Annotated in this window: 47 protein-coding genes and 2 tRNA genes (1 of these 49 running past the window's edge); 19 read left to right on the top strand and 30 right to left on the bottom strand. The window is 60.2% G+C overall.

The genetic code is table 11. The features are described from left to right. From HU806_RS07430 to HU806_RS07420, 3 genes are all read right to left on the bottom strand, one after another. Positions 1 to 2,732, bottom strand: the 5' portion of a protein-coding gene (locus tag HU806_RS07430; protein WP_186610779.1) for an NEL-type E3 ubiquitin ligase domain-containing protein. 2,326 nt of this gene lie to the left of the window's left edge; 2,732 of the gene's 5,058 nt are visible here — the first part of the coding sequence; the start codon lies at positions 2,730 to 2,732; its stop codon lies off the left edge, out of view. Between the two features lie 110 nt (positions 2,733 to 2,842). After that, positions 2,843 to 3,142 (bottom strand): chaperone modulator CbpM, encoded by a 300-nt coding sequence (locus tag HU806_RS07425; RefSeq protein WP_186610778.1) that lies wholly within the window; start codon positions 3,140 to 3,142, stop codon positions 2,843 to 2,845. Between the two features lie 229 nt (positions 3,143 to 3,371). Next, the gene (locus HU806_RS07420) at positions 3,372 to 4,313 is read right to left on the bottom strand and encodes a DnaJ C-terminal domain-containing protein (protein WP_186610777.1); all 942 of its coding nucleotides are present in this window, start codon (positions 4,311 to 4,313) and stop codon (positions 3,372 to 3,374) included. Positions 4,314 to 4,608: 295 nt separating this feature from the next. On the opposite strand from HU806_RS07420, the gene HU806_RS07415 reads away from it, so the two are divergent. After that, complete coding sequence (locus tag HU806_RS07415; protein WP_186610776.1) at positions 4,609 to 5,874, top strand: Hsp70 family protein; 1,266 nt, start codon at positions 4,609 to 4,611, stop codon at positions 5,872 to 5,874. A gap of 117 nt (positions 5,875 to 5,991) precedes the next feature. Here the strand turns inward: HU806_RS07415 and HU806_RS07410 are convergent, their stop codons facing one another. The 4 genes from HU806_RS07410 to HU806_RS07395 form a co-directional block, all read right to left on the bottom strand. Beyond that, positions 5,992 to 7,005: an AI-2E family transporter gene (locus tag HU806_RS07410; RefSeq protein ID WP_186610775.1), complete on the bottom strand. Its 1,014-nt coding sequence runs from the start codon at positions 7,003 to 7,005 to the stop codon at positions 5,992 to 5,994. A 138-nt stretch (positions 7,006 to 7,143) separates the two neighbouring features. Beyond that, entirely contained in the window at positions 7,144 to 7,440 is a 297-nt protein-coding gene (locus HU806_RS07405; RefSeq protein WP_186610774.1) for a PsiF family protein, read from the bottom strand. Between the two features lie 126 nt (positions 7,441 to 7,566). Then, entirely contained in the window at positions 7,567 to 8,457 is an 891-nt protein-coding gene (locus tag HU806_RS07400) for an esterase/lipase family protein (protein WP_186610773.1), read from the bottom strand. Between the two features lie 110 nt (positions 8,458 to 8,567). Further along, a complete protein-coding gene (locus HU806_RS07395; protein ID WP_186610772.1) occupies positions 8,568 to 9,206 on the bottom strand; it encodes an FMN-dependent NADH-azoreductase in 639 nt (212 codons plus the stop codon). A 129-nt stretch (positions 9,207 to 9,335) separates the two neighbouring features. On the opposite strand from HU806_RS07395, the gene HU806_RS07390 reads away from it, so the two are divergent. After that, positions 9,336 to 10,277, top strand: a complete 942-nt coding sequence (locus tag HU806_RS07390) for a LysR substrate-binding domain-containing protein (protein ID WP_186610771.1) — start codon at positions 9,336 to 9,338, stop codon at positions 10,275 to 10,277. A 56-nt stretch (positions 10,278 to 10,333) separates the two neighbouring features. Further along, the gene (locus HU806_RS07385; RefSeq protein WP_186610770.1) at positions 10,334 to 10,864 is read left to right on the top strand and encodes a ferritin-like domain-containing protein; all 531 of its coding nucleotides are present in this window, start codon (positions 10,334 to 10,336) and stop codon (positions 10,862 to 10,864) included. A 3-nt stretch (positions 10,865 to 10,867) separates the two neighbouring features. Here HU806_RS07385 and HU806_RS07380 read toward each other — a convergent pair whose 3' ends face one another. Continuing rightward, entirely contained in the window at positions 10,868 to 12,943 is a 2,076-nt protein-coding gene (locus HU806_RS07380) for an AsmA family protein (protein ID WP_186610769.1), read from the bottom strand. Between the two features lie 388 nt (positions 12,944 to 13,331). On the opposite strand from HU806_RS07380, the gene HU806_RS07375 reads away from it, so the two are divergent. From HU806_RS07375 to HU806_RS07340, 8 genes are all read left to right on the top strand, one after another. Further along, positions 13,332 to 13,841, top strand: a complete 510-nt coding sequence (locus HU806_RS07375; RefSeq protein WP_186610768.1) for a hypothetical protein — start codon at positions 13,332 to 13,334, stop codon at positions 13,839 to 13,841. 158 nt (positions 13,842 to 13,999) lie between these two features. Then, positions 14,000 to 14,632 (top strand): TetR family transcriptional regulator, encoded by a 633-nt coding sequence (locus HU806_RS07370; protein ID WP_186610767.1) that lies wholly within the window; start codon positions 14,000 to 14,002, stop codon positions 14,630 to 14,632. Positions 14,633 to 15,178: 546 nt separating this feature from the next. Then, positions 15,179 to 15,562, top strand: coding sequence for a DUF6124 family protein (locus HU806_RS07365; RefSeq protein ID WP_186610766.1), 384 nt, complete (start codon positions 15,179 to 15,181; stop codon positions 15,560 to 15,562). A gap of 304 nt (positions 15,563 to 15,866) precedes the next feature. Continuing rightward, on the top strand, positions 15,867 to 16,367 hold the full coding sequence (gene ureE / locus HU806_RS07360; protein WP_186610765.1) for an urease accessory protein UreE: 501 nt from the start codon (positions 15,867 to 15,869) through the stop codon (positions 16,365 to 16,367). Next, the gene (locus tag HU806_RS07355; protein ID WP_186610764.1) at positions 16,364 to 17,068 is read left to right on the top strand and encodes an urease accessory protein UreF; all 705 of its coding nucleotides are present in this window, start codon (positions 16,364 to 16,366) and stop codon (positions 17,066 to 17,068) included. The genes ureE and HU806_RS07355 overlap by 4 nt, the downstream gene beginning before the upstream one ends. A 9-nt stretch (positions 17,069 to 17,077) precedes the next feature. Beyond that, complete coding sequence (gene ureG / locus HU806_RS07350; RefSeq protein WP_186610763.1) at positions 17,078 to 17,692, top strand: urease accessory protein UreG; 615 nt, start codon at positions 17,078 to 17,080, stop codon at positions 17,690 to 17,692. Positions 17,693 to 17,724: 32 nt separating this feature from the next. Further along, positions 17,725 to 18,297 (top strand): HupE/UreJ family protein, encoded by a 573-nt coding sequence (locus HU806_RS07345; RefSeq protein WP_186610762.1) that lies wholly within the window; start codon positions 17,725 to 17,727, stop codon positions 18,295 to 18,297. Positions 18,298 to 18,431: 134 nt separating this feature from the next. Beyond that, complete coding sequence (locus tag HU806_RS07340; RefSeq protein WP_186610761.1) at positions 18,432 to 19,565, top strand: AGE family epimerase/isomerase; 1,134 nt, start codon at positions 18,432 to 18,434, stop codon at positions 19,563 to 19,565. A 187-nt stretch (positions 19,566 to 19,752) separates the two neighbouring features. Here the strand turns inward: HU806_RS07340 and HU806_RS07335 are convergent, their stop codons facing one another. From HU806_RS07335 to amaB, 8 genes are all read right to left on the bottom strand, one after another. Further along, positions 19,753 to 20,517, bottom strand: coding sequence for an SDR family oxidoreductase (locus tag HU806_RS07335; RefSeq protein ID WP_186610760.1), 765 nt, complete (start codon positions 20,515 to 20,517; stop codon positions 19,753 to 19,755). 744 nt (positions 20,518 to 21,261) lie between these two features. After that, positions 21,262 to 21,978 (bottom strand): ABC transporter ATP-binding protein, encoded by a 717-nt coding sequence (locus HU806_RS07330; protein ID WP_186610759.1) that lies wholly within the window; start codon positions 21,976 to 21,978, stop codon positions 21,262 to 21,264. After that, positions 21,975 to 22,847 (bottom strand): ABC transporter ATP-binding protein, encoded by an 873-nt coding sequence (locus tag HU806_RS07325; RefSeq protein ID WP_186610758.1) that lies wholly within the window; start codon positions 22,845 to 22,847, stop codon positions 21,975 to 21,977. The genes HU806_RS07330 and HU806_RS07325 overlap by 4 nt, the downstream gene beginning before the upstream one ends. Beyond that, a complete protein-coding gene (locus tag HU806_RS07320) occupies positions 22,844 to 24,124 on the bottom strand; it encodes a high-affinity branched-chain amino acid ABC transporter permease LivM (protein ID WP_186610757.1) in 1,281 nt (426 codons plus the stop codon). The genes HU806_RS07325 and HU806_RS07320 overlap by 4 nt, the downstream gene beginning before the upstream one ends. A 2-nt stretch (positions 24,125 to 24,126) precedes the next feature. Continuing rightward, complete coding sequence (locus tag HU806_RS07315; RefSeq protein WP_186610756.1) at positions 24,127 to 25,041, bottom strand: ABC transporter permease subunit; 915 nt, start codon at positions 25,039 to 25,041, stop codon at positions 24,127 to 24,129. Positions 25,042 to 25,293: 252 nt separating this feature from the next. Further along, positions 25,294 to 26,430: an ABC transporter substrate-binding protein gene (locus HU806_RS07310; protein ID WP_186610755.1), complete on the bottom strand. Its 1,137-nt coding sequence runs from the start codon at positions 26,428 to 26,430 to the stop codon at positions 25,294 to 25,296. 370 nt (positions 26,431 to 26,800) lie between these two features. Then, entirely contained in the window at positions 26,801 to 28,084 is a 1,284-nt protein-coding gene (gene amaA / locus HU806_RS07305) for an L-pipecolate oxidase (RefSeq protein WP_186610754.1), read from the bottom strand. A gap of 92 nt (positions 28,085 to 28,176) precedes the next feature. Then, a complete protein-coding gene (gene amaB / locus HU806_RS07300) occupies positions 28,177 to 29,667 on the bottom strand; it encodes an L-piperidine-6-carboxylate dehydrogenase (RefSeq protein ID WP_186610753.1) in 1,491 nt (496 codons plus the stop codon). 177 nt (positions 29,668 to 29,844) lie between these two features. Between amaB and HU806_RS07295 the strand changes: the two genes are divergently transcribed. The 3 genes from HU806_RS07295 to nadE all read left to right on the top strand — a co-directional run bounded on the left by HU806_RS07295 (position 29,845) and on the right by nadE (position 33,057). After that, positions 29,845 to 30,753, top strand: a complete 909-nt coding sequence (locus HU806_RS07295; protein WP_186610752.1) for a LysR family transcriptional regulator — start codon at positions 29,845 to 29,847, stop codon at positions 30,751 to 30,753. A 245-nt stretch (positions 30,754 to 30,998) separates the two neighbouring features. After that, a complete protein-coding gene (pncB, locus tag HU806_RS07290; RefSeq protein ID WP_186610751.1) occupies positions 30,999 to 32,225 on the top strand; it encodes a nicotinate phosphoribosyltransferase in 1,227 nt (408 codons plus the stop codon). 4 nt (positions 32,226 to 32,229) lie between these two features. Continuing rightward, positions 32,230 to 33,057 carry an NAD(+) synthase gene (gene nadE, locus HU806_RS07285; protein ID WP_186610750.1) on the top strand — a complete coding sequence of 276 codons (828 nt, stop codon included), beginning with the start codon at positions 32,230 to 32,232 and terminating at the stop codon, positions 33,055 to 33,057. A gap of 89 nt (positions 33,058 to 33,146) precedes the next feature. Here the strand turns inward: nadE and azu are convergent, their stop codons facing one another. Next, positions 33,147 to 33,593 carry an azurin gene (gene azu / locus HU806_RS07280; protein WP_186610749.1) on the bottom strand — a complete coding sequence of 149 codons (447 nt, stop codon included), beginning with the start codon at positions 33,591 to 33,593 and terminating at the stop codon, positions 33,147 to 33,149. Between the two features lie 292 nt (positions 33,594 to 33,885). Here azu and HU806_RS07275 point away from each other — a divergent pair, with 292 nt between their 5' ends. Together HU806_RS07275 and HU806_RS07270 are read left to right on the top strand one after the other, a co-directional pair. Next, complete coding sequence (locus HU806_RS07275) at positions 33,886 to 34,107, top strand: LOG family protein (RefSeq protein ID WP_346657164.1); 222 nt, start codon at positions 33,886 to 33,888, stop codon at positions 34,105 to 34,107. A gap of 68 nt (positions 34,108 to 34,175) precedes the next feature. Next, complete coding sequence (locus HU806_RS07270) at positions 34,176 to 34,367, top strand: hypothetical protein (RefSeq protein ID WP_186610748.1); 192 nt, start codon at positions 34,176 to 34,178, stop codon at positions 34,365 to 34,367. Positions 34,368 to 34,553: 186 nt separating this feature from the next. On the opposite strand, the gene HU806_RS07260 is transcribed toward HU806_RS07270, so the two are convergent. The 6 genes from HU806_RS07260 to HU806_RS07235 all read right to left on the bottom strand — a co-directional run bounded on the left by HU806_RS07260 (position 34,554) and on the right by HU806_RS07235 (position 45,646). After that, the gene (locus HU806_RS07260; RefSeq protein ID WP_186610747.1) at positions 34,554 to 35,447 is read right to left on the bottom strand and encodes a transglutaminase family protein; all 894 of its coding nucleotides are present in this window, start codon (positions 35,445 to 35,447) and stop codon (positions 34,554 to 34,556) included. Next, the gene (locus HU806_RS07255) at positions 35,447 to 37,933 is read right to left on the bottom strand and encodes a circularly permuted type 2 ATP-grasp protein (RefSeq protein ID WP_186610746.1); all 2,487 of its coding nucleotides are present in this window, start codon (positions 37,931 to 37,933) and stop codon (positions 35,447 to 35,449) included. The genes HU806_RS07260 and HU806_RS07255 overlap by 1 nt, the downstream gene beginning before the upstream one ends. Before the next feature lie 205 nt (positions 37,934 to 38,138). Further along, positions 38,139 to 41,432 (bottom strand): transglutaminase family protein, encoded by a 3,294-nt coding sequence (locus HU806_RS07250; protein ID WP_186610745.1) that lies wholly within the window; start codon positions 41,430 to 41,432, stop codon positions 38,139 to 38,141. Between the two features lie 174 nt (positions 41,433 to 41,606). Next, positions 41,607 to 42,080: a hypothetical protein gene (locus tag HU806_RS07245; protein WP_186610744.1), complete on the bottom strand. Its 474-nt coding sequence runs from the start codon at positions 42,078 to 42,080 to the stop codon at positions 41,607 to 41,609. Next, positions 42,081 to 43,001 carry an Ssp4 family T6SS effector gene (gene ssp4, locus HU806_RS07240; protein WP_186610743.1) on the bottom strand — a complete coding sequence of 307 codons (921 nt, stop codon included), beginning with the start codon at positions 42,999 to 43,001 and terminating at the stop codon, positions 42,081 to 42,083. It lies immediately after the preceding gene. A 344-nt stretch (positions 43,002 to 43,345) separates the two neighbouring features. Then, on the bottom strand, positions 43,346 to 45,646 hold the full coding sequence (locus HU806_RS07235; protein WP_186610742.1) for a YgiQ family radical SAM protein: 2,301 nt from the start codon (positions 45,644 to 45,646) through the stop codon (positions 43,346 to 43,348). A 214-nt stretch (positions 45,647 to 45,860) separates the two neighbouring features. Between HU806_RS07235 and HU806_RS07230 the strand changes: the two genes are divergently transcribed. After that, positions 45,861 to 49,889 carry a dermonecrotic toxin domain-containing protein gene (locus tag HU806_RS07230; protein ID WP_186610741.1) on the top strand — a complete coding sequence of 1,343 codons (4,029 nt, stop codon included), beginning with the start codon at positions 45,861 to 45,863 and terminating at the stop codon, positions 49,887 to 49,889. A 5-nt stretch (positions 49,890 to 49,894) separates the two neighbouring features. On the opposite strand, the gene dnaB is transcribed toward HU806_RS07230, so the two are convergent. The 7 genes from dnaB to rnr all read right to left on the bottom strand — a co-directional run bounded on the left by dnaB (position 49,895) and on the right by rnr (position 57,097). Next, positions 49,895 to 51,292 carry a replicative DNA helicase gene (gene dnaB, locus HU806_RS07225; RefSeq protein ID WP_014336312.1) on the bottom strand — a complete coding sequence of 466 codons (1,398 nt, stop codon included), beginning with the start codon at positions 51,290 to 51,292 and terminating at the stop codon, positions 49,895 to 49,897. A 117-nt stretch (positions 51,293 to 51,409) separates the two neighbouring features. Further along, complete coding sequence (gene rplI, locus HU806_RS07220) at positions 51,410 to 51,856, bottom strand: 50S ribosomal protein L9 (protein ID WP_003186385.1); 447 nt, start codon at positions 51,854 to 51,856, stop codon at positions 51,410 to 51,412. A gap of 18 nt (positions 51,857 to 51,874) precedes the next feature. After that, positions 51,875 to 52,768 (bottom strand): YybS family protein, encoded by an 894-nt coding sequence (locus HU806_RS07215; RefSeq protein WP_186610740.1) that lies wholly within the window; start codon positions 52,766 to 52,768, stop codon positions 51,875 to 51,877. A 36-nt stretch (positions 52,769 to 52,804) separates the two neighbouring features. Continuing rightward, the gene (rpsR, locus tag HU806_RS07210; RefSeq protein WP_002551829.1) at positions 52,805 to 53,035 is read right to left on the bottom strand and encodes a 30S ribosomal protein S18; all 231 of its coding nucleotides are present in this window, start codon (positions 53,033 to 53,035) and stop codon (positions 52,805 to 52,807) included. Between the two features lie 28 nt (positions 53,036 to 53,063). Next, a complete protein-coding gene (gene rpsF, locus HU806_RS07205; protein ID WP_003186395.1) occupies positions 53,064 to 53,492 on the bottom strand; it encodes a 30S ribosomal protein S6 in 429 nt (142 codons plus the stop codon). Positions 53,493 to 53,717: 225 nt separating this feature from the next. Next, positions 53,718 to 54,482 carry a 23S rRNA (guanosine(2251)-2'-O)-methyltransferase RlmB gene (gene rlmB, locus HU806_RS07200; protein WP_186610739.1) on the bottom strand — a complete coding sequence of 255 codons (765 nt, stop codon included), beginning with the start codon at positions 54,480 to 54,482 and terminating at the stop codon, positions 53,718 to 53,720. Next, complete coding sequence (gene rnr / locus HU806_RS07195) at positions 54,479 to 57,097, bottom strand: ribonuclease R (RefSeq protein WP_186610738.1); 2,619 nt, start codon at positions 57,095 to 57,097, stop codon at positions 54,479 to 54,481. The genes rlmB and rnr overlap by 4 nt, the downstream gene beginning before the upstream one ends. A 226-nt stretch (positions 57,098 to 57,323) precedes the next feature. Between rnr and HU806_RS07190 the strand changes: the two genes are divergently transcribed. Both HU806_RS07190 and HU806_RS07185 read left to right on the top strand, forming a co-directional pair. Next, positions 57,324 to 57,410 (top strand) — tRNA-Leu (locus tag HU806_RS07190). Between the two features lie 176 nt (positions 57,411 to 57,586). Continuing rightward, positions 57,587 to 57,670: transfer RNA gene (locus HU806_RS07185), tRNA-Leu, on the top strand. Position 57,671 lies beyond the last annotated feature (1 nt).

Below are 57,671 nucleotides of genomic sequence, written 5' to 3'. Positions count from 1 at the left end.
CGAGGCGTGTCCGGTGTGGCCAGCGTCTCCAGGAACACCCCCTCGTAGGCCCGGTTCAAACGCACCTTGCGCTGGAAGTGACGCAGCTCTTCGGCGATGCGCAGTGGGATGGGCTTGGTCTGGAACGCGTCGGCGAAATCCCAGCGGGCCATCTGCTGGGTTTCCACATCGCTGGCATGGTTCATCATCTGCCCGATGGCCGTCGCGGGGACCGAGGGAAACCGGGATTTGATCAGCGTGACGCGCGGGTCGCTCGACACATCGTCCTTGGCGTAGTGGTCGTTGAAAAGTTGCGTTTTCTCACGCACCGCCACCTCGGCGAGGTTCTTCCTGAATTGCCGGACCCGGGCTGGCATATTCGTTTTCGCAATCGCCGGAGTCGTGCCGGCCAATAGGTCATTGCCCGCGGCATCCACCGCTTCGATCAGATTCCTGGGGAAAGACGATGTGTAGATCTTCGCGTCGGTGACGAAGACATCACGCAGCGGAGCCGCTCCGTCCGGGTCTGCGGCATGTTCCCAGAGGAGCTTGCCCGAAGGATCCACCACCTTGAGCTTCAAGCCCTTTGGCCACGGGCCGTAACTTGTCAGCAGATGCAGCTGGATCATTGGATTGGCCTGCTCATGCAGCAGCGGGTCCTCGCTGCTTATCTGCGTGACGAAATTATCCACCTGGCGGGAGATGTCGAAGCGCTTGATCGTGTCCGCCAGCGCCACAGGCAACGGCTCACCCTCGACATGCAGCCGCCGCAACATTTCTTCGGTTGTATCGCTGGCGACGCGGATCTGCTCCAGCTGTGCATCGCTGAAGTCCTTGACGCCATGGCCGAGCCGGCGCATGAGGGGCGTCCCCTCCCAGCCTTGGGGCCGTTCCAGCTCGTGGCTCCAGGCACCGCTGCCGTTGTGCGTCAGTTCAGGCTGGTAAGCATCGGGGCGGGAGGGATGGCGAATGCGATAACGATCGGTCGCGCGATCGCGTTGCACTTCGTAGTTCGTTCCGCCCAATGGCAGGATTTGCCGGCCGTTGACCCGGTGTAGCCCCAGGCCATCCGGGGTCGAGGACACAGGCGGCTCCAGCTCGCTCTTATAGCTCGCCAGGTCGGGGCGCCAGAGGCGCGATTCACCATTGGCCCGCGTGACAGGCTCCAATTGATTCACTGTTTCCGACGGCACGATCCGGGGCAACACTTTGGCGCCTGCGGCGGCAAAGGCGACATTGAGCGCCAGGCTCGAAAAGTGTGCCCACATTTCCTTGGTTTCACCTTGCTCGAAGCTTTCAATGCCTTCGAACGCCTCGTCAAGCATCTGCACCGCCCACACGGTCATCATCACCGGCCCAAGGCCCGGCACCACGAATGCGGCCATGTTGAGCATGTCCAACAGCGTGTTTTCCCAGCTGTCCAGACGCGCCATGCGTGCTTTCTTATCTTCCTCACCGGTAGGCACCGCCGTCGCCCGCGCGTCCGCCAGGATCTTCGCTATCTGCCTGCGGCGCAACGCCTCCCACAACGGATCGCGCAGCAGCGACGCCTCCATGGGGAGGCTGCGCAAATCGGCCTTGGGCACAAAATCAGCGTGTAGATCGGCCTGTGGAGAAGGGCGATAAAGATGGTTGAACCGTTCGAAAAAGCCCCCTTGCTCACGCACGGGCACGAAACGGCTGAAAAAACGACGGTACTCAACGCCGTGCAGACGCCGTCGCAGCTCCACCATGAACTCGGCGCTGGACGTGTACTCCTTGACGGGATGCTCCGGATCGTCCGGTAGGTAGGCCACCAGCCGTTCGACCCGGTTGCTGCGCTCGCGCTCGGGGCCGATCAGCAAGGGGCCGACCAATTCGACGTCGAGGACTTTGAGCGACGCAACAGTCACTGCTCGGCCATCCAGCTTGATCCCGCTCTGATCGCCGATCACCTGCTGCAGCATCTGATAAGTATCCTGGCGAATGTCCGCCCTGGACCAAGCGATTTCCGTGCTGACAGCCAGTAATTGTCTGTGGTGCTCGCGCAGCTGCTGGTCCAACTGGCTACGGGCCGGACCATCGTTCGGTTGCAGGATCGCCTTGATATGCGCCTGGTACTGTCGCCCCAAGTCCAGCTTGCGGCAGAGTTTGATGAACGCTTCGGGGGCAATCGGCAGTGCTCCCGCACGGACGGATTGCAGGGTATGGCTCAACGTGCCGTCGGCGGACACCGGAGTCGTGGTGATGTAGTGACAGTCATCGCAGTCGAGCTTGTGCTCTTCTTCGGGTTCGAAATTGGCCAACGCCGCCTCCAGCAACGAACTGCCCCGGTACTGGTAGGTATCGAACGCCTGCTCCGTCAGGCGATGGAGCAGGTTGCTGCCCACATCGGTGCGCGTCTTGAGGGCGAACTTGCGGGCAAAGTAAACCTTACGCACGTCAAGCGTTCGTCTGAAGGTCTGCTGGATAGCCACGCGAAGCAAGGGTTCGGCAAAATCCCGGATGTCCTGGACATTGCCCAACGTTTTGTCGACCTGGTTCAAGACCTTGCAGTACTGCTCGTGGCTACGCTTGAGGCCGGCCCTGGTCTGGTGGGTTGCTTTCAAATACCAGCCTGGGATTTGCAACGAATGTTTGCTCAGCGCCACTTGCCGCTGAACGCTGGCGGCGATGTAACAGGGGGAAATGCGATTCTTGAGCAGGTCGTAGTGCACGCCGTGCGTTTCGGAAGACGAAGTCTTCTCGGTGCTGACAACAATGGTTTCAGGCATACCGGATCATCCTTGATGTGGAAAACCGAAGCCTAGCCATTGCCCTGGCAATGAATGCGGTAACTATTTATCGCAGTTGCGACAGGACATGACATGCAAGACAGATGTCGTCAGTCCACCCAACGTCCCAGTTGCTGTCGCAGCCGGCGGTTCTCGCTGCGCAGTTGTTGCACCTCTTCCAGCAGGTCCAGCGCCAGGGCGACACCGTCCCATTCCAGCTCCAGCTCGCGTCGCAGCTTGGCTGCACGCCGCGCCAGGACCAGTTCGTAATCGGTGAAACGCCAATCCGTCGGAGCCGTGCCGTGGGGTTCGAGAATGCCATGCTCGATAATTTCGATGACATGGACATCGGCCAACGCGGCGGCTTCACAGAATTCCACCAGGTTCAGTTCAATGATCGGGTTGTTCATGATCTGCTTCTCCCAATGCTTTAACTGTCGAGTCTAGCCAGAATTGCGGCAAATCTGCCCATGACCGTGGCGAGGGAGCTTGCTCCCGCTCGGCTGCGCAGCAGTCGTGAAAACCTGCCGACCGGTGTTTACTGGCGCTCCGTGTCGAATGGTTTTGGGGCTGCTTCGCAGCCCAGCGGGAGCAAGCTCCCTCGCCACGGGGTTGTGTTCACAGGCCGTTCATCACAAGTCAGAAACTCTCCCGCGGATCGAACGCGGCTTTCTTCGCCAGTTCCGCCCACAACGCCTTGACTGCTTCATCGCTGGCCTTGGGCATCACGGCCTTGAGCTGCACGAACAGGTAGCCGCGCTCGCCGGCCTTGTTGCGCAAGCCGTGGCCCTTGGCGCGCATGCGCTGGCCGTTCTGGCTGCCGGCCGGAACCTTGAGGTTGATCTTGCCGGTGAGGGTCGGCACCGCGACTTCGGTGCCCAGCGCCAATTCCCACGGTGCCAGCGGCAAGGTGATGATCAGGTCCTGGCCTTCGACATCGAACTTGGGGTGCGGGGCGAAACGAATGGTCAGGTACAAATCGCCATTGGCGCCTCCACCAATACCCGGCGCGCCCTGGCCCTTGAGGCGAATGCGCTCGCCATCGGTCACCCCGAGCGGGATCTTCACGTTCAGGCTCTTGCTGGTGTTGCTCACGTGCTGGCCCGCGCCGTTGTACTGAGGCACCTGGAACGTGACCTTCTTCGATTCGTTCGACAGGGTTTCTTCCAGGAAAATCGGTAATTCCATTTCCACGTCTTGCCCTCGACGGCCGGCGCTGCGACCTGACTGTCCACCACCGAAACCCGGCCCGCGATTACCGAAAATCGAACTGAAGAAGTCCGAAAAATCCCCGGTGTCCTGGCCGCCGCCAAAACCGCCACGGCTCTGCCAACCCGGCGGCCCCTGGAACGGCTGGCCGTGCTGGCCGTAGCGGCGCAAGTCGTCGTACTCGGCGCGCTTGTCGGCGCTTTTCAGCGCTTCATAGGCTTCGGAGACGTCCTTGAACTTGGTCTCGGCGTCCTTTTCCTTGCTCACATCCGGGTGATACTTGCGCGCCAGCTTGCGGTAGGCAGCCTTGATCGTGCTGTCGTCCGCCGTCGGCTCAACACCCAGGATCTTGTAATAGTCTTTGAAGTCCATCTAAGCATCACCATCCGTTATCGATGTCGCACCGCCACGCACAGCATGCCCGGATGACCGGACAGCGGGTTGACCGACCTCAAGATTGGGACCGGGCGGCACGTCAGAAGTTTATCGGCAGCGGGTGGCGGTTCTTGTGTCCGCCCTGTTGCTGCCAGGCTCATGCCAGCAAGTTTGGGGGTGCAACGCCGTCTTTCAAGGCCAGTGCTTGCGAATTAGCGGACAATCGGCCTTCGAATCCGCGCCGCACTGACATACACTGCGCGGCCGTTTTTTCAACTGGAACCCGAAAGACATGAAAAACGCATCCCCGGCCCGTGCCTGCGGCATCGACTTCGGCACGTCCAACTCCACCGTCGGCTGGCTGCGCCCCGGCATGGAAACGTTGATCGCGCTGGAGGACGACAAGATCACCCTGCCCTCGGTGGTCTTCTTCAATTTCGAGGAGCGTCGCCCGGTGTACGGCCGCCTGGCGCTGCACGAATACCTGGAAGGCTATGAAGGCCGACTGATGCGTTCGCTCAAGAGCCTGTTGGGCTCCAAGCTGATCAAGCAGGACACCAGCGTGCTCGGCACGGCGATGCCCTTCAAGGATCTGCTGGGGTTGTTCATCGGCCAGTTGAAGCAACGTGCCGAAGCCACCGCCGGTCGGGAATTCGACGAAGTGGTGCTGGGGCGTCCGGTGTTTTTCGTCGACGACGATGAAATGGCTGACCAGGAAGCGGAAAACACCTTGGTGGACGTCGCCCGCGCCATCGGCTTCAAGGAGGTCTCCTTCCAGTACGAGCCCATTGCGGCGGCCTTCGATTATGAATCGACCATCGAGAAAGAAGAGTTGGTGCTGATCGTCGACATCGGCGGTGGTACCTCGGACTTTTCCCTGGTGCGCCTGTCCCCCGAGCGTCGCACCCACGACAACCGTCACGCCGACATCCTCGCCACCGGTGGCGTGCACATCGGCGGGACCGACTTCGACAAACAACTCAGCCTGCAAGGCTTGATGCCGCTGTTTGGCTACGGCAGCCGGATGAAAAGCGGCGCCTACATGCCCACCAGCCACCACATGAACCTGGCGACCTGGCACACCATCAACGCGGTGTACTCGCAAAAATCGACCCTGGCCCTGGGCAGCATGCGCTACGACATCGAAGACACCGGCGGCATCGACCGGCTGTTCAAGCTGATCGACCAGCGTGCCGGGCACTGGTTGGCGATGGAAGTGGAGGAAACCAAGATTCATTTGACCCACGCCGACCAACGCCATGTCGCGCTGGACCGCATCGAGCCGGGCCTGAGCGTGGAGCTGACCCGAGCCCTGTTCGAATCGGCCATCGACGGCTTGCTGGAGCGGGTGCGCGGCAGCGTCACGCAGTTGCTCAACGATGCCAACGTGCGCGTCGACCAGGTCGATACGGTGTTTTTCACCGGCGGCTCCAGTGGCATCCCGGCGCTGCGCAACAGCGTCTCGGCCATGCTGCCCCAGGCGCGGCACGTAGAAGGCAATATCTTCGGCAGTATTGGCAGTGGTTTGGCGATCGAGGCGATGAAGCGCTATGGGTGAAAAGCAGCTTTGAGCTTCGAGCTGCAAGCTGCAAGTAAGAGCAGTCAGGCGGCGCGGCTGGCTTTTGCTTGAAGCTTGAAGCTCGAAGCTCGAAGCTCGAAGCTTACAGCTGCCCCTCTACACCATCCCCACCTGCTTCAACTCACTCTTGAGATACGCATAATAAATCGGCCCCGCCACCACCCCCGGCAGGCCGAATGCGGCTTCGAACACCAGCATCGCCATGAGCAATTCCCAAGACTTGGCGCTGATCTGTCCGCCGACGATACGGGCATTGAGGAAATATTCGAGCTTGTGGATCACGATCAGGTAGCCCAGCGCCGCCATCGCCACCCAGATCGACAGCGACAAGGCGACGATGGTGATCAGCGTATTGGACATCAGGTTGCCGATGACCGGCAGCAGCCCCAGCAGGAACGTCATCACGATCAGGGTCTTGGTCAACGGCAGCTGGATGCCGAACAGCGGCAGCACCACCGCCAGGAAAATCCCAGTGAAGAAGGTGTTGAGCAGGGAGATCTTGATCTGCGCAAATACGATGTTGCGAAACGCCTTGACCAGCAGGTTCAGCCGATCGAACAGCGCGGCGGCCAGGGGCTTGCGTTTGGTCAGGTCGGGGATGCGCTGCAAGGCGACGATGGCGCCCAGCACCATGCCGATCAGCAGCGTGACAAACATATGGGCCGCGTCCTTGCCCACCAGCTGCAAGTCGCTCAGGTGCTTGCTCATCCAGTCACCGATCGCCACCCGGAACTCGGCCGCGCTGGCCGGCAGATACGCGTCGATGAAGGGCGGCAATTGCCCTCGGGCGCGGTCCACCACGCCCATGAACTTATCCAGGGAAGCGCCAGGGTTTTCCGCTTCATGCAACAGGAAGCTGAAGGCACCGGCGAAAATCAGGCTGAGTACACTGACCACCAGCGTCCCCAGCAGCGCCACCGCTACCCAACGGGCGCGCCGGCCTTCGATCAGCCGTTGCAACTGCGGCGTGAGCATGTTGACCAGTTCGAACACCAGCAACCCGGCCAACAGGCTCGGCAACAGGCGCAGCGGCAGCACCAGCAACAACCCACCAAAAATGATCACCCAACTGATCACCAACAACACATGACGCTGAGAAAACGTTGGCATACAGCCCCAGAACAAAACGAGCGTGAAAGGATCGGCAGTCTGCCAGCGTTCCGCTGGCAGCACTAGGCATTGTATCGGCCGACCTTGGTCAGGGTTCAGGTGTTTTTTTGCCTCATGAGCGCAGAAAAATCCAAGGCGTTATTTTTTCTTCAGGCATTCGCTCATGAAGGTCTTGCGAGCATCGCCCTTCAAGGCCTGGGTGGTGGCCGTGGCGTTGCAGGTCTTCATGCGTTCCTGCGGCGTGCTCGGTTCGGCGGCGACCGGAGTGGCCTTCAGGCAGTTGCTCATGAAAGCTTTGCGTTCGTCCCCCTTGAGCGCCTTGGCAGTCGCGTCGGCATTGCAGGTAGTCATCTTGGTCTGCTGGGCCGTGGCGGCGAAGCCCTGGGAGCACAGCAGCAAACCGATCATCAACAACGGCACGCGCAGCATTTTCATGGTGTTTCTCCTGGTTGCCGCCCGAGGAGGACGGCGATGAGCTGCAGTGTAGACAAAGCCCGTTACACCTTTCCAGATCGACTCTCGCGTCGCTGCTCGCGATGAAGTCGCCATTGCAGTCGACGGCTAAACGCCAGCTGACTTCAATCGCTCGGCATGCTCGACAAACAAGCGAATGGGTTCCGCCCCCTTGCCCACCAACCCCAGCGACTGATTGACGATGTCGAAATGGTCCAGCGGATAGTCATCACGGATGACCGTGCCCAAGTGCGAGCTATAGCGCCCGACCATCCCGTCGCACTGCCCCGCCTCGCGCACGAAGGTGCGGGCAAACAACCGGCAACTGCGGTTCGTCCCGTCGAGCAGGTTGCGCCCTTTATCGGTCTTGCCCGGCTGCAAGGTCCCGGACCAGGAGTAATAGCGCACGCCACCGACTTCTTCCGGCCCCTGCCCGCCCCAGGTCTGAGGCAACCCCTGTGGATAACGCTCGTTGAACAGCGCTACCCCGGCGGTTGTCAGCGAGGCATGGGAGGCTTGAATATCGACCGGCAGTCTTGGCCCGTGATACCCGCTGTCCAGCAAGCTCATCATGGCGTTGATCAACCGCAACAAAGCGCTGAGCAATCGTCCTTTGGCGCTGTCGGCCGGGTAATGGGTGTGCAGGTAGTCCGCCAGTTCGGAACCGTGGTTGGTGCCGGCCACCGAGGTGACTGACGCGACCAGGTCCGGGCGCCTGGCGGCGGCGTAGCGAGCAGTGAGAGCGCCCTGGCTGTGGCCGATCAGGTTGACCTTTTGCGCGCCGGTGTCCCGCAGGATTTCCTCGATCCGCGCCAGAAGTTGCTCGCCACGTACTTCCGAGGAATGCAGCGGCGAGACCTTCACCGCAACCACCACGGCTCCGCCTCGGCGCAGCGCTGCGACGATGCCATACCAGTACGGATACAACACCAGGCGAATGAAACCGAGCATGCCTGGGACCAGCACCAGCGGGTAGCGAGTGGCGCAGCGCTGCGACATGGCGACATCCTTGAGATCAAAAGTGGTCAGCATCGGTATCGATGATGACCAGTCTATGACACCCGAGTCACTTCAGCCCGCGCCGAATCCAGGACCAAGCCTGCTGCCTCTCAAAATGTCCGCGCCAACGCCAACAACCGTTGCTCGGCCTCGGCATAGGAACGGGCAAAGCTGTGCTCCGCCGACTCCTCTCCTTCGGCGGCCACCACCGTCACATCGCTGACGCCGATAAATCCCAGGACGGTACGCAGCCACGTGTCGGCGTGGTTCATGGCCTCCAGTTGGCCACCGGGGCCAAAGCCAAAATCGCCACGACTGGTCACGATCAAAGCCTTCTTGCCCAACACCAACGGTTCGTATTGCGAGACGCCGTTATCCAGGCTGTGATTGAACGTCAGGCCGATGCGGACGATCTGGTCGATCCACGCTTTTATCCCGCTGGGCACGCCGAAGTTATGCATGGGCGCGGAGATCACCAGCCGCTCGTGGGCCATCAGCTCCGCCACCAAGGTATCGCTCAAGGCCAAGTCGGCCCGCATGGTCAACGGTCGTGCCTGCGGCTCGGGGTGGAACGCTGCCGCGATGAAGGCTTCGTTGACTGGCGCAATGACCGTTCGGCCGACTTCGCGGCGGGTCGCTTGGGACTGTGGATTGACGCCCTGCCAGGCGCTTATGAAAGCTTCCGCCAGACGCCGGGAATGGGACCGCTCACCGCGAGGGCTGCCCTGCACTACAAGAATTCTGCTCATCTATACCGCCTCATTTTGCGACTACAATCGGAACTGCTTGTAGCTTTAAGCTTGAAGCTCACAACTGCTTTCATTCAAATGAGCGTTAGTGCACCTGGATGAGTTTTTCTCATTCATTGGAGATTATTGATGTTTGCCACTCTGCCCCTCAATGCCCTGCGCGCCTTTGAATCCGCCGCACGGCTGCTCAGTTTCAAGGCGGCGGCCCAGGAGCTTTCGGTCACACCGACGGCGGTTTCCCATCAGATCCGCGCGCTGGAAACCTGGCTGGGCTTGTCGTTGTTCGAACGACTGCCCCGCCAGGTGCGACTCACCGAAGGCGGGCAACGCTTGTTCCGTAGCCTCCACGGCGCCTTGCTGGAAGTCGCGCAAAGTGTGGATACCTTGCGCCCACAACGCAGCACCAGCCACCTGACGATTTCCACCACGGCCGCATTTGCCGCCCTATGGCTGGTGCCACGCCTGGGCCGGTTTTATGCGCGCCATCCGAACATCAACGTAAGGCTGGACACCCACTGCGAAGTCATCGACCTGCATCAGGACGCCAGCGTGGACATGGTGGTGCGCTACAGCCTGGACAATTATTCAAACTTGTATGGCCTGTGCCTGTTCGACGAGCGCTTCGGCGTGTATGGCTCGCCCGAGCAAGTAGCGCTGGCTGCCGCGCAGCCACCGACGCTGATCGGCGTGCGTTGGCACAACTCCAAGCTGTACGCCCACGGCTGGGATGCGTGGTGTGCCCAGGCAGGCGAAACCTGGCTGAGCCGCCAACCGTGCATGCGTGAATACGATGAAGAGCACTACGCCTTGCAAGCGGCCATTGCCGGACAAGGGCTGGTACTGGCGAGCAACATCCTGGCGTCCGAAAGCGTCGCCAGCGGCCTGTTGGTGGGCTATCGCCCGCAGGTCCAGGTCAACGGCGCAGGCTACAGCGCGCTCTGCGTCCCTGGCCGTGAACGCCATCCGCCGGTGCGGGCTTTTTTCCAGTGGGTGGAAGAAGAAGCGCGCATGACCGGGCATGCCCTGAAAAATTCGGTAAAACTTTTCCAGGATCGGGTCACTCAGAATTAGAGCGATCGCGCCTACAGAGCGTGACGCCTAACCGGATCAGCCTCCAGGAGAACGAGATGAGCGACATGCACTTATCCGACGTCACGACCCTGCGCGAACGCGCGCGGCAGAATGTCCAGAATGGCGCGGTTACCGAAGGCTACAACGCCGATCGCCAGGAAATCATCCGCCTGCTCAACGAAGCATTAGCTACCGAACTGGTGTGTGTGCTGCGCTACAAGCGCCACTACTTCATGGCCACCGGCCTCAAGGCCAGCGTGGCGGCCAGTGAGTTTCTCGAACACGCCAACCAGGAAAACGAACACGCCGACAAACTCGCCGAGCGCATCGTGCAATTGGGCGGCGAGCCTGAGTTCAACCCCGACCTGTTGACCCGACACTCCCATGCCCAATACGTGGCGGGCAACACCCTCAAGGAAATGGTGTTCGAGGACTTGGTCGCTGAACGGATCGCCGTCGACAGCTACCGGGAAATCATCCAGTACATCGGTGACAAGGACCCGACCACGCGGCGTATTTTCGAAGACATCCTGGCTCAGGAAGAAGAGCACGCCGATGATATGGCCGATATTCTGGCCGACCTGTAATCGCTAGCGGGTAGGCTTGACCGTCACCGGCGCCTTGCCCGCTTTCATCTGCTCCAGCAGCGGCGCGCACTGGTTCGGCTCGCCGCCGCTAGGCGCCACCAACGCCAGCAGCCCGGCCGCTGGCGCGGCGATTACACCCAAGGCCACCATTCCCGCCCCGCGCAGCATCAGCGGCACAGCCTTGACCCCGGCGGCGGGCTTGGCAAAGGTCCCCCGCACGTATAACGGCGAGCGCAGGGAAATCAACCGCCAGCCTTTGGACTCGGGGGTGATGGTCAGGTCCAACTGCTCGGTCGCCATGTTCGCCGTGCCGTCGATATAGATAATTGCGTTCTCAGTGTCGAATACGAACAGGCGCGTGGTCGCCAGGCCAGTCTTGATGTCGAAGTCAGCCGCTGCGCAGTTGATCTTCACTTCCTTGTCGCCAAAGACTTTCCCTACTACGTAATTGCCGACGTTGAGTCCGGCCAGCTCCATCAACTCCCGGCTAATAGCGCCATCATTGATGAGCATCTTCAGCGTGCCATTGGACGTCCCCAGCAGGGCCGCCACCGAGTTGCCGCGCCCGGAGAGATCAGCGTCGCCATTGAGCTCGCCGAAACTGGTTTTCATTGGCTCGAAGCCGGGGAATAGCTGCTTGAGCTTGAAGCCCCGCGCCGTCAATTTTGCCCGCCCTTCGAGCGGCTGGGTGTGGCCGTTGAGGCGGATCTGCGCATCGAGGCGGCCACCGGCTACGCCAAAGCGCAGGGGTTCGAGGCTCAGTTGACCATCGTTGAGCACCAAGTGGGTGTAGAGGTCGTTAAAGGGCAACTGCTCGCTGTGGACAATGCGCTTGCCCGTGAACTCCACGTCGGCGTCCATCACGCCCCAGCGTTCGGTGCGGAACTCCTCTACCGGCAACACCTTGTCGGACGGTTGCTTGCTGGCGCCGCCCCGGGCCTTTTGTTCAGTGTTGGAGTCAGCACCGATGAGCGGTGCCAGGTCGCTGAACAACAACTGGTTCGAAACCAGCGCGCCACTGAGTTTCGGCCGCGGCTGACCGGCGACATAGGCCAGGTCGCCATGGATATCGCTGTCGCCGATCTTGCCGTTGAACGCCTCATAGCGAAATTGCGCGCCGTCCGGCTCGTGGAGCTTGGCGATCAATCGACCGTCGGTGGCGTAGGGCGGCGAATCCGGCAGAGTGACGCCCGTCAGTGGATAAAGGTTGGCCAGGCTGTTGCCGGCCAGCTTCAGGCGCAGGTCAAGGGCGCCGAGGTTCTTCGGGTCAGTGAGGGTGCCGGCCAGTTCGATGCGGGTATCGGCGATCTTTGCCTGGGCCTGCAACGGGAATGGTTGCGACGCATCCTGCAAGGCCAGCAGTCCGCCGACCTTGCCGGAACCGCTAAGCGCCTGGCCGTGGTACTGCCCGTCAACCTTGAAGGCGAAGGCATAGTCCTGCGGCGCCGCGCCCTGCTCCCGGACTTTTTTCGCAGTTTTCTCACCCACGATGTCGCTGAACGGAATCGGCTTGCCCAGCGGGTCTATCAGCAGGTCGAGCCGGGTCTTGAGCGTCTGGTCATCAAGGACGACATGGCCCTTGTCGAAACCGATGGCACCAATGTCCACCACCCAATTGGACGGCTCGGCCTGTGGGTCCTTCGGATCGAATTGAAACGTCCAGTTGGCGCGCCCGTCGGCCAGGCGTTGCAGATTGGCGCTGGGTTCAGTCAGGTCGATGCGCGGAATCGCCACCCGTTGGGCCAGCAGGGCCAAAGGCGAAACGCGCAATTCAACGCGCTTGAGCGTGGCCATTTGCGCTGTCTTCGACCAGTCCGGATTGCCCAAGGTCAAGTCTTCGGCCACGACATGGGGCCAGGGCATCCACGCTCGCCACCCGCCTTCGGTTAGCTCGCGTCGCCACACCACCGCCAGGTTGCCATTGATCGCAAAGGGACGATGCAACTCCTCGGACACCTTGGCGTTGAGCGCCGGCTTGATGCGGTTCCAGTCGAACAATGCAAGGAACAACACCAGCACCGTCAGCAGAACGACGAGGCAGGCAAGGCCCCAAGCAAGGATTTTCGAGGTGCGCGTCATGCACAAGGCTCCTGATGACAAACCAGCGTCGGGACCGCGACGCTTGGGCAACACGAACCTGAACTGGCTCGCTGCATAAATGATTGGACTGGCGAAACGGCCGACAGGTTTACCACCATGAGCAGAGAACGGCACGAAAAAACACTCTGGATCCTGACCAGATCGTCAGCTACCTGTTACCGGCACCGCACTATTGCGGAGCGCAAGTGAGTACAAACTACCCACTCCAGAGCAAAACGCCTCCTCCGAAAGGCCCGTTCTAGAGCCTTTGCGCCGAACAATCAATTCTGTTGATTATTACCATTGCGTTTATGAACTTTTATATCGACTTATCGAGAGTAGCATTGCCCTCGTACCCACTTTTCAGCCCTCCCAAGGAGCAACGATCATGAAACGCCAATTACTGATGAGCCTGTCTCTTTCACTGCTGGCCTCTACGGCTTTCGCCCTGCCAGCCTCCGAACAAGCCACCCCCCAGGTCAAGGATAGCCAGTCTGTCTATAGCCAAACCGTAGCCGAAGGTGGTCGTGACCGCCTGGAAGAAAAAGGCCTGGTCGAAGGTGGATCCGACCGCACACCACAGGGCCAGACCCTGGCAGCCGACGGTTCCGACCGCACTCCACAAGGCCAGACCCTGGCAGCTGACGGTTCCGACCGCACGCCACAGGGCCAGACCCTGGCAGCTGACGGTTCCGACCGCACGCCACAAGGCCAGACCCTGGCAGCTGACGGTTCCGACCGCACGCCACAAGGCCAGACCCTGGCAGCTGACGGTTCCGACCGTACCCCACTGGGCGAAACCTTGGCCGCTGACGGTTCAGACCGCACACCACAAGGCCAGACCCTCGCCGAAGGCGGTGGTGATCGTGTGATCGAACGCAACAGCGCAGTGAGCTGAGCCCATGGTGGCCCGCAAAAAAGCCCGATTCCTTGAATCGGGCTTTTTAGTTTTCAAACCCCTCGCTTTCCCCCTTGGTCCCCTTCTCTAACGTTCGACGCCAGCAAAGCCTATTTGCTAGAGTGCGTCGCTCCCATGACTCGGAAGTCAGTCTTGCGATGCTGCCCCGCGCCGAACAGAAACAACAGACCCGAAATGCCCTGATGGACGCAGCCCGCCATTTGATGGAGTGCGGCAGGGGATTTGGCAGCCTGAGCCTGCGCGAAGTCGCCAAGGCGGCGGGCATCGTGCCCACCGGGTTCTATCGACACTTCGATGACATGGACCAATTGGGCCTGGCGCTCGTCAGCGAAGTCGGCCAGACCTTTCGCGCGACCATCCGGCTGGTGCGCCACAATGAATTCGTGATGGGCGGCATCATCGATGCGTCGGTGCGGATCTTTCTCGACGTGGTCCACGCCAACCGCTCACAGTTCCTGTTCCTGGCACGTGAGCAGTACGGTGGTTCACAGCCGGTACGCCAAGCCATCGCAAGACTGCGCGAGGACATCAGCTCGGACCTGACCGCCGACCTGGCGCTCATGCCGAAACTGCAGCACCTGGACCTGGCGGGGCTGAACGTGATGGCCGACCTCATCGTCAAAAGCGTCTTCGCCACGTTGCCGGACATCATCGACCCGCCCGCTGAAGCCCTGCCCGAACACCTCACCCCCCAAGCGAAGATTACCCAGCAATTGCGGTTCATCTTCATTGGTCTCAAGCACTGGCGTGGGTTAGGCAGTACTGAATAACTGTCAGCATGCTTCCTCTGGGGGAGCGAGCCTGCTCGCGATGGCGAAGTCTCAGCCCCCTGATTGCTCACCTCAATCTCAACCCACATTCATTGTGAAGACGAGTTCCCATAGTTGATGGTATTGACCACCCCCCTCGCTCCATCAAACATTCAAATAAAAAAATTGCAGCTTTCGGCAGCCGCTAGGCAATTTCTGTAGGAGCTGCCGGCCGCTGTGATCTTTCGGTGCTTTTCCCCGCCAAACCCTCGGACATTTCCTTCAATACGCCGGGCTGTTCATGAACTAGGCAGCGCTTTCGAGCGCCGCTAACCTCTATTCGTCATCGCAAAAAACGGTGACACGGACGTGCAAGTCCGGATTGGTACGCAATTGGTTATGGCTATTGACCGAGCATTTTTTTATGCTCGCGTCCGTTATGGCAATTGTGCGTGGGAGACCTTCGGGTTTGCCGGCGGTACCAGACCGGTCTTGCACACCTACGCACAGTTGCCACCTCTTCGAATGCAAGCGAAAGGATGTCGACCCAAACTCTGGTACATGGATATGGTCAAGCATTCACCGAATCCCCCGCAAAACGAGCACAAATCCCGCGTCGAAAAGCTCGAAGAAAAACGCCTCGAAGACGCCACCAACCGCGCCCTCGACTACTACCTGAAACCCCAGCCCGCCCCTTTGCCGGAACCCGACAAAGACCAGCTCTTCATCGTCTCCCCGCACATCGACACCGAAACCCTGCTCGCCAACGCCTCCGAAGACCTGCTGTCGATCAGCACCATCGCCGCCGACCTGGCCGACGACATCGACGAATCGCGCCGCTGCATCGCCCTGGCAATCAGCCGCATGGCCGATGGAGTTCAGTTGTTGGTCGAGCGGGCATTGGATCATCTGGAGACCAAGGAGATGGCGGCGCCTGGCGCCAAGGGATAACGCTTTGTTTTGATGCAAGCTGAGCCGACGCCCCAAGCGAAGATGACCCAGCAGCATGCCTGCTCGTGATGGCGTCGGGTCAGTCAGCATTGATGTTAATGATGCGCCGCTATCGCGAGCAGGCTCGCTGCCACAATATCTTTTTATACCAGCCGCAAAATGGTGCACACCATCCCGATACGCACCAACATGGCACGCAATCCAGCCCATCCTGAAACGCCATCCCCAGATTTTTCCTACGCCCTCTTCGATTGGCAAGCCCCTTGCTCTAAACACAGCATTGTTCATTGCTGGAAGCACTCCGATGCTGGTGATCCACCGCAGAATCGCCGCCCAATCGCGCTGGGACGCCGAGTTGCACCTGACCTTCGATGCCCGCAGTAAAAGCCGTCTGCGCTGTTTCAGTGCCGAGGGTGAAGATGTAGGTCTGTTTTTGGAGCGAGGTCAGCCGCCGCTTTACGACGGTGAATGCTTGCAAGCCGAAGATGAGCGCATCGTGCGCGTCTGCGCCCGCCCCGAACAGTTGCTGCACGTCACCTGTGCCAGTGCCTTCGAACTGACCCGCGCGGCTTACCACCTGGGTAATCGCCATGTGGCGCTGCAAGTGGGCGACGGCTGGCTGCGCCTGCTGGACGACTATGTGCTCAAGGCAATGCTTGAACAACTCGGCGCCAGCGTCGAGGCCATCGAAGCGCCGTTCCAGCCCGAACACGGCGCCTATGGTGGCGGTCATCATCATTCCCGGCACGGCGATGAAGACTTCAACTATGCGCCGCGCCTGCATCAGTTTGGCGTGCGCACATGAATCCGGCCTGGGCGCTGCTGCGTCTGGCCAGCCCACAACTGCCGATCGGCGGCTACAGCTATTCACAAGGGCTGGAAATGGCCGTCGACAATGGCCAGGTCAAGACGCCTGACGATGCTCGCCGCTGGATCAGCGATCAAATGCTGCTGAACCTGGCGCGCTTCGAAGCGCCCTTGCTGCTGGCCCATTGCACCGCAGCCGCGGCCAACGATTGGGAGGCGCTGCTACGACTGTGTGGAGAACACCGCGCCAGCCGGGAAACCCGCGAGCTCTATCAAGAGAGTCGGCAAATGGGCTACTCGTTGCAGCAATTACTCGTTGGCCTGCCGGAGTTCGATCGCGCAGCACGAGGCTTTCTTGAACAGCTCAGTCTTGAACAGCTCAGCCTCGAACAGCGCAGCGAACCGCACCTGGCACTGGGCTGGGCCCTGGCCGCCCGCGCGTGGCGCATCGAGCCGCAGGACGCCCTCGCCGCCTGGCTCTGGAGCTGGCTGGAAAACCAACTGGCGGTGCTGATGAAGACCTTGCCGCTGGGCCAGCAAGCCGCCCAGCGCCTGACCAGCGAACTGTTGCCGTTGCTGCAGCAGGCCCAGCAGATCGCCTCGACCATCGACCCCGAACATTACGGCAGCACCGCGTTTGGCCTGTCCCTGGCGTGCATGGCCCATGAACGCCAGTACAGCCGCCTGTTCCGTTCCTAGGAGACTCACATGAACACACAACCCCTTCGCGTTGGCATTGGCGGCCCAGTGGGCTCCGGTAAAACCGCCCTGACCCTGGCCCTCTGCCTGGCCTTGCGCGATCGCTACAACCTGGCGGTCGTCACCAACGACATCTATACCCGCGAGGACGCCGACTTCCTCGTGCGCAACGAAGCCCTGGCGCCGGAGCGGATCATCGGCGTGGAAACCGGCGGCTGCCCGCACACGGCGATCCGCGAAGACGCGTCGATCAATCTCGAAGCGGTGGACCAGTTGAACCGGCGCTTTTCCGGGCTGGACCTGATCCTGGTTGAATCCGGCGGCGACAACCTGTCGGCGACCTTCAGCCCGGAACTGTCGGACCTGACGATCTATGTAATCGACGTGTCGGCCGGCGACAAGCTGCCGCGCAAGGGCGGACCGGGCATCTGCAAATCCGACTTGCTGGTGATCAACAAGATCGACCTGGCGCCGCTGGTGGGCGCCTCGCTGGAATTGATGAACAGCGACACCCAGCGGATGCGCAACGGCAGGCCTTTCGTATTCAGCAACCAGAAAACCGGCCAGGGCCTGGAGGACATCATTGCCTTTATCGAGCGCCAGGGCCTGCTGACCGCCGCGTGAACATTTTCACTTTAAACAAGGAAGCTTTCTCCATGACATTCAAACGCACCCTCGCCGCCCTCGCTTTGCTGCTCAGCCCCGCGCTGGCATTCGCCCACCCAGGCCACGGCGATAACGGCCTGATCGCCGGGCTGGGCCATCCCATCGGCGGGCTCGATCATTTGCTGGCGATGCTGGCGGTGGGCTTGTGGGCCGCGCAACAACGAGGCGCGGCGCGCTGGGCGCTGCCGTGCACGTTCGTCGGCACAATGTTTCTCGGCGGCCTGCTGGGCTTCGAGGGCCTGGATCTGCCGGCGCTGGAAAGCGCGATCGCGGCGTCTGTATTGGCCCTGGGCCTGGCGGTGGCGCTGGCGGTGCGTCCCCCATTGAGCCTGGCAGTGGCAGCGACGGCATTGTTCGCGCTGTTCCACGGCGTGGCCCATGGACTGGAGCTACCTTACATGTCGAGTCCGTGGACTTATGCGATCGGTTTCGTCGCGGCAACGGCGGCACTGCATGGCGCGGGCTTCGCCCTGGTGCGGGTATTGCCACGGGCGGCCGCGCCCTTGGTGCGCTTGGCCGGAGCGGCGTCGGCGGCGGCTGGGGTTTGGTTGTTGGCAGGCTGATCAGCTAACACCTGCACGACCATTATCGTGGGCAGGCTTGCTCGCGATATGGGTCGTGCAGGCGCATCTCTACGAAGTCGACCACTCTGCTACCATGTCGCGCAATCGCTCCCCAGCCGTGACGACGTTCGCCAATGCCTGATGTTTCCCGCCCTGCTCACCCGCCCGAATTGACTGCCCTGTTCATCACGGTGCATAGGCATTTTCACGACGTGATCGTGCCCATGTGGCTAGGCCCGGGCTGGAATGCCGAGTTGGCATTGCCCTACGAATCCCTCGATTCCCAGCACACGCCGCTGCCGCCGCAACGTTACCGGGCCATGGCCTGTGCACGACAGTTGTATGTGTTCGCCAGCCTGATCGGAGAAGTACCGGATGCCCAAGAGCGGGCCGCTGCGTTGTTCCGCTCGCTGCAACGGCATTTCCACGATGCCGAACATGGCGGCTGGTTCTACAGCATCGATCCGCAGGGCGCGCCGCTGGATACCGGCAAGGATCTCTACACCCACGCCTTCATCCTCTTCGCCTGCGCTCACTACTGGAGCAAGGTTCGCGAGCCGCTGGTGGAGTCCACGCTGAATGCGGCGCTGGAGGTGCTCACGCGACGCTTCGCCACCGGCGACGGGCTTTACGAAGCCAAACTAGGTCGGGATTGGTCGACTTGCCAATCCGGCCCGTTGCAGAACCCGTTGATGCATTTGGCAGAAGCGTTTCTCGCGATCCTTTCGGTTCGCGACGATGCCAACGTGCGCCAAGCGTTGCGGAGCCTATGCGACGGCATGTTCAAATACTTCGTTGATCCGCAACGGCAGGTCATGATGGAGAAGCCACTCAAGGCTGTGGATAACTGGTTCGAACCAGGCCACCAGTTTGAGTGGTATTTCCTGTTGGCCTCATCGCCCTTGCTGCGCGGGGGAAAACTGCACACAGCCGTGGAACGCAGTTTCAGCCATACCGAGCAACAGGGCGTGGATCAGCAGTCTGGCGCAGTGTGCGCCATGCTGGCGTTGGAACCACAGGCGCTCGCGCGTGACGCCACCCAACGCATCTGGGCCCAGGCGGAATACCTGCGGGCGCTGACCTTGCGTCCAGGAAGCGAAGGGACTTTGCTGCGTCAATTACAGGCGTTTCAGCAACACTTCTTGAGCCCTGAAGGCTGGAACGAGTGCCTCGACGCCGGTGGCAACATCAGCCGCCGGGACATGCCGTCCACCACGCCGTATCACCTGCTGACCTGCTATCGCGGGCTGGCCGATTACCTGGCTTGACCCCCCTTTGTGGCGAGGGGATTTATCCCCGCTGGGCTGCGCAGCAGCCCTAAAGCTAACGCCACGGTGTGTCAGGCTAACCGAGTGTTATTCGAGGGCTGCTCTGCAGCCCAGCGGGGATAAATCCCCTCGCCACAATGTACCTTTCGGCCGATAAATCAGCAGATCGGTTTATAGAGCCTTCCCGCTAGGCCTTGTTGCGCTCGATGGCGAAACCGGCCCAGGTCTGGCTCACCGGCATCAGCTCAAGGCTGTTGATATTGATGTGCGCCGGGGTGTTGAGCACCCAGAAAATCGTATCCGCGATGTCCTGTGGCTGGATCGGCTCGGCACCGGCATAGGTCGCGTTGTAGCGTTCCTGATCGCCGCCAAAGCGCACCAGGGAAAACTCGCTTTCACACAAGCCCGGCTCGATGTTGCTCACCCGCACGCCCGTACCTTGCAGGTCGCAGCGCAGGTTCAGGGAGAACTGTTTGACGAACGCCTTGGTCGCACCGTACACGTGGCTGCCTGGGTACGGGTAGTTACCGGCAATCGAACCCAGGTTGACGATCCCGGCTCCGCGGCCATGGGCGATCAGGCGCGGCAGCAATAGGCGCGTGCTGTAGATCAGGCCTTTCACGTTGGTGTCGACCATGGTGTCCCAATCATCGAGGTCGCACTTGGGCGCTGGATCGACCCCAAGGGCCAGGCCGGCGTTGTTGATCAACCCGCGCAATTTGGCGAAGGACGGCGGCAGGTTGGCAATGGCGTCTTCCATGCCATTGCGATCGCGTACGTCCACCACCAGGCCGTGGACTTCGGTCTGCTTCGATAACTCGGCGCAGAGTGCATCGAGGCGTTCTTCACGACGGCCGGTCAGCACCAGTTTCCAACCCGCCTCGGCAAAACGACGGGCACAGGCTTCACCAAAACCGGACGTCGCGCCAGTGATAAACAGGGTGTCAGACATGGTGTTCTCCTTGCTTGGGCTCAAAGCCATTGAATGGAAATCGGCCCACAGCATGCCCGGCCTGGCATGCCAGGGGCAAGGCTTGAGCAGGGGCTTTTAGCCGCAAAGGTGCTCAAAAAACAACCAACCTCTGTCAGGCCTTGCCCGACAAGGGCTGCAGCGGGTTGCACGCACCTTATCCACAGGCAGGTCCACAATAACCGGGGGCAAGTACGAACACTGAAAGCCGCTGTGCATAAGGCTTTGCGGAAGATTTAGAAAATTTTTCCGCTTGACCGAGCAAGTCAGGTTGTGCAGCGCAGTTTCTCTGCTATAAGCAACGCTAAATACGGCGATGGCTCCAAGCCAGCAACGACGGCACTCAGCGCGGTCTTTCCAGAGTTTAGTCACAGACTTATCCACAGGCTTGCACACCGGCTATCGAAGCTCTTTCGCCGCGTAGAAAACTGTTGACAATAGCCACTCCTGCTTGAGCAAAAACACCTGATCAAAAAATGATCGCAGCGCTGTAAGCCACGGAATAAAAGGCTTGCAGCCAGATACTCCCACGTTACCCACAGCCGGCTCCACAGCAAACGGGGACAAGTCAAAACCGTGACAAAACAACTGTTTGCGGCAACTTTATGTCGCGGTTTCACAAGGGTTCAGGATTGTTTTCCACAATTGCTGGAGTCAACCAAAAGGTTGAATTCGGGGGATAAAAAAACCGGCGATCACTCGCCGGTTTTTCATTGCAACATCAACTCAATGCCCGCCCAGATACGCGTTGCGCACTTCCTCGTTGGCGAGCAGTTCCTTGCCGGTGCCGGTCAGGCGGATTTCACCGTTGACCATCACATAGGCTCGGTCCGACAGCTTGAGGGCGTGGTTAGCGTTTTGCTCCACAAGGAAGATGGTCATGCCCGTGGAGGCCAGTTCACGCAGGGTCGCGAAGATCTGTTTTACCACGATCGGCGCCAGCCCCAGGCTCGGCTCATCGAGCAGCAACAACTTGGGCCGACTCATCAATGCCCGGGCGATGGCGAGCATTTGCTGCTCGCCGCCGGACATGGTCATGGCCCGCTGGTTGCGCCGTTCCTTGAGACGCGGGAACAGCTCAAACATGCGCTGCATGTCTTCGTTGGCGTATTTGTCACCGATAGGGATGGTGCCCATCAGCAGGTTTTCTTCGACGGTCATGTCGGGAAATACCCGGCGGCCTTCAGGTGACTGCGCGATGCCGTTGGACGCAATGTAGTGCGACGACTTCTGGGTGATGTCCACGCCCTGGTAGATGATCTGCCCGCCTGCCGCACGCGGCTGGCCGAAGATTGACATCAGCAGCGTGGACTTGCCGGCGCCGTTGGAGCCGATCAGGCTCACCGTCTCGCCTTCGCCAATGTGCATGGACACTTTCTTCAGGGCCTGGATCGGCCCGTAGAACACGTCCAGCTCCTTGAGTTCGAGGATAGGTCCACTCATACCAATTCCTCTTCATCGGCACCCAGGTAAGCCGCGATCACCTTCGGATCGTTGCGAATTGCCTCGGGACCGCCCTCGGCGATCACGTTGCCGTGGTCCAGCACCACGATGTGGTCGGAAATGCTCATTACCATGCCCATGTCGTGTTCGATCAGCACCACGGTCAGATCGTGCTCGTCGCGCAGCAGCCGGATCATCGCGCTCAGCGCTTCGGTTTCCTGAGGGTTGAGGCCAGCGGCTGGTTCGTCGAGGCAGATGATCTGCGGACGGGTGCACATCGCCCGGGCGATTTCCAGGCGGCGTTGCTGACCGTAGGAAAGCTCCCCGGCCAGGCGATTGGCGCAGTCCACCAGGTCCACCACTTCCAGCCAATAGAACGCATGGTCCAAGGCATCGCTTTCGGCCTTGCGGTAGCCCTTGGTGTTGAGGATACCCGCCACCAGGCTGCGATTGACCCACATGTGCTGGGCCACCAGCAGGTTTTCCAGCACCGACATTTCCTTGAACAGGCGAATGTTCTGGAAGGTGCGCGCCAAACCGGCGCGGTTCACCAGGTGGGTGCCGCCAAACATCTTGTAGTACAGCCGGCTGGCGAAGGATTTCGGCGAGACGAAATCGGTCGGGCGAAACGCTTCGCCCAGCAGTTTGATAACGTCGGTCTGCTCGCCGCGCACGCTGAGTTCGATCTTGCCGCCCGACGCCTTGTAGAAACCGGTCAGGCAGTTGAACACCGTGGTCTTGCCCGCACCGTTGGGGCCGATCAGGGCAAAGATCGAGTTGCGTTTAACTTGCAGGCTGACGTCGCTGAGGGCCTTGATGCCACCGAACTGCATCATCAGGTTTTCAACTTTTAGTACGACTTCGCTCATGGCGCTACCCCCTTGCGCGGCGTCACACCGGTACGGCTGATACGAATCAGGCCACGCGGGCGCCAGATCATCATCAACACCATCAGCACACCAAACAGCAGGACTCGATATTCAGAGAAGCTGCGCAACAGCTCCGGTGCCACGGTAAGCACGAAGGCGGCAATCACCACGCCCACGGTCGAGCCCATGCCGCCCAGCACGACGATCGCCAGGATCAACGCCGACTCGAAGAAGGTGAACGATGACGGGTTGACGAAGCCTTGGTAGCTGGCGAAGAACACACCTGCGAGGCCAGCGGTCGACGCACCGATGGTGAACGCCGAAAGCTTGACCAGGACGTGGTTCAGGCCCATGGAACGGCAGGCGATTTCGTCTTCGCGCAGGGCTTCCCAGGCGCGACCGACCGGCATGCGGGTCAGGCGATGCTTGATGTAGAGCACCAGCAGCACCGTGATGAACAGCACGATGTAGATGAACAGGAATTTGATATTGGGGTTGTAGTCGATACCGAAGAACTCATGGAAAGGCACCCCGCCTTCCTTCGCCCTTCGACCAAACTCCAGGCCGAAAAAAGTTGGCGACGGCACCGGCATGCCATTCGGCCCACCCGTGAACGACAGCCAGTTGTTCAGCACCAGCCGGATGATCTCGCCAAAACCCAGGGTCACGATGGCCAGGTAGTCACCGTGCATTCGTAACACCGGGAATCCCAATATGCACCCCGCCATTGCCGCCGCAATGGCTGCCAGCGGCAATACGGTCCAGAACCCCAGCCCCAGGTATTGATAGCCCAGCGCCAGGCCATAGGCACCGATGGCATAGAACGCCACGTAACCCAGGTCGAGCAACCCGGCCAGGCCGACGACGATGTTCAGGCCCAGGCCCAGCAGCACGTAGATCAGGCCGAGGATGACCACCGTGAGCACGTACTTGTTGGCGAAAAACGGGAACACGATGGCAATCACGATCAGCGCGGGGATGATCCAGCGCAGGCGCGACTTGTAGTCTGGCGGCAACACGTGCACGCCGGAGCCGGTGCTTTCGAAACCCTGGAGAATCTTCAGTCCCTTGGGGGTTTGCAGGAACAGGCTCAAGGCAAAGCGCCCGACCATCACGATCGCCACCAGCCAGCCAACGCGGGCCGGTTGCAGGTTGAAACTGTAGCCGTCGAGCACCACGCCGACGATCGGCCCGAACACGATCAGCGAGATCAGGCCGGCCAGGATCGCGTCGATGACGCTCTTTTTGATATCAAGCGGTTTATTGGCAGCAGACATACTTATACCTTCGCCACGAGTGGGCGACCCAGCAGGCCTTGGGGACGGAAGATCAGAATCAGCACCAGCAGCGAGAAACTGAACACGTCTTTGTAGTCGGAGTTGATCAGACCGGCGAACAGCGACTCGGAGATTCCGAGGATGATCCCGCCGAGCATTGCTCCAGGCAGGGAGCCGATGCCGCCGAGTACCGCCGCGGTGAACGCCTTGATGCCGATGATGAAGCCGGCATAGAAGTCGAAGGTCCCGTAGTTCATGGTGATCAACACACCGGCCAGGGCCGCCATGGCTGCACCGATGATGAACACGTAGGAAATCACCCGGTCGGTGTTGATCCCGAGGATCGAGGCCATCTTGCGGTCTTGCTGGGTGGCGCGGCACATGCGGCCGAGCTTGGTGTACTTGATGATGTAGGTCAGCAGGGCCATCCCGGCGAATGCGGCGACCAGGATGAAGATCTTGGTGTAGGTAAGCTGCACGAAGCCAGTGCCGATGTCGACGCGCATGGCGCCTTCAAGCAGTGTTGGCACCCCCTGTTGGCGGGCACCCTGGCTAATCTGCGCGTAGTTCTGCAGGATCAGTGAGATACCGATGGCGCTGATCAGCGGTGCCAGGCGGGTGGAGTTGCGCAGGGGTTTGTAGGCGACGCGTTCGATGACCCAGCCGTATACCCCGGTGACCACGACCGTGAACACGAGGGTGCCGAGGATCATTAGCGGAAAGGATTCAATACCGAAGTAAGCCAGCAGAGCCAGACTGATTGCCGCGAGGTAAGCGGAAATCATGTAGACCTCGCCGTGGGCGAAGTTGATCATGCCGATGATGCCATAGACCATTGTGTAGCCGATGGCGATCAGACCATAGACCGACCCGAGGGTCAGGCCATTGATCAGTTGCTGCAGGAAAATACCATCCATAACGCAATCTCACGCAGTGAGACAGCACATCCCTGGGAACGCGACGACGGGTTGAAGCCCAGCGTCAAAAGGATGTGCGGCTCGTAGAAAAAACAGACGGGCCTTTGGCCAATGCCAATCAGGTCAGGGTGAACACAGTCTCCGTGGCGAGGGAGCTTGCTCCCGCTGGACTGCGCAGCAGTCCCCTCTTGGGGGCGCTACGCACCCCAGCGGGAGCAAGCTCCCTCGCCACAGGCCAGTCATCCCTTCAAATTACTTCTGTTTTTCCAGCTGGTGATACTTGCCATCCTTGTCCCACTGGTAGACCACGTAGTCGGAGACTTTCAAGTCGCCTTTGGTGTCCCATTCCTTCTTGCCCATCACCGTCTGGACCGAGTTGGCCTTGAGCCACTTGGCCGCGTCTTCGCCCTTGTTGGACTTGGCGCCATTGAAGCCGGCAGCCAAGGTCTGCACTGAAGCGTAGGCGTAGAGGGTGTAGCCTTCAGGCTCGGTGCCCTTGGCGCGGAATGCGTCTACCACGGCCTTGCTGTCTGGCAGCAGGCGCGGGTCGGCGCCGAAGGTCATGTACACGCCATCGACGTACTGCGGGCCGCCAGCGGTGGTGACCAGTTCGTCAGTCACGATGCCGTCGTCGGACATGAATTTCACGTCCTTCAGGCCCTGCTCACGCAGCTGGCGTACCAGCGGACCGGCTTCCGGATGCAGACCGCCGAAGTAGACCACGTCGGCACCGGCCGAACGGATCTTGGTGACCACGGCACTGAAGTCTTTTTCACCACGGGTCAGGCCTTCGTACAGCACAGGGGTCACGCCACGCTTGGCCAACTGCGCCTTGGTTGCATCCGCCAGGCCTTGGCCGTAGGTGTCCTTGTCATGCAGGACTACGACTTTCTTGCCCTTGAGCACATCGACGATGTAGTCGCCGGCAACGATACCTTGCTGGTCGTCACGACCACACATGCGGAACATCGCGCTCAGGCCGCGCTCGGTCACCTGGGGATTTGTGGAGCCAGGCGTGATCGCGATGATGCCGGCTTCGTCGTAGACCTCGGAGGCCGGGATGGTGGAAGAAGAGCAGAAGTGACCGACCACGCCGGCCACCTTGTCCTGGTCAGCAAGGCGGTTGGCGACGGCCACGGCCTGCTTCGGTTCGCATGCATCATCGCCAGCCACCAGTACGATTTTCTCGCCGTTCACGCCGCCCTTGGCATTGATCTCGTCTGCCGCCGCTTGCGCACCCTTCATGTACTGCTCGCCAAATGCCGCGTTGGCGCCTGTCATGGGACCCGCTACGCCGATCTTGATGTCGGCCTGGGCAAACGCAGAAACACCCAGCGCAGTTGCCACTGCGAGGGCCAGAAAGCCTTTCTTGTAAAACGTCTGGGACATGAGGTGGTGCTCCAAGGTTTTTTTTAGTTGGCACTGCGACTTCACTTCACTGAAAAGCTGAGAGCAAGGGGCGTGCCATCGGTTTTTTATTCTGAAAAAAGTCGCTGCTTTATTGTTATTTCGACTGTTTCGGGCCCTTTTTCACAGGGCGTGCAACCGTCTAAACCGCACGAGGTGCAACCTTTTCTAAAAGTAGGTGAAACCCTCCGTGAGCCATCATTGCAACCGCCACACTAAACGGCGTGCAACCACTGTGTAACAACCTGCGTCACCTAACTGCACACTGTCGGTGCGCGGCTGCTACAACCCGCACCATAACAGGCTAGCCGCTGGGCTGGAAAACGCCGCTGTTCGTAACACTTTCCGACGATCAGATGACGATCCGCAAGCACTGGCCCGCGTGATACAGGGAAAAGCCCGCTTCATACAGGCAGCTGCGCAGGCCAACGCCAGCCAAAGGTTGCATCGGCGCGAAGGGAATCGGCAACGCCTTGGCATCGCCGTGGCACAGATAATCGGCAAAGGCCTTGCCGACCACGGTGCCGGTGGTCACGCCGCGACCGTTATAGCCGGTGACCGCCACCAGGCCGGGCGCCGGCTCGAACAGGCGCATCAGATGGTCGGGCGTAAAGGCGATACAACCGGTCCAGGTGCATTCCCACTCCACCGACTTGAGGTACGGGAAATAGTGCTGCTGCACCCGGTCGGCCCAGGCCTTGAGAAACCAGGTCGGTTTGCGGTTGCCGTTGCCCAGGCTGCCCAGCAGCAAGCGGCCTTCCTTGTCCCGACGAATGCTGCTCAACACTTGGCGGGTATCCCACGAACCCTGCCCTCCCGGCAAAATGCGCCGGGCGGCCTCGTCGGCCAGCGGGACAGAAGCGACCTGATAGTAATAACCGGGGAAAAAATTGCGCCGCAACTCGGTCCAGTCGCCTTCGGTATAGGCATTGGAAGCAATCACGACTTGCTCGGCGAGCACCGAACCCTGGGCCGTCTGCACCAACCACCGCTGGCCCTGGCGTTCCAGGCGCGTGACGGGTGAATGATCGAAAAGCTGGCCACCCAGTTTTTTCGCGGCATCGGCCAGCCCGCTGGTATAAGCCATGGGGTTGAGCGTACCGGCGCGGCGGTCGAGCAATGCCGCAGCGATCTTGTCAGTGCCGGTGGCTTCGGCGCAGGCTTGGCCAGTCAGCAACTCTACCGGGGCGCCACGGCGCTTCCATTGTGCTTCGCGACTGCGCAAATCCGCCTCGCCCCGGGCGTTATGGGCCATGTGCAGTGTGCCTTCGCGACGCAGCTGGCAATCGATGTTGTATTTGTCGACGAGACTGAAAACCAAGGCCGGCGCGGCCCCAAGCATGCGATTAAGCTGGCTGCCCACGGCTTCGCCGAACCCGGCCTCGATGTCATCCGGCGGGATCCACATCCCGGCATTCACCAATCCCACGTTGCGCCCCGATCCACCGTGCCCGGCCCGATGAGCTTCCAGCACCGCCACGCGCCTGCCCTGCTCCAACAGGTGCACCGCCGCCGATAACCCGGTAAAGCCCGCGCCGATGACGCACACGTCCACCGTGACTTCACCCTTGAGCGAGGTGTTGTCGGGCCGTTGTGGCGTCAGTATTTCCCACAGACATTCTTCGCGTAACGGCATTGCCGGCTCCTGGTCAGGAGCAGCTACGAGCATCAAGCCGCGAGCCGCAAGCTAGGGACGCTCGCGGCTTGAAGCTTGTAGCTTGAAGCTGCTTAATCGAAAGTAATTCCCTGCGCCAGCGGCAACTCCAGCGAATAGTTCACGGTGTTGGTCTGGCGGCGCATGTAGGCACGCCACGCGTCGGAGCCGGATTCACGGCCGCCACCGGTTTCTTTCTCGCCGCCGAACGCTCCGCCGATCTCCGCGCCGCTCGGGCCGATATTGACGTTGGCGATCCCGCAATCGCTGCCCACGGCCGACATGAACTGCTCGGCTTCACGCACATCGGTGGTGAAAATGCACGACGACAGGCCTTGTGGCACCGAATTGTTCAGGTGCAGCGCTTCGGCGAAGTCCTTGTAGCCAACCACATAGAGGATCGGCGCGAAGGTTTCGTGACGCACCACGTCGCTTTGCTCCGGCATCTCGACGATGGCGGGCGAGACGTAATAGGCATTCGCAAACTGGTCTTCGAGCTGGCGCTTGCCGCCAAACACTCGCCCGCCTTCGCTCAACGCCTGCTCCAGCGCATCCTGCATGTTTTCGAAGCTCTGCTTGTCGATCAGCGGCCCGACCAGATTGCCCTCCAGCGGATGGCCGATGCGTACTTTCGAATAAGCAGCCTTGAGACGGGTGACGATCTCTTCCTTCACCGATTCATGGGCGATCAACCGGCGCAGCGTGGTGCAACGCTGGCCCGCAGTGCCGACAGCGCTGAAGAGGATGGCACGCACGGCCATATCCAGGTCGGCGCTCGGAGCCAGGATCATCGCGTTGTTGCCGCCCAGTTCCAGGATACTGCGGGCAAACCGCGCTGCGACTTTCGGCGCGACCTCGCGGCCCATGCGCGTGCTGCCGGTGGCACTGATCAGCGCCACGCGCGGATCGTCGACCAGCGCTTCGCCGGCATCACGCCCACCGATGATCACTTGGCTCAGGTACGGTGGCGCATCGGTGAAATTCTTCAACACACGCTCGAACAAGGCCTGGCACGCCAGGGCGGTCAGCGGGGTTTTCTCGGAAGGCTTCCAGATCACCGGGTTACCGCACACCAGCGCGAGGGTGGTGTTCCAGGCCCAGACCGCCACGGGAAAGTTGAACGCGCTGATCACTCCAACCACGCCCAGCGGGTGCCAGGTTTCGCGCATATGATGGCCAGGACGCTCGGACGCAATAGTCAAGCCGTACAACTGGCGGGACAGGCCGACAGCGAAGTCGCAGATGTCGATCATTTCCTGCACTTCGCCCAGGCCTTCCTGGGTAATCTTGCCGGCTTCCCACGACACCAACTCGCCGAGGTCGGCCTTGTACTCACGCAACAGGTCGCCAAACTGACGCACCAGCTCGCCGCGCCGTGGCGCCGGCACCTTGCGCCACAGGTCAAAGGCATGCTCCGCGCGGCTGACCTGTTGCTCGACTTCAGCGGCGCCTTCCCAGTTCACGGCGCCAATGCGACTGCCATCGATAGGCGAGTGCACGGGCTGTGTGCCGTTCTGGTACAAGGCCGGGTTGACGCCCAGACGATCAAGCAATGCAGCAACCATGGGTAAATTCCTCAAGCGAGAGACAAAAGTGGGCAGCCGGACGATCACGGCTGATCAGGCCTGTAGTTGTAGCTGGCCCGAGACTTGCCAACAAACGACCTTTAAGCGAGATATCATTCCGTTTATTCATGCTGGCCGTTACCGGATAAGCAGAGCAACAAGAAATAAGGGCTGATCATGCTCAATAAACGCTATTTGCCATCGATTACAGCACTACAGTGCTTCGAAGCGGTGACCCGTCACCTGAGCTTTACCCGCGCAGCCGAAGAGCTGAACCTGACCCAGAGCGCCGTCAGCAAACAGGTCGCACAGCTTGAAGAACTGTTACAGCACCTGCTGTTCCGGCGCGTGCGCCGACGCTTGCAACTGACACCGGCAGGAAACTTGTATTTGGGGGAGGTGCGAAAAATCCTCACCCAGGTTGAGATGTCGACCCATTACCTGCGCTCCTACGGCGGCGACACCGAAGTCCTGCGGGTCTCCACGCCTCCGACCTTCGGCGCCCGCTGGCTGGTTCCGCGGCTCAAGGGCTGGCGCCTGCGGCATCCGTCGATTCATCTGGACTTGTGCAGCGAGCACGAGGCCGACGACTTGCAGCAAGGGCGCAGCGACCTGGCGTTCTACTTCGGCCAGGGTTCCCGACCGGGAACCGAATCGTTGAAACTGTTCGGCGAAGAGTTGGTGCCGGTCTGCGCGCCAGGCAGCCTGCCGGACCAGCCCTTCACCGACCCGACGCAACTGGCCGACCTGGTGCTGCTGCAAAACGCCTCGCGCCCGCAAGCCTGGCACGACTGGTTCGACAGCCAGGGCTACCACACCGAACACAGCTACCACGGGCCGCGCTTCGAAACCTTCTACATGTGCATTCGTGCCGCCCAGGTCGGCTGCGGCGTGGCCCTGTTGCCAAAATTCCTGGTGGAAGAAGAGCTCGCCGACGGCAAACTGGTCATCCCCTGGCAACATGCGATGCCCAGCGCCAGCGCCTATTACCTGTCCTACCCGGAACATGCGGCGGAAGTGCCCAAAGTACGACTGTTCGTGGAGTGGATGCTGGAGCAGATCAATAGCCCTGATGCGCCGCCATAGCGAAAATTGCCCCCCGTGGCGAGGGAGCTTGCTCCCGCTGGGCTGCGCAGCGGCCCTAAAAATTCTGTCAGATGAAAAATTCTGCGTCTGCTTCGCAGCCGAGCGGGAGCAAGCTCCCTCACCACAAAGACCTGCAAACGCTAAAAAATACTGGCAATAACCATCACCGTTATGCGCCACTAGACCTTTCAACACGAACAGCCGTACGCCGCTGCCACCGCAGCATCTGTCTGGAGATTCCCGTTATGAGCGAGAGTGTATTTGCCGATCGCATCGTGCAGAACCTGCTCGACACCGACTTCTACAAACTGACGATGATGCAGGCCGTCCTGCACAACTACCCCAACGTCGAAGTTGAATGGGAGTTTCGTTGCCGCAACAGCGAGGACCTGCGTCCGTACCTGGCGGAGATCCGCTTCCAGATCGAGCGCCTGTCCGAGCTGAACCTGAGCGCCGACCAGCTGAGTTTCCTCGAGCGCATCAGCTTCCTGAAGCCGGATTTCCTCAGGTTCCTGGGGCTGTTTCGTTTCAACCTGCGGTACGTGCACACCGGCATCGAAAACGGTGAATTGTTCATCCGCCTGCGTGGGCCATGGTTGCACGTCATCCTGTTCGAAGTGCCGTTGCTCGCCATCGTCAGCGAAGTGCGCAATCGCTATCGCTATCGTGAGATCGTTCTGGAACAGGCGCGGGAGCAGCTTTATCGCAAGTTCGACTGGCTGGCCGCCAACGCCAGCGCCGACGAATTGTCCGAGCTGCAAGTCGCCGATTTCGGCACTCGGCGCAGGTTTTCCTACCGGGTCCAAGAAGAAGTGGTAAACGTGCTCAAGCACGATTTCCCGGGGCGCTTCGTCGGCACCAGCAACGTGCACCTGTCCCGGGAGCTGGACATGAAACCCTTGGGCACCATGGCCCACGAGTGGATCATGGCCCACCAGCAACTAGGCCCACGGCTGATCGATAGCCAGATCGCCGCGCTCGATTGCTGGGTTCGCGAGTACCGAGGCCTGCTGGGCATTGCGTTGACCGACTGCATCACCATGGACGCTTTCTTGAAGGACTTCGATCTGTTCTTCGCCAAGCTGTTCGACGGTTTGCGCCATGACTCAGGGGATCCTGTCATCTGGGCGGAAAAAGCCATCGCTCACTACCATAACCTCGGCATCGACCCGATGAGCAAGACGCTGGTGTTCTCCGACAGCCTGACATTACCCAAATGCCTGGATATTTTCCGTGCCTTGCGTGGTCGCATTAATGTGAGCTTCGGTATCGGCACCAACCTGACCTGTGACATTCCAGGCGTGGAGCCGATGAGCATCGTGCTTAAAATGATCAGCTGTGACGGGCAACCCGTGGCCAAGATTTCAGACGAGCCCGGCAAGACCCACTGCAAGGACCCGAATTTCGTCGCCTACATGCGACATGTTTTCCAAGTACCTGCCGCCCTTTCTGGCACATCAAGCAAGGAGTGAATTCATGCAAGCCGTACAGCGTGAGATTGCTGAACAGCTCAAGGTCCAGCCACCGTTCGCCGATGACGCCGCCCTCAAGGCCGAAATCGCTCGCCGGGTGGGCTTCATTCAGGACTGCCTCGTCAACTCAGGGCTCAAGAGCCTGGTGCTGGGTATCAGCGGCGGGGTCGACTCGTTGACCGCCGGCCTGCTGGCCCAACGTGCCGTGCGCGAGCTGCGGGAAAAAACCGGCAATGCGGCATACACGTTCATTGCCGTGCGCCTGCCGTATGAAACCCAGTTCGACGAGCACGAAGCCCAGGCCTGCGTCGACTTCATCGAGCCGGACGAGCGTCATACCGTCAACATCGGCCCCGCGGTCAAGGCCCTGGCAAAAGAAGTCCTGGCGTTCGAAGGCAAGGCGCCGGGTTCACGGGACTTCGTGCTGGGCAACACCAAGGCGCGGATGCGCATGGTGGCGCAATACACCATCGCCGGTGCGGAACAAGGCTTGGTGATCGGCACCGATCATGCGGCCGAGGCAGTCATGGGTTTCTTCACCAAGTTTGGTGATGGCGCCTGTGACCTGGCCCCGCTGAGCGGCCTGGTGAAAAACCAGGTCCGGGCCATCGCCCGTGATTTTGGCGCGCCGGAATCACTGGTGGAAAAGGTTCCGACCGCTGATCTGGAAGACTTGTCCCCGGGCAAGCCGGACGAAGCGGCCCATGGCGTGACCTATGGCGAGATTGACGCCTTCCTGCATGGGCAACCCATTCGCGAAGAGGCGGCCAAGATCATTTGCGACACCTATCGCAAGACCGAGCACAAGCGGGTGATGCCTTACGCCCCATGACCGGACGCGCGCTCCCATGGGGCCGTTTCGCCAGGTAAAAAAAGCGCCCTGCATGCATGGGGCGCTTTTTTTTGTGTCCGGAAAGTCGGTTACTTCAGGGTAACCGTGCCTTTCATCATCGAGATGTGGCCTGGGAACGAGCAGAAGAAACCATACTTCTCGCCGGCAGCCAGTTTCGACACATCGAAGGTCACCGAGTCGGTTTCCTTGGCGCCGATCAGCTTGGTGTGGGCGATGATGCGAGCGTCGCCGTCCTTGAGGTAGTTCTTGTCGATACCGGCGGCCAAGCCATCGGTGGCGATCGGCTGCATGTCGGCTTCTTTGCTCAGAACCCAGTTATGGCCCATGACGTTCTTCGGCAAGTTGCCCGAGTGAGTCAGCTCGACGGTGAAAGTCTTGCAGCTCTTGTCGATTTCGATGGCCTTGGTGCTGAAGGACATCTGGTCGGTCGAATCGATGGTGGTCTTGCACTCCGCTGCCATCAGTTGGCTGCTGGCCAGCGTCAACAGGGATACCGCAACAAGTTTGGCAAACATCGTGAATCTCCAAGGCATGGTTAACAAAATTCCGTCAAAGGGGAAGACTGCCTGAATTTCAGACAAGTTCCTATGACCTGAGTCAAAGATTGTATACAACTTAAGCCTATCAGCCTGATGGACATAATCAACCAGCCAGAAGTATGCCTGCCCCCTATGATCTGCCCCACCACCTTGCGGAGCGATCGTCATGAACCTCAATAGCCTGTTATGCAGCTTGCTCGCCGCCTATGCCTGCGGCGCCAGTGGCACCTATGAAAAACCTCGCCGCGAGGTTTAATTTCTTTGCGCAATAAAGGACCGTTATCATGGAAAACCGCTGGGGCTGCTGGATGTGAACGGTTTCTACAGCAAGATCACGGGTTTTCTCGATCATATCGTCGGCGAAGGCTTCGTCCGCGCGCCCCATCGTGACATGCTGCAAGTGAGCGAATCAGCGCACAATCTGCTCGACGCACTGGACGAATGGCAACCGTCGGTGCAACCCAAATGGGCCGAGCAAAAACCCAGCTAACGGCTCAGCCCCGATACAGGGCAGAATACGCGCCGCTCAACCTCACCTTCGACCCCAGAGGATCGCCCATGGCTAAACCCAATTATTCCTTCGCCAAACGTCAGAGAGACTTGGCCAAGGAGCAGAAGAAAGAGGAAAAGCTTCAGCGCAAGAAAGCTACAGCTGAAGAGGAAGCCGCAGCACTGAACCCGGATACCGAAGGCGAAGTGACGGCAGAAGACGATGTTGATGCACCGAAAGACCAGGCGCCTGACGCCTGAGACCCTCAGTTCTGTGTCCAGGGCCGGCCGCCTCGCTGCCGGCCCTCACAGCTCTAGCGCCTTGCTAATCGACAGGCGATAACCCACAGGCAGGTTCTCCGGCAATTGGCCCGGCTCGAACAGCCCGATCTCCTTGTGTTCATGACTGATCGTCGGCACGAAACCGCCTGGTTTTCAGGAATTGGATCACGGTTCCAACGGCATCACCGTCACTCGTACTTCGGGGTCGTGGGTACCGCCCCCCAGGATCACCCCGCGCAACGGCGACACATCGGAAAAATCCCGGCCCCAGGCCAGGGTAATGTGTTCCAGGGCCGGCTGCACATTGTTGGTCGGGTCGAAGTCCACCCAGCCTAATACCGGACAGAACACCGAAACCCAGGCGTGAGAAGCATCGGCGCCAATCAACCGCGCCTGGCCGGGTGGCGGCTGGGTCAGCAGGTAGCCGCTGACGTAACGCGCTGCCAGCCCACGGGAGCGCACGCAAGCCAGCATCAGGTGGGCGAAGTCCTGGCATACACCCCGGCGTCGCTCCAGCACTTCCACCAACGGCGTCGCCACCTGGGTGGCCTCCGCATCGAAGGTGAATTCTTCGAAAATCTTCTCCATCAGCGCGCGGACGCCCACCATCAAAGGTCGTCCCAGCGGAAAACAGCTCTCGGAAAACTCGACGAAACTGCGCTTGAGGTGGACATACGGTGACTCGAAACGGTAGCGGCAGGCGTCCAGCAATGGCGCCGGAAGTGGCCGACCGCTGTAGGTCAGCAGGTTGCGGGTCGACTCCCAGGCGGGGGACAGGCTGAAATCCAGGTCGGGCCGTGCCAGCACTTCAACGCTCAGGCGGGCATTGACCAGCAATTCGTCATGGGGTCGCTCGAAGGCCAGTCGGGTCAGCGGATTGCCGAACACATCCTGTTCATCGCGCCGGGTGGTCGGCTCCGGACTGATCAGCAACTGCTGTTCGGTGCAACGCTGCCAATCACAGGGTCGCGGCCACAGGTGCGCAAGTTGCTGGGCCAGGGACACCGGGCTGTCGTAGTGATAATGGGTATCGTGGAGAATCTGGTAACGGGCGTTCATCAGACGGACACCGTGCGCTGGCTGACGTCATCGACATGAGCAAAATGGCGCAACGCCAAGCGATCGGAAACCTGTCCGCTGACATCGGCCACTTCCTGCAACAGATCGGCCAGTCCATCAAGAGCGGCACGCAGGCTGGCCTCGCCGAACAGGGGATTCTCCAGGCAGCGCAGGTCAAAGCGTGACAGGCGCATCACCAGTTCCGGCAATGCGGTTTCCCGCGGGGCGCCGAAATCATCGTTCAGGCGTTTAAGGGTGCGTGCCACCAATTTCAATTGGAAGAGCACTGCATGGGGGTTCTGTTCGTCCAGCAACAACAGATCGAGCACTGGAATCAACTGCGCCACCGCTAAGTAACGCGAGCGGTACGTGATGCTGCTGTTGCCCAACTCCAGCAACCACTCCAACCCGGCCTGATCGAAAACCGCCTCGCCCCGCAAGAATGCCGCCAGGCTGCTGCTGAGAAAATGCAGGCGCTCCAGGCGTCGACCGATCATCAGAAAACGCCAGCCCTCGTCACGGGTCATGTCGTCCAGGGCGAAACCGGACAACGCGGCCAACGACATTACCAATCGATTGAGAAAATCCAGCAGCTCGCCAAAGTCCGGTTCGCTGGTCTCCAGCTCTGCGGCTTCGCGCTGCAATTCCACCAGCGCCTGCCAGTTCTCCCGGGAGAGTTTGCCGCGTACCTGTGAGGCAGCCCACTGCAAGCGCTGCAAGTTGGAGCGCAGGCTGAACGACCAGTCATCCCCCAGCAGAGCCGCCAGCAGGCGCTCGGGCAGCTCGCCCTCCTCCGGCAGCAGCATCAGGCTCTCGCCCAGCGACACCGCCGATAGCAGGGCCTGCGGATCGTCGCCATCGACATAGCGCGCCAGCATGATCCGCAGCAGGCGCGCGCTGTCGTCGCAACGTTCGCAGTAACGGCCAAACCAGAACAGGTTTTCCACCACTCGGGATGGCAGGTACGGATCGCGTCGCACCAGGTCGTGCACGCCGACGGTCCGCTGGGCCTTCCACTGTTCGCCACCGGATGCGTGTTCACCCAGAATCCAGGTGTCCTTGCTGGCACCACCGCGCTGCATCGACACCACTTCGGCGTCGGCCTCGGCGGCCACGCGGGTCAGGCCACCTGGCAGAACCCGATAATCATCTTTCCCGGACACGGCATACACGCGCATGCCGATGGCCCGGGGCTGGATCTGGCCGTCTTCGGCCTGCCAGACCGGCGCCTGGGACAGTTGCGCCAGTTCCTGGGCAACATAGGCGTACGGTCGCGCCTGCATGCGTGCCGCCAGTTGAGCGCGCTGGGCTTCGTCCAGGTCTCGGCCGAACACCGGCGCGAAGCTCTGGGACGGAAACGCTGGCTTGATCAGCAACTGAGGCAGCTTTTCCAAGGCCTGGGCCAGCACCGGCGGCTCACCACACCACCAGGTGGCGATGGACGGCAACATCAATTCCTCGCCGAACAGATACTGGTTGATCTTCGGCAGGAATCCCAAGAGGCCCGGCGACTCCAGCACACCACTGCCCAAGGCATTCGCCACCAACACCCGCCCTTGGCGCACCGCCTCCAAAAGACCTGGCACGCCCAAGGCCGAATCGGTGCGCAGCTCCAGGGGGTCGCAGAAATCATCGTCAAGCCGGCGCATGATGGCGTGGACCCGACGCAACCCACTGAGGGTCTTGAGGTAGACCGTGGCATCTCGCACGGTCAAGTCGCCTCCCTCCACCAGCGGATAGCCGAGCTGGCGCGCCAGGTAAAGGTGTTCGAAATAGCTTTCGTTGAACCGCCCCGGCGTCAGCAGCACCACCAGCGGCGCCTCGCCATCGCAGGGGGCCTGCCGCGCCAGGGTTTCCTGCAAGGTGCGGAAAAACCCGGACAGGTGCCGCACCTTGAGGTCGCGGTACAAATCGGGAAAGGCGCGGGAAACGATCATGCGATTTTCCAGCGCGTACCCGGCCCCCGAAGGCGCCTGGGTCCGGTCCGCCGTGACCCACCAGCGGCCGTCGGGCGTGCGCGCCAGGTCCACCGCATACAAGTGCAGGAAACTGCCGTCCGGCGGCGCGATGCCCTGGCAGGGCCAGAGAAAATTGTTGTGCCCGAATACCAACTCTGCCGGCAACAGCCCTTCGCTGATCAGTCGCTGCGGCCCATACAGGTCGGCCAGCACCGCATTGAGCAGGCGCGCTCGTTGGGCGATCCCGGCGGACAGATGTTTCCATTCCTGCGGGTCGATCACGTGGGGCAGCAGGTCCAGTTCCCATGGCCGGTCGGCGCCTTTCGGATCGGCGTAGACATTGTAGGTCACGCCGTTTTCCTGGATCTGCCGGGCCAGCAGGGCCTGGCGCTGGAGCAACTGGGCCGGCGTGCTGCGCTGCAACTGGTCGAACAGCCGCCGCCAGTGCGTACGCACCGCACCGCTGTCGTCCAGCAATTCGTGATAGGTGCCCGTTGTCAGCGGGTAACGGTCAAGCAGGTCAGGCATGGAAAGCTCGGCAGACAGCAATGAAAGGTGAGACTAGCGCAAGCGCATGACGCCCGGATAGGTGTGTTTGTGTTGGATCCGACCTGGGTTTTGGGGATGTAATCATCGTGGCGAGGGAGCTTGCTCCCGCTGGGCTGCGCAGCAGCCCCAAGATTTACGGTCGCTGCGCAACCGAGCGGGAGCAAGCTCCCTCGCCACGGTCTCGTTAATTCTTCAACGCAGCCTGAAAACGTCGCAGATCGAGCGTGAACGCAAACTCGTCATCCGTTACCAGGTTGGGTATCGGAAGTTTCCCAGGCGTGTGCCCGATCCGGAAGAAACGCGCCATCCGCCGGCTCTCCGCTTCGTTGGCGTTCACCGGCAGGCTGTCGTAGTTGCGCCCGCCAGGATGCGCCACGTGATATTGGCAGCCGCCCAGCGAGCGCTGCATCCAGGTGTCGAGTACATCGAAGACCAGCGGCGCATGGACCGCAATGGTTGGTTGCAGGCAATTGCTCGGTTGCCAGGCGCGGAAACGCACCCCGGCGACGAACTCGCCCACCCGACCGGTGGGTTGCAAGGGGACCGGCACGCCATTGCAAGTCAGCAGATACCGTTGCGGGGCCAGGCCGTTGAGCTTGATCTGCAAGCGTTCCAGGGACGAATCCACATAGCGCACCGTGCCGCCCACCGCACCCTCTTCCCCCAGTACGTGCCAAGGCTCCAGCGCCTGACGCAACTGCAGCTCGATGCCGTTGACCGCATAGTCGCCAACCTTTGGAAAACGGAACTCCAGATGCGCGGCGAACCACTCGGCTCGCAGCGGATAACCGGCGACATTGAGCTCAGCGATGACGTCAGCGAAATCCTGCTCGATGAAATGCGGGAGCAAGAAGCGGTCATGCAGCTCAGTGCCCCAGCGCGCCAGTTTGGCCGGCGCGTAGGGCTCGCGCCAGAACCGCGCGACCAGTGCCCGCAACAGCAATTGCTGGGTCAGGCTCATACGGGCGTGAGGCGGCATTTCAAAAGCGCGTAATTCCAACAGGCCGAGTCGCCCGGTGGCACCGTCCGGAGAATAGAGCTTGTCGATGCAGAATTCGGCGCGATGGGTATTACCCGTCACATCGATCAGCAGGTTGCGCAGCAACCGATCCACCAGCCAGGGCGCACACGCTTGGCCGGGCTCGGGCATTTGCGCGAAGGCGATTTCCAGTTCGTACAGCGCGTCATTGCGCGCTTCGTCCACGCGGGGCGCCTGGGATGTCGGACCGATGAACAAGCCGGAAAACAGGTAGGACAACGACGGGTGGTTGTGCCAATAGCTGATCAGGCTGCGCAGCAAGTCGGGACGCCGCAGGAAAGGTGAGTCGGCCGGCGTCGCGCCTCCGAGGACGAAATGGTTGCCGCCGCCGGTGCCTGTGTGCCGGCCATCGATCAGGAACTTTTCGGTGGTCAGTCGGTTCAGCCGCGCTTGCTCATACAGAAATTCGGTGCGCTCGACCAACTCATCCCAAGTTGCCGACGGCTGTACGTTGACCTCGATGACGCCTGGGTCCGGCGTGATGCGGAAATTGCCCAGGCGCGGATCGCTCGGCGGCTCGTAGCCCTCCAACAGGACCGGGCAATTGAGCTCCTCGGCCGTCGCCTCGATTGCGCTGACCAACTCCAGGTAATCCTCGACCCGCTCCAGCGGTGGCATGAACAGATACAGGCGTCCTTCCCTGGCCTCGGCACAGAAAGCAGTGCGGGTCAGCCAATCGGCCGATTCGTCGATCTTCGGCGCGCGCTCCTGCTCCAGCGCCGGCTCGCCGTGATCGGCCAGTTGCGCAGTGTCGGGCAACTCGGGCAAGTCCTGATTCGGGTCGGTGGGATGGATAAACGGGTATTCAGCCGCCGTCACCCACGGCTGGGACGCCAGTGGCAGGCGATAGCCCAGGGGAGAATCGCCCGGCACCAACCTGCAATGGTTGTCGCGCAGGTACCATCGGCCGCTCTGCCATTGATCGCCCTTGGCGGTGCGGGCCAGTGGCAGGACTTGGCCGATGACCTTGTCCAATCCTTGACCGAAGACCTTGCGCAACCGTGCCCGCTCCAAAGGTTCTTCCAGCCGAGGATCCTCGGCTGTCACGTTTGACGGCAATGAGCCTTCGCGCCAGAGGTAATAAAAATTATCTTCGTAGGCCGCAAACACGAATCGCGCGGGAATGTTCAAGCGTTCGGCGACGCTCGCCAGGAAACGTCCAGCGAGTTCGCCATCGGCGCCGTAGTCCTGCTGCTCGTCGGCAATCAACGCGCCGTTATGCCAGATCGGCACGCCGTCACGCCGCCAGTAGCAATTGAGCGACCAGCGTGGCAATTGCTCGCCGGGGTACCATTTGCCCTGGCCGAAATGCACCAACCCCTGGGGCGCGTAGTGCGCGCGCATGCGCTGGAACAACTCGGCGGAGAGACGGCGCTTGTCCGGCCCCAGCGCCGCGGTGTTCCACTCGGCGCCGTCCGGGTCGTCGATGGAGACGAAGGTCGGCTCACCGCCCATGGTCAGGCGCACGTCGCCCTCCAGCAGGTCGGCATCGATCTGCCGGCCCAGGGCCTGGATCTCAAGCCATTGCGCTTCGGTGTATGGCTTGGTCACCCGCGGCGCTTCCCAGATGCGCTCCACGGACATTTCGTGGCTGAACTCGGACTCGCAAGGCTCCACCAGACCGCTGATCGGTGCAGCCGAGGACGGATCGGGACTGCACGCCAACGGAATGTGTCCTTCGCCGGCAAACAACCCGGACGTGGCATCCAGGCCAATCCAGCCGGCACCTGGCAAATAGACTTCGCACCAGGCATGCAGGTCGGTGAAATCCACTTCCGTACCGGACGGGCCGTCGAGGCTTTTCACGTCGGCGGTCAGTTGGATCAGGTAACCGGAAACAAAACGCGCCGCCAGCCCCAGGTGACGCAACAGCTGCACCAGCAACCAGGCCGAGTCGCGGCAGGAGCCGGACGCATGCTCCAAGGTGTGCTCCGGCGTCTGTACGCCGGGCTCCATGCGGATCAGGTAACTGATGTCTTCGCTCAGGCGCTGGTTCAACGCCACCAGGAAATCCACCGCCGGCAGCGGGGTGCGGTCGATGGCGTCCAGATACGCCTGGAACCTGGGCGTCAGCGGCAGCTTTTCCAGATAAGGCGTCAGCTCATGCTTTTCGTCGGGGGCGTAGGTAAAAGGAATTTTTTCAGCGTAGGGCTCGAGGAAAAAATCGAACGGATTGAACACCGCCATCTCGGCGACCAGATCGACTTCGACCCGCAGCTCAGCGGTTTTTTCCGGAAACACCAGTCGCGCCAGATAGTTGCCCTGAGGATCCTGCTGCCAGTTGATGAAGTGCTGGTCGGGCGAGACCTTCAGCGCATACGAAAGAATCCGCGTGCGGCTATGGGGGGCCGGGCGCAGGCGGACGATCTGCGGGCCGAGCTCGACGGCGCGCTCGTAGCGGTAATGCGTGACATGATGCAAAGCGACATGGATCGACACGGCGTGCCTCCTGCGGAGCCTGGGCGTTATCGAAAGCGGCGCAAGACTTATGCCATGCAGGCAGGTCGGACACTTTCTACTTCTACTCAAGGCAGTAGAGCACTAAAACCGCGCGATGCCTGTATTGATCTGCACAGGCCGCACATAAATGCGGCGCCGGCGGCGCGAATCGAATCAGCGACGCGGGCGCGATGCCTTCTTCGGGGTCTCCTTCAGCGCTGTCTTTAGCGATTCGCGCTGCCGACGAATCTCGACGAGCTTGCTGCGCATCTCGCGATGGCGCTTGCTGTTGAGCAATAGCAAACCCAATAGCGGAAACAGCAAGGCCAACGCATAGATGACCTTATGCGGACGATCCTCGATGGTCGGTAATACGGCTAGCAGGCATAACACCAGCACCCCGACCAAACCCCATACCCATTGAGGCCTGCCGCGCACCACCATGAAATTGCAGTGCACCACGACCATGGTGATCGCCATGCCCCCCAGCATCGACCAGGTGACTTGCTCGTCGAGTGAGGCCCCGGCGAAGTAGGACGCCGAGACCAAGGGAATAGCACAGGCCAATGAGAATAGCGCCGCGAAAATGCCGCCCATGAATGTCGGGAAATAACGCGCCAGAAAACGCGGAAGGCTGAGACTGTCCATCTATTCCTCCAGCTCTTCATACAAGCCAACGGCGATGGTTTTGACATTTCCCGACAAGCTACTGCCGGTAAAGCCAATTGCCGCGCCCAGGGAGTCCTTGATCTGGGTGACCGTAGCGTGCTGCAGCTGGGTCGGAGTGAAGCGCTTGGGCAGTTCGCCGGCCAGTTGCTTGAGCTTGAGCATCTTCGGCGTCAACCGGGGATCGTTGATGCTCAGCAACTCTTTGGTCAACTTCGACCGTTCCTGGCGATTCAGCCCACGCAAGACTTCACGCAGACTTTTACCGGTAGTGGCCTTGGCCACCTTCACCAGTTTTATGGTGGTCAAGGTGGAAGCCCCTACGCCCAACAGAGAGGCCGCATCCAGACCGATCGAGGCATATTGGTACCACTCCTCACTGTCCAGCTTGTCGTTGAACTGCGGATTGACCACTTCTGCTGCCGTACGGATACCACCGGCAAAACACTGCACCGTACTGGCGGCCGCAGCGGTATAGCCCAGGGCCACGACCACGGTACTGGCCCCGGCGCTGAAGGGAACCGCAACCGACCCACTGAGCACGACAATCCAACCCAATACCGCGCCAGCGCAGGACAAGGTGGTATTGATCGCCTCTCCGACCAGGCGCGATTGCCGAGGATTGTCTTGCACCTGTTGGGCAAATTGCGCCGGAGCGATGTACTTCTGCGCCTCGTGCAAAATGATTCGCTTGGGCTTGATGCTGCAAATCGGCTTGAATTCGCGCAGGGTCACTACATTGAATTCAGCATCGATGTACACGACACCGGCGCCGACGATGCCGGGATCGGCGTCAATGGCCGCAAACAATCGTGGCAGGTTGATCTGGCTTTCGATGCGTTGGCGAGCCATTCGCTGGGAGATGCTGTTGTCCATGCCGATGCCCGGCAAAGGGGTACTCATATGGATCGTCCTTGAGAGTCGGAGGATAGACTTTAATTGCTTGTGCGGCCCCCGCGGGGTATCGGTATCGACACTGATACCTGTGGCGAGGGAGCTTGCTCCCGCTGGGCTGCGAAGCAGTCCCAAATGAGATGGCGCAATCTTCAGGCAGACCGCGCCAGCCGGTTTACGACGGCTTCGCCGCCGAGCGGGAGCAAGCTCCCTCGCCACATGGGCTGTGTCCAGTTTGATTGCACTTGATTGGCTGACATCGCCGGGCGCAACGATAACAAACGGCCAGCACCCTCGCTAGAAAGCAAAACGCCAGCACTTAAGGCTGGCGTTTTACGTTGTAGCTTTGGCGATCAGCGCGGCACGACTGGCTTGCGTGCGGGCTTGGGTCCTTTGCCCTTCGCCGCGTCCTTGCGCTCCTTGGCGGCCTGCTGGTTGCGGGCAAACGCGGCGGCCTTGGCTTGTTCGCGCTTGTCCCAAGGATTGCCGCCGTCGCTCGCGCGCGGTGGCAAACCGGTGTGCTGGGTCAGGATCTTGGTGGTTTCCTTGGCTACCTTGTGGCTGCCGGCTGGCGTCGAGTTCTTGCGACGAGCGCTCTGGTAGCTGTCGGTGGCCGGCTGGTGCAACGGGATCAACTGGTTCTTGCCCGGCCCGATCAGGTCGGCGCGGCCCATGCGGGTCAATGCCTCGCGCAGCATCGGCCAGCCTTTCGGGTCGTGGTAACGCAAGAAGGCCTTGTGCAGGCGGCGTTGCTCCTCGCTCTTGACGATAGTCACCGCATCACTCTTGTAGGTGACCTTGCGCAGCGGGTTCTTGCCCGAGTGGTACATGGCGGTGGCGGTGGCCATTGGAGACGGATAGAACGCCTGCACCTGGTCGGCCCGGAAGCCATTGCCCTTGAGCCACAGCGCCAGGTTCATCATGTCTTCGTCGGTGGTGCCCGGGTGAGCCGCGATGAAGTACGGAATCAGGTACTGCTCTTTCCCGGCTTCCTTGGAGTACTTCTCGAACATCCGCTTGAATTTGTCATAGCTGCCGATGCCCGGCTTCATCATCTGGTTGAGCGGACCTTCCTCGGTATGCTCCGGCGCGATTTTCAAGTAGCCGCCGACGTGGTGGGTCACCAGCTCCTTGACGTATTCCGGCGACTCGACCGCCAGGTCGTAACGCAAGCCGGAGGCGATCAGGATTTTCTTCACCCCAGGCAATGCCCGGGCGCTGCGGTACAGCTGGATCAGCGATGAGTGATCGGTGTTCAGGTTCGGGCAAATGCCAGGGAACACGCAGGACGGCTTGCGGCATGCGGATTCGATTTCCGGGCTCTTGCAGGCAATGCGGTACATGTTCGCGGTCGGTCCGCCGAGGTCAGAGATGACCCCGGTAAAGCCCGGGACCTTGTCGCGGATCTCTTCGATCTCGCGAATGATCGACTCTTCGGAACGGTTCTGGATGATTCGACCTTCATGCTCGGTGATCGAGCAGAAGGTGCAGCCGCCAAAGCAGCCGCGCATGATGTTCACCGAGAAACGGATCATGTCGTAGGCGGGGATTTTTTCCTTGCCGTACGCCGGATGCGGGACGCGCGCGTAAGGCATGCCAAACACATAGTCCATTTCTTCAGTGGTCATCGGAATGGGCGGCGGGTTGAACCAGACGTCGACGTCGCCGTGCTTCTGTACCAGGGCGCGGGCGTTGCCCGGGTTGGTTTCCAGGTGCAGGACTCGGTTGGCGTGGGCATAAAGCACCGCATCGCCACGGACCTTTTCCACCGACGGCAGGCGGATCACGGTCTTGTCGCGGGTCATCTTCGGGCTCGCCAGGATCTGCACGACCTTGGCTTCGCTCGGGTCTTCAACCGGCCCCTTTTCCTGCTCGATGGCGCAGGCTTGGGTATCTTGGGTGTTGACGTAGGGGTTGATGATCTTGTCGATCTTGCCCGGACGGTCGATGCGCGTGGAATCGACTTCGTACCAGCCTTGCGGCGTGTCACGACGGATGAACGCGGTGCCGCGCACATCGGTGATGTCTTCGATCTTGTGGCCGTAGGATAAGCGCTGGGCAACTTCGACAATCGCCCGCTCGGCGTTGCCGTAAAGCAGGATGTCGGCGCAGGCGTCGATCAGGATCGAGTTGCGTACCCGGTCCTGCCAGTAATCGTAGTGGGCGATGCGGCGCAGCGACGCTTCAATACCGCCGAGCACGATGGGCACGTGCTTGTAGGCTTCCTTGCAGCGCTGGCTATAGACCAGGCTCGCACGGTCCGGCCGCTTGCCCGCCAAGCCGCCCGGTGTGTAGGCGTCATCGGAGCGGATTTTCTTGTCGGCGGTGTAGCGGTTGATCATCGAGTCCATGTTGCCGGCCGCGACGCCGAAGAACAGATTGGGCTCGCCGAGCTTCATGAAGTCGTCTTTGGACTGCCAGTTCGGCTGGGCAATGATCCCGACGCGAAAGCCCTGGGCTTCCAGCAACCGGCCGATGATCGCCATGCCGAACGACGGGTGATCGACATAGGCATCACCGGTCACGATGATGATGTCGCACGAATCCCAGCCGAGCTGATCCATCTCCTCCCTGCTCATGGGCAGGAACGGCGCTGGGCCGAAACATTCGGCCCAGTACTTGGGATAGTCAAATAACGGCTTGGCTGCTTGCATGTCGATGACCGGTATAAAGGATGAAAAATCGCGGGCGCGAAATATAGCACAAAAAACAACCAATTCCGACGATAGTGGTCGGCTTCTGCCTCGACCTGCCCGAGCAAACCCCATTACTCCGTTTCCGGGTCGCGCAGGCACTACATAGTTACCGCTTGTCGAAACGACCGGCGGGATAGTTTGGATAGATCAACCACACATTTTGGTCTCTCAAATGAACAAAAGTAGCGCCCAACCACCGGAAACTCCCCCTTCAGTGCAACATCCGCACGAGGACTTCATCAAGACGCAGCTGCCCTCCTGGATCAAAAGCGCATCGCCGGCAGTGCTCACGGAGTTGCGTCAGTACCTGATGAGCAGCAATCAGGCCAGGCATGACATCAAAGAAATCCTGGACGACCTGAAAAGCCCCGAAGCCTTTGCCCGACCATTGGTACGCGCCGCCCTTCGAAAAAACTTTTTCGGAATATTCAAAGACGAGGATGCTCTTCTTGTGCGCGAGTGGAAAAACACTCACCTGCTGGGTCTGATCAGGACCCACGACAAGACTACCGAACAGACGTTGCTGGAAGCAGCCCTGCAAAACTTCGAAGCCTCGGAAGCACTGGACAAGGGAATGGAACAAGGCACCGGCCTCTATAACGTCAACGCGACTGGGAGGACCCTGACTTCTGCTTCCCCAACCAGGTTTGCCGCCGTCTGCCGTCAATTGGATGTTGGCGGTCAGTACCTCAAGCAAATCAAGCAGATACTTGAACCACCGACCAAACCAGGCGCCAAGCGCACCGCCGCACAGGTGCTCGGGACATTTCGTTGGCATGAACGCAATTGCTTCGGCGCCGCCTTGCTCATTGCCCACATTCGGGGTGAACTGGACCCCGCGATTTATCAGCAATTACGGAGCCTGGGGCGCGACGCTACCCACCCTGAACTGTTGTGCAGCCACCTGACCATCAAAAATGTGGTGATCCCCAATGTTCTGGTGATCCAACAAAAAAAAGCCGGTAAACAGATCATCCTTTACACCCCGCAGGACCCGATTTCGCCGTTTCGTAGCCATGAGTCCATGAATGACCTGCACCACAGCCTGGCCGAGCGCCTGATCACGCCACGCTACTCGGCTTTTTTCAATCGCCTCGTTCCCTTGCAGCACAGGGACGCATTATTGGCGGTCCTGCCGGCTCGAATCATTTTTATCTCCGACAGGCGCAGAGAGTTCGTGCGCGCCAGCCTGAACGAAGCCGTTGCTCTAGCCTCGATCCAGGGAAATATATTCAATGCCATGGCCGTGCAACGGATCACCCAGATCAAAAACGATGCTCGCGTCGTCGCCGTCCCCACTGCCGATGCCGATATCCTGAGCCGGGAAAAACGCCTGCAATACTATGCCGACCTGGGCAAGTCAGCACTGTTTCTTGCGGCGTCGTTCGTTCCCATTGTTGGAGAAGTGCTGCTGGTGGTCAGCGCGGTTCAGCTGACCGAAACCGTTTATGACGGTTTTGCCGCCTGGAGCCGGGGCGATAGCGATGAAGCCTTGAATGACCTGTTGGACATCGTGGATAGCGCTGCCTCGGCCGTGGCGACCGCGGGGATCATCAAGGGTGCCGGCTTTACCGCCAAATTAGTGAAAGTCCGAGTACGCAACAAGGGTTGGCGCCTCTGGCATTCGGACCTTACTGCCTATCGCCACGCCAAGACATTACCCGACGACCTTGCGGCGAATACCCAAGGCGTCTATCAACATGAAGAACGGCACTACCTGAAGCTCGATGACGGTGTTCACGCCATACAACGCGACCCACAAAACCAACAATGGCAACTGCTTCATCCAACCGACACGGATGCCTACACACCGCCTCTAATGAGCAATGGCGTTGGCGGGTGGCGTCACGTGCATGAGACTCCCCAGGATTGGAATGACTTCAAGCTGATCAAGCGATTGGGACCTGACGCCGCCAGCATCAAGCCAGCGGCGGTCGAACCTATTCTGTTGCTTGGCGGAGTCGACAATACGACCCTGCGCCAAATCCACCAGGACTTGGTACGCCCCCCGCCCCTGCTGCGCGACACGGTCAAGCGTTTCAACATTGAACAGGAAATCAACGACTTTTCCCTCGACCGCGCCGAAGGCACGAGCATCACCTTGTATAGCCCTTTTCTTCAGTTTCACGCGGTGTGCTCGCTGCCCAAGTGGCCAGAGAACAAAACACTGGCGATCATTGATGAACAGCACAGAGTCTTGCTCACCTACGGGGAAGGGCCCACTGAAATTCGGGTATCAGAGTCGCGCTTCAGGAAAGGAGAGTTGCTGTATGTCTTGGAGGAGCAAATGCCACAACTGGAGTTCAACGCACTCCTGCAGGCGCCCTATGTTGAAGGTTTCACCAAAGTCGAAAACCTGGCAATGACGCTGCGCAACCAGGCGCGCGAGAATAGAGCATTGCTGTTTACACGACTCACCGAACTGGCTGAAAAAACCGAGGACCCGATTCAACAAGACATTCAACGCGTCATGCCCGAATTATCGAGAAGCCACGTGGAGGAAATGGCCGCGGTCCTTAGCCCGGAACAACGACTGCGGGTATCGCGAGAAAAAAGCCTGACGGCCGAACAACGCTGGGAGGCCAGCCGCTACATAGCCAATATCCGCATCAACCGAGCCCGCGAAAACATCTATCTGGACTCGGTGAACAACGATAAAGGGTTATCGCCGATTCTGGACACCTTGGACCAGCTGCCTGGCTGGCCGACCTCACGGCGAATAGAAGTACGCGACCAGAGCATCGATGGCACGCTGCTCGACAGCAAAGGCAGCGAGTCCGCCAATACCCGTTACCTGCTGACCCGCCAGAATGGCTTGTACGCCCTCCATGATGCCACCGGCAAACGACTTCATGCCCCCACTGATCTGTTCAGCGCCCTTGAGCGAGTCCTTTCGGATTCCGAACGCAGCGCTGTTCTCAGTCAGTCAAATGCAACCACCCTCAAAGAGGCCATCCGTCAGGCCCACTTGAAGCTGATGGCCATACTTCCGTCCGCTGTACGAGTCCGGACCTCGGGTGCACTACCGTCCGCCATGACCGCACAGCCCCTGGATCCATTGTTCGCAACACTCAAACCGCCTTCCGAGTTGACGTTGCGCAGCGATGGACTATATCAGTCGAAACCTTTTCCTGATGGGTTCTATCGCTATTACGTCCAAGACAAAGGCCGGTACTTCCAGGTCAAGAGGGATAGCCTGGGGTTACAACTGATCGATGCCCGCAGTCCCTTCAGAGCTTACCGGCCTTACATTCGAAAAGACGCCACAGATGGCTGGAGACTCGACGAAACCAAAGGCAAGCTTCTTGGGGGAACACCCGCTCCATTGCCGATTTTCACGGACCCGGAATCCAGCGATGAGTTTGAGTCAGCCGAATCCTCCACGGATTACGAATCAGCGGATGACGACCTCCCGCCAGCGCCGTATACGGCAGAAGAACTGAGCCACATGCGCTCCGAGAAGTCATATCTACACAGCCAGAATTATCGGCGAATCTATGACCGTGCCAATAACGGCCGGTATCCAATCAGAGACACGGACGGGCTCCCCATGCGTATCAGACGCATACAAAGCCTAGGCACCTCGTCCACCTCTGGCAGGACATTCAACAAGGACTTAGTCCTGCCTTACATCAAATGGGAAGGCTATGAAAAAGTGGCACGTTTGTATGAAGACAAACTTGAAGTCGTTCCCTTCACCGCGGCGCACCAGAAGTTTCCGGAGGAGGAGGTCCTGATCGGACAGTTGGCCGTGGTGAACAAGCTGCCGCTCAAAAAAGGCGAAATAATCGGAGTCTATGGTGGAGAGCTGGTCCCTCTCCCCATCGCTGGCCGTCGCCGGGATCCTTATCTGCTCGATATCCAGCCGATAGAGCAGCCCAGCTCGAGTAGCGCAGCATCGCCCCCGCCAGTCAGAAGCGACGTGGTGCTTTCAGGAGACAACATGCTTTCTCGGATGAATACCGTTTTCGAATATGAAAATGGTATTCCCGTAAGGCAAGCGGCCGCTGGCTATAACGTCGAACCGGCGTCTTTTAATGTCTATACCCAAAAGGGTAGCCAACCACAGGAGAGCATGAGGCTGACGGCGTTCTTTGCCACCGAAGACATCCCGGCAAATACCGAATTGCGCTGGAACTATCAATACGAAGACGAGGGGATCAGGATAGTGCTTGGCTCCATGCCCCAAATCAATTCCTGAGCCGATTACTCGTCATCATCAAAATTGTAGCTACCCGGCGCCAGGTTTTCGAAGCGCGTGTATTTGCCGATAAACGCCAGGCGGATGAACCCGATCGGGCCGTTCCGCTGCTTGCCGATGATAATTTCGGCAATGCCCTTGTGCTCCGTTTCCGGGTGATACACCTCGTCGCGGTACACGAACATGATGACGTCGGCGTCCTGCTCGATCGCTCCGGATTCGCGCAAGTCAGAGTTCACCGGACGCTTGTTCGGGCGCTGTTCCAGGGAACGGTTCAACTGCGAAAGGGCAACGACTGGGCAGTTGAATTCCTTGGCCAGGGCCTTGAGGGAACGGGAGATCTCGGAAATTTCGTTGGTTCGGTTGTCGCCGCTGGAACCGGGGATCTGCATCAGTTGCAAGTAGTCGATCATGATCAGCCCGACCTCGCCGTGCTCACGCACCAGGCGGCGGGTCCGGGCGCGCATTTCCGACGGGCTGATACCGGCCGTATCGTCGATGAACAGCTTGCGGTCGTTGAGCAAGTTCACCGCCGAGGTGAGGCGCGGCCAATCGTCGTCTTCCAGCTGGCCGGAGCGGACCTTGGTCTGGTCGATACGCCCGAGGGACGAGAGCATACGCATGATCAGCGATTCGCCTGGCATCTCGAGGGAGTACACCAACACAGCCTTTTCACTGCGTAGCACGGCGTTTTCCACCAGGTTCATCGCAAAGGTGGTCTTACCCATGGATGGACGGCCGGCGACGATGATCAGGTCGGATGGCTGCAGGCCGCTGGTCTTCTCGTCGAGGTCGGTGTAGCCGGTGGACAGGCCGGTAATGGCGTTGTCGGTGTTGAACAAGGTGTCGATGCGGTCGATGGCCTTGGTCAACAGGTCGTTGACGCTGACCGGGCCACCGGTTTTCGGTCGGGCCTCGGCGATCTGGAAAATCTGCCGCTCGGCTTCGTCGAGAATCTCAGCCGCGGTGCGACCTTCCGGATTGAACGCACTGTCGGCAATCTCAGTGCTGATGCCGATCAACTGGCGCAAGGTCGCCCGCTCGCGCACGATCTGGGCGTAGGCCTTGATGTTAGCGACCGACGGCGTATTTTTCGCCAGTTCGCCGAGATAACCGAGGCCGCCAACTTGGGATGTCTGACCTTCCTTGTCCAATTGCTCGGCCAGGGTCACGACGTCGATCGGCATGTTCTGATCGGCCAACTTGGCGATCGCACGGAAAATCAGCCGGTGGTCATGCCGGTAGAAATCGCCATCGGAGACTTGATCGAGCACACGTTCCCAGGCGTTGTTGTCCAGCATCAGGCCACCGAGCACGGCCTGTTCGGCCTCGATGGAATGCGGAGGCACCTTCAGGGCAGCGGTTTGCAGATCGTATTGCTCGGGGGCGGTGATTTCGTTCATGGCCACGTCTGGTTATGAAAATCATGAATTGCAGAAAGACAAAGGGCACGACCTGTAGACAGGATCGTGCCCGATGTTACCGGCAAGCACCCGAGGGTGCCAGCCGACAGGTGTTGCTTAGGCTGCTACCACGACAACGCGTACGGTGGCTTCAACTTCGGCGTGCAGGTGCACGGCTACGTCGAATTCGCCTACGTTGCGGATGGTGCCGTTCGGCAGACGAACTTCGCTTTTCGCAACTTCAACGCCGGAGGCGGTCAGTGCGTCAGCGATGTCGTGAGTACCGATCGAACCGAACAGCTTGCCTTCGTCGCCAGCGGTGGCAGTGATGGTCACTTCCAGCTCGGCCAGTTGGGCAGCACGGCTTTCAGCCGATGCCTTACGGTCTGCGGCGGCTTTTTCCAGCTCAGCGCGACGCTCTTCGAACGCAGCCAGGTTGGCAGCGGTCGCAGCGGTGGCTTTGCCGAAAGGCAGCAGGTAGTTACGGCCGTAACCAGCCTTAACGTTTACTTTATCGCCCAGGTTGCCCAGGTTGGCGATTTTTTCCAGAAGGATCAGTTGCATGTGAAAATCCTCTAACTTTTAACCTTCACCGTTCGCGTTGTCGGCGTCTTTCGGCGCCATACGACCGCGAAAATCAATCAGGCTGTCGACGATGGCCAGGACCACCAGCAACGGATAGATCAGCTGCATGAACAGCAACAACGTGACGTACAACCCCACCAGCCAGAACCTGGCCAGTCGCTTTTGCGCCACCAGCCCGTGAATCAGGGCCAGCGCGGCAAACACCAGCGGTACACTGCACAACGGCGTGAGCATGGCCATCTGCGGACCGAAGTTCGGCCCCAGAAGCATGCCCGCCAGCAGTAACATCGCCAGTCCAAGCGGGAAGCGGATGGCGCGAAACTCGCGGCCAAAACCACCCGGGTTGTACAACAACGCCTGCCAGTAGCGCCCGATAACCAGGCTCAGCACACTGACGATCTGCAACAAGGCCGCAATCAGGCCGGTCAGGACGGGGGCGATCAGGGACGCGAAACGCGCCTGCTCCTCTACCGACATCTTCTGGTAGAGATCACCGAGCGCCTCGGGCAGGATTTTTATCAAAGCCTGCGACAGCATCTCGATCTGAGGTGCGAAAGCCACCCCAAGCACCACTGAAAACACCACGCCTATCGCTATGCTGACCAGCAGCACGCGGTTCCAGGATTCGCTGGCGCGCAATACCAACGCCAGCGCCGAAGACCCCAGCAGCACCATGAGTGCCCGCGGGTCAGCGGAATACATCCACCAGAGCAAAGCCGGCAGAAGCCCCAGAGCAAGAACGCCCAAGGCGTCCTTCAATCCGCGCCGCAGGAGTACAAGACTACCCGCGGCAGCACCCAACCAGTACAACAACGGCAATGCCGCACATCCAGCCACTACCAGAGTGGCCTGCACACGTCCCCGCATGATGAAGTCAGCTAAGGCGCGCATGCATTCAATCCCTTACTACTTGTCGACTGCCCGGTCTCAGCGGCCGTGGCTGTCGGTGTAGGCCAGCAGGGCCAGGAAGCGGGCGCGCTTGATAGCGGTGGCCAGCTGACGCTGATAACGAGCTTTGGTACCGGTGATGCGGCTTGGAACGATTTTGCCGGTCTCGGATACGTAGGCTTTCAGAGTGTTGAGATCTTTGTAATCGATCTCTTTCACGTCTTCAGCGGTGAAGCGGCAGAATTTACGACGACGGAAGAAACGTGCCATGTGATTGGCTCCTTAAAAGGTCCGTGGATTACTCGTCAGCGTTATCGCTGTTGTCGCTGTCGCTATCGCTGTCATCGCCATCGGCGCTGTCAGAGTGCTCAGGACGGTCGCGACGCTCACGGCGCTCACTGCGGTTTTCTTCAGCCTTGAGCATCTCGGATTGGCCAGTGACGGCTTCTTCGCGACGGATGACCAGGTTACGGATCACTGCATCGTTGTAGCGGAAGTTGTCTTCCAGCTCGGCCAGGGCCTTGCCAGTGCACTCAACGTTCAGCATCACGTAGTGAGCCTTGTGAACATTGTTGATTGCGTAGGCCAGTTGACGACGGCCCCAATCTTCCAGACGGTGGATTTTGCCGCCGTCTTCTTCGATCAGCTTGGTGTAACGCTCAACCATGCCGCCGACTTGCTCGCTTTGATCCGGGTGGACCAAAAAGATGATTTCGTAATGACGCATGAATGCTCCTTACGGGTTGTAGCCTGCCGCTCAAAAACGGTCAGACAAGGAGTGAATGACACTTATGGACTTGAGGACGCTAGACACATAAGTGCCTGCCATCACAGCAAGGGGCGCAATTGTAGAGAAGGGCTCAAGGCGGCGCAAGGCAAATGAACAGCCGCAAGCAGCGAGCGACAAGCGGCAAGCTCATACGCGATCAGCTTTGAACTTGCCGCTTGGAGCTTACAACTTTCGCGAAGCGGCTATTTTGACGCCACGCTGGCGCTGGGCCTCGAACAGGCAGACACCGGTCGCGACCGAAACGTTGAGGCTGCTGACGCTGCCGGCCATCGGCAGCTTCACCAGATAGTCGCAATGCTCGCGAGTCAGGCGACGCATGCCCTTGCCTTCGGCCCCCATGATCAAGATGGTCGGGCCCGTCAGGTCCTGGTCATAAATGCTGACTTCGGCCTCGCCCGCCGTGCCCACGACCCACAAGCCGCGCTGCTGGAGTTTCTCCAGGGTGCGCGCCAGGTTGGTCACCGCCACCAAAGGAATCACTTCCGCCGCGCCGCAAGCGACTTTACGCACCACCGGCGTCAATGTCGCCGACTTGTCCTTGGGCACGATCACCGCCAGCGCACCGGCGGCATCCGCCGAACGCAGGCAGGCACCAAGGTTGTGGGGGTCGGTCACACCGTCCAGCACCAGCAGCAGGGGCGCGCCTTCGGTTCGGTCGAGCAGCTCGTCGAGCATCGCTTCGCCCCAGACCTGGCTTGGGCTGACTTCAGCCACGACGCCCTGGTGCACGCCTTCGACCCAGGCGTCCATCTCACGACGCTCAGCCTGACCGACCGCCACGCGATTTTCGCCGGCCAATTCAATCAGGGTCTGCACTCGCGGATCGCTACGCCCCTCTGCCAACCAGATCTGCTTGACCCGCTTGGGGTGGTGACGCAGCAACGCCTCCACGGCATGCACGCCGTAGATTTTCTCCAATTGACTCATGACTTGGCCTTGGGTTTACGCGCCCCGCCACTCTTGGCTGGGGCCGAGCCTGCTTTCGGCGGGCCTTTACGATGTTTGCTCGGTTTGCTGGTCGCCTTGTCCGGGGCCGACCTTCCGGCCTTTCCCCCAGACGACGCTTTACCGCCGTTCTTGGCTTCGGTCAGCAACGCCTGCTTCATTTCACGACTTTTGCGCAGCTCAGCGTTTTTCGCCGCTGCATCGCTCGGGCGATAGGCTTCGGCGACCTTCTCCTTGGCCGGACCGCGACGTCCGGACTTGGACGATGCTGGCTCGGCGGCGGCCTTGGCCGCAGGCGCCGCGGTTTCGGCTCCGCGCTTCTTGCGGCCAATCGGCGCGCTGATGGTTTTTTCAGCCATTTCGAAGTCGATCTTGCGTTCGTCAAGGTCGACGCGCATCACGCGCACTTCAACCGTGTCGCCGAGACGGAAGCTACGGCCCGTGCGCTCGCCCGCCAGGCGGTGATGCACAGGATCGAAGTGGTAATAGTCGCCAGGCAGCGCAGTGACGTGCACCAAGCCTTCGACGTAGATATCGGTCAGTTCGACGAACAGGCCAAAACCGGTCACGGCGGTAATCACGCCTGGGAACGATTCACCCACGCGATCCTTCATGTACTCGCACTTGAGCCAGTTCACTACGTCGCGAGTCGCTTCGTCGGCACGCCGCTCGCTCATCGAGCACTGCTCGCCGAGCTGCTCCAGGGCTGCTTCGTCGTACGGATAGATACGAGCCTTGGGAATGGTCATCGCACCGGCACGCTTGACGTGCGGTGTGTCCATCTTCGAATGGATGACGCTGCGGATCGCCCGGTGCGTGAGCAGGTCGGGATAACGACGGATCGGCGACGTGAAGTGGGTATAGGCTTCGTAATTCAGGCCGAAGTGGCCTTGGTTATCGGCGCTGTACACCGCTTGGCTCAGGGAACGCAGCATGACGGTCTGGATCAGGTGGAAGTCCGGGCGATCCTTGATACTGGCCAGCAAGGCTTGGTAATCCTTCGGCGAAGGGCCGTCCTTGCCTTTATGCAGGGACAGACCCAGCTCACCGAGGAACGCTCGCAGTTTTTCCAGGCGCTCAGGCGGTGGACCGTCATGGACCCGGTACAGCGCGGGAATCTCGTGCTTTTTCAGAAATTCAGCGGTAGCCACGTTGGCCGCCAACATGCATTCCTCGATCAGCTTGTGCGCATCGTTGCGAACGGTCGGACGGATTTCGGCGATCTTGCGCTCGGAGCCGAAGATGATCCGGGTTTCCTGGGTTTCGAAATCGATCGCGCCCCGCACATGACGTGCTGCCTGCAACACCTTGTACAGCGAATAAAGCTGCTTGAGATGCGGCACCACATCGGTGTACTCGCCACGCAGCTTGCGCGACTCGGCCAGCTTCGGCGTTTCCAGCATCGCGCTGACCTTGTTGTAGGTCAGGCGGGCGTGGGAATGGATCACCGCTTCATAGAAGCAATAGTCGGTCATCTCGCCGGACTTGGAGATGGTCATCTCGCAAACCATGGCCAGGCGATCGACTTGCGGGTTCAGCGAGCACAGCCCATTGGACAGTTGCTCTGGCAGCATTGGCACCACGCGCTCGGGGAAATACACCGAGTTGCCGCGCACCTGGGCTTCGGCGTCCAGCGCCGAGCCGAGCTTCACGTAGCTGGAGACGTCGGCAATCGCCACGTACAACTTCCAGCCACCGGAGAACAGGCGCAACTTGCCTGGCCTGGCTTCGCAGTAGACGGCATCGTCGAAGTCCCGTGCGTCTTCACCATCGATCGTCACGAACGGCAAGTGGCGCAGGTCGATGCGCTTCTCCTTGTCTTTCTCCTCGACTTCCGGCTTGAGCTTGGCGGCCTCTTTCAGGACCGCCTCAGGCCAGACGTGGGGAATATCGTACGTGCGCAGGGCAACGTCGATCTCCATGCCCGGAGCCATGTAATTACCGACCACTTCCACGATATCGCCTTGAGGCTGGAAGCGCGGGGTCGGCCAGTGGGTAATTTTTACCTCGACGAACTGACCGATCTGAGCGTTGGCGTTGCGGCCCGGAGTAACCAGGACTTCCTGCTGGATTTTCGGGTTGTCCGGAATGACAAAACCGATACCGCCTTCTTCGAAATAGCGGCCGACGACTGTTTCGTGGGCACGGGACACCACTTCGACGATCACGCCTTCGCGGCGCCCACGACGGTCCAGGCCGGATACGCGGGCCAGCGCACGGTCACCATCGAACACCAGGCGCATCTGCGCCGGACTCATGAACAGATCGTCGCTGCCATCGTCCGGAATCAGGAAACCGAAGCCGTCACGGTGGCCGGCGATGCGACCCAGGATCAAATCGAGCTTGTCGACCGGGGCATAGGTGCCACGCCGGGTATAGATCAGTTGAGCATCGCGCTCCATGGCACGCAGGCGGCGGCGCAGGGCTTCGAGCTGATCCTCGGTGGTCAGGCCGAACTCTTCGACCAGCTGCTCGCGGCTAGCAGGAGAACCCCGATCGGCGAGGTGCGCCAGGATCAGTTCGCGGCTAGGAATAGGGTTTTCATATTTTTCCGCTTCACGAGCGGCCTCGGGATCGAGGGACTGCCAATCGGCCATTAGAGAGTTTTCACCTTGTCTATATGCGGGTTAGTTTGGCATAGGCGTAATGAAACGGGAAATTTCAAGCGTCAGATGCCTTTTCTAAAGTCTTTTGACCGACCTTTAAAGCCCTGGATCGCACCGCTGGTGAAATTTAACGGTTTTTTTGCTCGCAGGGGTTTACAGTTAAAAACACGCTCCGTATAGTGCGCGCCATCGACGACATACACATGTCGTCGATGCTGCCCAGATGGTGAAATTGGTAGACACGCCAGCTTCAGGTGCTGGTGACCGCAAGGTCGTGGAAGTTCGAGTCTTCTTCTGGGCACCAATTCAAGCTTCAAGGTTTTTTGCCTTGAGCCTCTCGAAAACCCGCGAAAGCGGGTTTTTGCGTTCCGCCCCACTGGCTTTCCGTTTTGGCAATTATTAAAACAAAAACAGGGGTTTACAGATCAAAACGCGCTCCGTATAGTGCGCCACATCAACAGCGGCAACGCTGAAGATGCTGCCCAGATGGTGAAATTGGTAGACACGCCAGCTTCAGGTGCTGGTGACCGCAAGGTCGTGGAAGTTCGAGTCTTCTTCTGGGCAC

The organism is Pseudomonas sp. SWRI154 (assembly GCF_014268645.1).
GTDB lineage: Bacteria > Pseudomonadota > Gammaproteobacteria > Pseudomonadales > Pseudomonadaceae > Aquipseudomonas > Aquipseudomonas marvdashtae.
Note: the sequence above shows the minus strand (reverse complement) of the source record. Positions and strands in the feature narration are given on the sequence as shown.

Coding starts and splice junctions, on each gene's coding strand:
- HU806_RS07395 (WP_186610772.1), bottom strand. CDS start 9,206: ATGAGCAGAATTCTTGTAGTGCAGGGCAGCCCTCGCGGTGAGCGGTCC.
- HU806_RS07310 (WP_186610755.1), bottom strand. CDS start 26,430: ATGTCCCAGACGTTTTACAAGAAAGGCTTTCTGGCCCTCGCAGTGGCA.
- rlmB (WP_186610739.1), bottom strand. CDS start 54,482: ATGAGTCAATTGGAGAAAATCTACGGCGTGCATGCCGTGGAGGCGTTG.
- HU806_RS07425 (WP_186610778.1), bottom strand. CDS start 3,142: ATGAACAACCCGATCATTGAACTGAACCTGGTGGAATTCTGTGAAGCC.
- HU806_RS07370 (WP_186610767.1), top strand. CDS start 14,000: ATGCTGCCCCGCGCCGAACAGAAACAACAGACCCGAAATGCCCTGATG.
- HU806_RS07415 (WP_186610776.1), top strand. CDS start 4,609: ATGAAAAACGCATCCCCGGCCCGTGCCTGCGGCATCGACTTCGGCACG.
- HU806_RS07325 (WP_186610758.1), bottom strand. CDS start 22,847: ATGAGCGAAGTCGTACTAAAAGTTGAAAACCTGATGATGCAGTTCGGT.
- HU806_RS07365 (WP_186610766.1), top strand. CDS start 15,179: ATGGTCAAGCATTCACCGAATCCCCCGCAAAACGAGCACAAATCCCGC.
- dnaB (WP_014336312.1), bottom strand. CDS start 51,292: ATGAACGAAATCACCGCCCCCGAGCAATACGATCTGCAAACCGCTGCC.
- HU806_RS07410 (WP_186610775.1), bottom strand. CDS start 7,005: ATGCCAACGTTTTCTCAGCGTCATGTGTTGTTGGTGATCAGTTGGGTG.
- pncB (WP_186610751.1), top strand. CDS start 30,999: ATGAGCGAGAGTGTATTTGCCGATCGCATCGTGCAGAACCTGCTCGAC.
- HU806_RS07385 (WP_186610770.1), top strand. CDS start 10,334: ATGAGCGACATGCACTTATCCGACGTCACGACCCTGCGCGAACGCGCG.
- HU806_RS07390 (WP_186610771.1), top strand. CDS start 9,336: ATGTTTGCCACTCTGCCCCTCAATGCCCTGCGCGCCTTTGAATCCGCC.
- ureG (WP_186610763.1), top strand. CDS start 17,078: ATGAACACACAACCCCTTCGCGTTGGCATTGGCGGCCCAGTGGGCTCC.
- HU806_RS07355 (WP_186610764.1), top strand. CDS start 16,364: ATGAATCCGGCCTGGGCGCTGCTGCGTCTGGCCAGCCCACAACTGCCG.
- ssp4 (WP_186610743.1), bottom strand. CDS start 43,001: ATGAGTACCCCTTTGCCGGGCATCGGCATGGACAACAGCATCTCCCAG.
- HU806_RS07245 (WP_186610744.1), bottom strand. CDS start 42,080: ATGGACAGTCTCAGCCTTCCGCGTTTTCTGGCGCGTTATTTCCCGACA.
- HU806_RS07230 (WP_186610741.1), top strand. CDS start 45,861: ATGAACAAAAGTAGCGCCCAACCACCGGAAACTCCCCCTTCAGTGCAA.
- HU806_RS07345 (WP_186610762.1), top strand. CDS start 17,725: ATGACATTCAAACGCACCCTCGCCGCCCTCGCTTTGCTGCTCAGCCCC.
- HU806_RS07270 (WP_186610748.1), top strand. CDS start 34,176: ATGGCTAAACCCAATTATTCCTTCGCCAAACGTCAGAGAGACTTGGCC.
- HU806_RS07235 (WP_186610742.1), bottom strand. CDS start 45,646: ATGCAAGCAGCCAAGCCGTTATTTGACTATCCCAAGTACTGGGCCGAA.
- amaB (WP_186610753.1), bottom strand. CDS start 29,667: ATGGTTGCTGCATTGCTTGATCGTCTGGGCGTCAACCCGGCCTTGTAC.
- HU806_RS07340 (WP_186610761.1), top strand. CDS start 18,432: ATGCCTGATGTTTCCCGCCCTGCTCACCCGCCCGAATTGACTGCCCTG.
- rpsR (WP_002551829.1), bottom strand. CDS start 53,035: ATGGCACGTTTCTTCCGTCGTCGTAAATTCTGCCGCTTCACCGCTGAA.
- HU806_RS07315 (WP_186610756.1), bottom strand. CDS start 25,041: ATGGATGGTATTTTCCTGCAGCAACTGATCAATGGCCTGACCCTCGGG.
- HU806_RS07380 (WP_186610769.1), bottom strand. CDS start 12,943: ATGACGCGCACCTCGAAAATCCTTGCTTGGGGCCTTGCCTGCCTCGTC.
- HU806_RS07295 (WP_186610752.1), top strand. CDS start 29,845: ATGCTCAATAAACGCTATTTGCCATCGATTACAGCACTACAGTGCTTC.
- rpsF (WP_003186395.1), bottom strand. CDS start 53,492: ATGCGTCATTACGAAATCATCTTTTTGGTCCACCCGGATCAAAGCGAG.
- HU806_RS07330 (WP_186610759.1), bottom strand. CDS start 21,978: ATGAGTGGACCTATCCTCGAACTCAAGGAGCTGGACGTGTTCTACGGG.
- azu (WP_186610749.1), bottom strand. CDS start 33,593: ATGTTTGCCAAACTTGTTGCGGTATCCCTGTTGACGCTGGCCAGCAGC.
- ureE (WP_186610765.1), top strand. CDS start 15,867: ATGCTGGTGATCCACCGCAGAATCGCCGCCCAATCGCGCTGGGACGCC.
- HU806_RS07320 (WP_186610757.1), bottom strand. CDS start 24,124: ATGTCTGCTGCCAATAAACCGCTTGATATCAAAAAGAGCGTCATCGAC.
- HU806_RS07400 (WP_186610773.1), bottom strand. CDS start 8,457: ATGTCGCAGCGCTGCGCCACTCGCTACCCGCTGGTGCTGGTCCCAGGC.
- nadE (WP_186610750.1), top strand. CDS start 32,230: ATGCAAGCCGTACAGCGTGAGATTGCTGAACAGCTCAAGGTCCAGCCA.
- HU806_RS07420 (WP_186610777.1), bottom strand. CDS start 4,313: ATGGACTTCAAAGACTATTACAAGATCCTGGGTGTTGAGCCGACGGCG.
- HU806_RS07405 (WP_186610774.1), bottom strand. CDS start 7,440: ATGAAAATGCTGCGCGTGCCGTTGTTGATGATCGGTTTGCTGCTGTGC.
- HU806_RS07215 (WP_186610740.1), bottom strand. CDS start 52,768: ATGCGCGCCTTAGCTGACTTCATCATGCGGGGACGTGTGCAGGCCACT.
- HU806_RS07255 (WP_186610746.1), bottom strand. CDS start 37,933: ATGCCTGACCTGCTTGACCGTTACCCGCTGACAACGGGCACCTATCAC.
- rplI (WP_003186385.1), bottom strand. CDS start 51,856: ATGCAACTGATCCTTCTGGAAAAAATCGCCAACCTGGGCAACCTGGGC.
- HU806_RS07335 (WP_186610760.1), bottom strand. CDS start 20,517: ATGTCTGACACCCTGTTTATCACTGGCGCGACGTCCGGTTTTGGTGAA.
- HU806_RS07260 (WP_186610747.1), bottom strand. CDS start 35,447: ATGAACGCCCGTTACCAGATTCTCCACGATACCCATTATCACTACGAC.
- rnr (WP_186610738.1), bottom strand. CDS start 57,097: ATGGCCGATTGGCAGTCCCTCGATCCCGAGGCCGCTCGTGAAGCGGAA.
- amaA (WP_186610754.1), bottom strand. CDS start 28,084: ATGCCGTTACGCGAAGAATGTCTGTGGGAAATACTGACGCCACAACGG.
- HU806_RS07375 (WP_186610768.1), top strand. CDS start 13,332: ATGAAACGCCAATTACTGATGAGCCTGTCTCTTTCACTGCTGGCCTCT.